The organism is Pseudomonas linyingensis (assembly GCF_900109175.1).
In the GTDB taxonomy this organism is placed as follows: domain Bacteria; phylum Pseudomonadota; class Gammaproteobacteria; order Pseudomonadales; family Pseudomonadaceae; genus Geopseudomonas; species Geopseudomonas linyingensis.
In genome coordinates this window covers 109,282-159,436 of record NZ_FNZE01000011.1, presented here as the reverse complement: position 1 = coordinate 159,436, position 50,155 = coordinate 109,282, and the positions used below count along the sequence as shown (strand labels likewise).

The following is a 50,155-nucleotide window of genomic DNA, read 5'->3' as shown; positions in this document are numbered from 1 at the left end:
CCATGTCCTGCTGCTGGGGTTTGAGCGGGGTTTGGGCAAGCACTTCGAGCATGCCGATCACGCCGTTCATCGGCGTGCGGATCTCGTGGCTCATGGTGGCGAGGAAGCTGGACTTGGCTTGGTTGGCCTGTTCGGCCTCCAGCAGCGTCTGCTCCAGGCGAGCGTTGAGGCGCTGCAGCTCCTGCTGGCTGGCCAGCAGGTCGGCTTCAGCCTGTTTCTGCTCGTGAATATCGGCATGAATGCCGGAAATCTGCGTCGGCTTTCCCTGGGCGTCGTAGCCGCTAACGTGCCCGCTGGTGAGAATCCAGCGCCATTCGCCATTGCGCGCGCGCAGACGGTGCTCGGCGCGATAGACGGGGCTGCGCCCCGAAATGTGCTCCTCCATGCAGGCCAGGACCCGCGGCTGGTCTTCGGGGTGGATCAGGCGGTTCCATGTGTCGTGGCGATTGGGCAGCTCATCGGGGTCGTAACCGAGCATCTGCAACCAGCGCGGACTGAAGATCACCTCGTTGGTGATCAGGTCGCGATCCCAGTAGCCGAACTGGCTGGCATCGATCACCCGCTGCAGGCGCGCCCGGCTTTCCTGCAGTTCCTGGCGTCGCTCCAGCTCGTGGCGTCTGGCACGTACAGTCTGCGCGGTGGCGATGAGTGTGAATGCCACCACCAGGAAGGTGACCAGTGCGCCGGCAAGCAGGTAGAGCATGGCGCTCGGCGAGCGGCCTTCGGTAGTTGCCGGCAGCGGCCAGATTTCGAGGCTCATGCGCTCGCCGTCGAGGCCGTCGATGCTGGTACGCCAGGCCGGCTGACCAAGAGGAATGTCGGTCGGGCGATTGTCGAACAGCACCCCTGTCTGACCGGGCACCGGACTGGAGATGCGATAGGCTATGCCCTGCAGAGCGGCCCGCTGGTTCAAGGTGGCGAACAGCCCGTCGAGATGGAACAAACCCACCGCATATCCGCGCAGCGCCCGGGCGCGGGCCTCGGGCGTGGCCCGGGTGGCGTCGAAGTCGTGCGCATAGACGGGAACGAACAGGTTCCAGGCATGGGGATGACGGTCCAGGAGTTCGCCCAGCGGATGGTGTGGCGACCAGATGTTGTGCCCGCTCAGGCGCGCTTGGTGCAGGGCCGTGTGGTTCGCGGGGGAACTGGTGAGATCGATGCCGCTCAGGCGGCTGATGCCCTCCGGGCGGGCGATGAACTGCAGGGGGAAATACTCCGGGCGGGTGCTGGCCAGACGTGGAATGCCCTGCTCATCGTTTTCACGGATGGTGAAGCCGATGTAGCCGTTCAGCCGCTGCTGGCGCTCGAAGCCTTCGCGCTCGACATCGGTCACCCGCGGGGCCCAGGCCAGGGCATGCAGTCCATCCATGGTCAGGGCGCGGTGGGCGAAACGCTCGAGCTGGTGGGTGCTGGGCTCGACACCGCTATCGAACAGGTCGCTGACTGCCAGCAGGCGTTGCGACTGCCGGGTCATCTGGACGGCGAGCATGTCGCGGATGGACTCGCCGGCCGCGGTCAGGCGAGCCTGCCAGTTGGCGCGCTCCAGGCGCTGCAGCCAGACATCGCCGAGTATCACCAGGGCACAGGTGACCAGGGTCGGGATGGCAATGTGCAGGACCCGGCTGGACCAGTGGCGGCGCAGGGGGGGCAGCAGCGGCAGGAGCAGCGGCAGGACCAGGAGGATGCCCAGGGTATCGCCGGCCCACCAGGTGAGCCAGGTCTCTAGCAGCCGCGCGAAAGGCAGGTTCTGCAGCAGGATCAAGCCTGTGCAGCCGACGCTCGCGGCGATCAGGCTGCTCAGCGGGATCGCCCGCAACAGGCAGCGAAATGCCTCTTGCTCATTCTCCAGCGGGTCGCTGCGTTGCAGGAGGGGGCGTAGCAGGCGTGCGCCGAGCACCGCCTGCAGGCTGGCTCCACTGGCGAGCAGGGCAGACAGGGCTATCAGGTTTGCGTTGTCTTCGCCGGTTGCTATCTGTAGACGGTACAACAGGTCGGAGGCGAAATAGCCGAGCCAGACCCCTGGCCAGCGCGCGATGCCCCAACCGAGCAGGGCGACGAGGGCCAGGCCGGCGGCCGGCCAGAGCATCACTGCATGATTGGAGGGGCTGTTGAGCGCCAGGGCTAACTGGGAGAGGGCGAAATAGCTCAGAGCCAGCGCGGATATCTGTGCCAGTCGCCGCAGGCCACGGGATCTTGGCAGACACAGTTGCCGGGATGAGGGGGGAGACGCAAGAGAATCTGGAGGGTTCATTGTTGTTCTGACGAGCCGATGGGTATTTTTACGAGGCAAAAGGAAGTCTGTGCGGCCGGAGGCGTGCCGCACAGACGAGCGGTCGCGACGCTCAGCCATCGCAGATAGGAGTGATCAGCTCGGCACGGCGACGCTCCCAGTCCTGCAGCCATGCCGGCAGTTGCTCGGCCGGCATGGCTCGGGCGATGAACCAGCCCTGGGCGACATCGCAGCCGGCCTGGCGCAGGTAGTCCCAGTCGGCACGATCCTCGATACCTTCGGCCACCGCCTTCATGCCCAGCTTGCGCGCCATCTCCAGGCTGGCATTGAGGATGGTGCTCAGGGAGGCGTCGCGCCAGGCGCCATGCACGAAGCTGCGGTCGATCTTCAGCTCGTTGAACGGGATATCGCGCAGCTGCACTAGCGAGGAGTGACCGGTGCCGAAGTCATCGATGGACAGGTGGATGCGCTTCAGGCGCAGGCGGGTGAGGATATCCAGTGCCGCCTGGCGGTTCTTCATCAGGTGGCTTTCGGTGACCTCCAGCACCAGGCTGGACAGCGGCACCCCGCTGTCCAGCGCAGCGCGCTCGACTAAGTCCGGGAAGTCCAGCCCCTGCAGGTTGTCCATCGACACGTTGACCGCCATCTGCAGTTCCAAGCCCTGCTTGCGCCAATGACGAGCATCGCGCAAGGCGTTGCGTAGCACCTCGCACATCAGGGCGTCGATCAGTCCGGCCTCTTCGGCCTGGGCGATGAAGCGGTCGGGATAGACCAGGCCATCCCGCGGGTGCTGCCAGCGCACCAGTGCCTCGACGCCGCTGCACTGGCCGCTGGCGAAATCGATCTTGGGCTGATAGTGGTTGACCAGTTCGCCGACCCCGATGGCGTGGGCCAGCTCCTCGGCGTCGTAGCGGCGTGCTTCGGCTGCCTGTGGGGCACTGGCGCAGGGCGCAGCCTGTTCCAGCAACTGCTGCAACTGCGCGCTGGAGACCGGCTTGAACAAGGCGCCCGGCACGCGCAGCTTATGCTCTCGGGCCAGGCGCTCGGCACTCTGCAGGATGCGTTCGTCCTCGCCGCTGATCAGCACCAGGGAGCCCGCATAGCCAAGGCGTACCAGATGACGGATGAACTCGATGCCATCCATCTCGGGCATCTGCAGATCGCAGAAGATCAGGTCTATGCCACCGGGATCGCGCTCCAGATGTTCTACCGCAGCAAGGGCCCGATTGAAGTCGGTCACCTGCTCGCAGCCGAGGGTCTTCAGTTGGCGGACCAGCAGCCTGCAGATGAAGGGGTCGTCGTCGACTACCAGAATTCTCATAGGGATTGCCTCGTGGTCATGCCTGACCGTTCTTTTCCAGAAGAAACTGTTCGATCCGCTCGGCTGTGGTGGCCAGTAGGGCGGGGAGCTCGGCGATGTCACGGGTCAGCGCCATGCTGTCGCCATCCTCGATGGCCTGTTCGAGTGCTGCGCACAGCTGCCCCATCCGCGCGGCGCCTACGGCTCGGGACGACGACTTGAGGCGATGGGCAAGGGCACCGATGGCGTCCAGGTCGTTGCCTGCGAAGGAGTCCTGCAATTGCAGCGTCAGGTCGCCCAGTGCCTCGACATAGTCGCCGAGGATGTCACGGATTATCTGAGGGTTTTCGCCGACCAGTGCAGCCAGTGCGCTCAGGTCGAACAGCGGGGGCTCCTCGATGACCGCGGGCGTTGGCGGTGTGTTCCGCTCGAGAGTAGCGTCGCGGCGTAGCCAGCGCGCGAGAGCGGCCTCAAGGCTGGCCAGGCGGATGGGCTTGGTCAGGTAGTCGTCCATGCCGGAGGCGCGGGCTCGTGCAGCCTCGTCGCGTAGTGCGTTGGCAGTCAGCGCCAGGATGGGGATGTGGTGGTCAGAGCCTTCCTCGTGGCGAATTATTTCGGTCATCTCGTAGCCGTCCATTTCCGGCATGTGTAGGTCGCTGAGGATCAGGTCGAAACCACCCTGGCGCCACATGGCTAGGGCTTCGACGCCATGACAGGCCATCTCGAAGCGGTAGCCGAGCAGGGCGAGTTGCCGCTGGATCACCTTGCGGTTCACGGCCTCGTCCTCGACCACCAGGATCCGTCGGCTGGCCGCGAGATCAACCGGTACGGCTGAGTCGGACGGTGCAAGGGTTCGACCATCATCGAAATCCAACGGGGCGTCGATGGTCGGCAGGGGCAGGGTGATGGTGAAGATACTGCCGCTGCCCGGCGTGCTTGCGACCGTGATTTCGCCGTCCATCAGCTTCGCCAGGCGCTTGCAGATGGCCAGGCCGAGGCCGCTGCCGCCGAAGCGGCGGGTAGTCGAAAAATCCGCCTGGGTGAAGGGGTTGAACAGGCTGGCCTGATGCTCGGGGGCGATGCCGATGCCGTTGTCCTCTACGGCAATGGCCACGCGCAGCGGATCGCTGCCGGCGAGGCGGACACGCACCACGACCCGGCCAGGGCGTTCGCTGCGCCCGCCGGAGAACTTGAGGGCATTGCCGATCAGGTTGTAGAGAATCTGCCGCAGACGCAAGGCATCGGAGCAGACCCACCGCGGCACATCGTCGGCGATGTCCTGCTCTAGGGCGACGCCGCGTGAGCTGGCCAGTGGCCCGAGGGTGCCGCAGAGACTTTCGATTAGTTCGACCAGAGGTACAGGGGCTTGCTCGATCTCCAGCCTACCGGCCTCGATCCTGGAGAAGTCGAGGATATCGTCGATCACGCCGAGCAGGTTGTTCGCTGAGTCGCGGATGGTCTTCACCAGGTCGGCCTGGTACTGGGACAGGCGATCCCGGCCCAATACGTCGACCAGGCCGACCACGCCGTTCATCGGGGTGCGGATCTCGTGGCTCATGGCGGCGAGGAAGGCCGACTTGGCGCGGCTGGCCTGCTCGGCATCCTCGCGCGCCTGGGTCAGGCTGGAGATCAGATTCTTGCGCTCGCGGATGTCGCGTAGGGTGCCGATAAACAGGCGCTCGCCATGTACGTGATACTCGGACACACTCAGCTCCAAGTCGACCGGGTGGCCGTCCTTGTGACGGCCGGTGACCTCGCGGCTGGAGCCGATAATGTGTCTCTCACCGGTGACCAGATAGCGCGCGATATGGCCGTCGTGCTGCCCGCGCAGAGGATAGTCCATCAAGCAGGAAACGTTCTGCCCGAGCAGCTCCTCCGGCGTGTAGCCGAGCAGCGGCTCGATGGCCGGGGTGACGCTCTGCACGATGCCGCGGCAGTCGATGGTGATTACGCATTCGAGCAGGTGGTCGAGGACTGCACGGATCTCCTCCTTCTTGGCGTGCAGCTCGGCCAGCGCTTGGCTGCGCTCCTCGATCCGCTGCTGTAACTGGGTATTCAGCTCGGCGAGCTGATCGGTGCGCTCGGCCACCTCACGGGAGACCATGGCATGCCGGCTGGCGCTGCTCAGCGTGGCGAAGGTGGCGAGAAAGGCGGTGAGCAGAGCGAAGCCGAGGAACAGGCGCTCCTCGGTCGTCGAGCCCGGCTTCCAGAGCGGAACGCTGGACTCCATTTCCAGACGCCAGGTCCGCCCGCCGATATGCAGGTCGCGCTGCCAGTCGGCCGGAGTGTCGCTGTCCAGCAAGTCAATGAGCGGGTGGTCGGGCGAGCCAGGAGTGACGTCCGTGATGCGCAGGGCGAATTGGCGTTCGGCGGCCTTGGTGAGCAGTGGGGCGAAGAGCTGCTGCATGTCGATGACCCCAACCACATAACCGCCGATATCCTGCTCATGGCCGCTATCGGCGAGGGGCCACACCGGAATGAAGACCAGGGAGGCGTGGCGATCGGTCCGCGGTAGGCGGATCAGGTCGGCGGCCATGGCCTTGCCCCGCTTGCGGGAAACCGCCATGGCCTGACGGCGCAGTTCTTCGAAACCGTGGTCGAGTCCCAGTATCGGGCGGCTGGCGGCCAGAGGCTCGCTAAACAGGATCGGATAGTACTCGGCGCGTTCGCCGGCTCGCTGCATGCGCAAGTCGCGGTCCAGTTCGGCAATGCGATAGCCCGGGAAGCCTTCGCGGATGACGGCGGCCTCGAACGCTGCGCGCTCGCTATGAGCGATCCGCGGCGCCCAGTCCACCGAGTGGATGGCAGGGCGGTTGACGAAGCTCTGGGTGTAGGCGTGAAACTCCGTGCGGGTGACCTGCTGACTGGCGGCGAAGAAGTGCGCCAGCCCCTCCAGTGGCAGCAGGGTTTCGGTTATTTCCAGCGTGGCGCCGTCGCCGATCACTTCCATCAGGGTGCGTGCCTCGCTCTGTGCGCGCAGCGCTTCCAGTCGGATCAGGCCAAGGTGGCCGACCACCAGCAGAGTGGCGGTGACGATCAGCGGCAGGGCGAAGCGGAAGCTGCCGCCGGGGGGGCGCAGGGGATGCGGGCCAGGCCAGAGCAGGCGGATCATCGGAGCGAACAGTAGTACACCGAGGCTGTCGCCGACCCACCGGTATAACCATGCGTTGATCAGGTTGTCTGCAGCGACCCGCTCGCCAGCGAACAACAGGGCGCTGCCGAGGGTGGGAGCGATTAGGCAAGCGAGCGGGCCGGCTGTCAGCAGGAATAGGGCAAGCCCGCGGTCGCCCTGAACACGCCAGGTGCCTTGCAGGTAGCCTCGGGCCAGCCAGGCGCTCAGCAATGCCTGGGCGGTCGTCGCAGCGGCAGCGAGGGCGACGAGTCCCAGGCTGTGAGAGGAGGAGGCGAGCCACAGATCGACCACCATTCCTCCCAGCCAGATGCCCGGCCAGCAACGCCAGCCCCAGGCTAGCAGTGTGGCGACGGCCAGGCCGGCCGCTGGCCAGATCGGCGAGGCATAGACCGACGCCTGGGGCAGCAGCAGGCCGACCTGACCGGCCAGCACGTACAACCCGGCCGTGGCCAGGATTCTCCAGGAGAGCTGCCGTAGTCTGCAGATAAGGGCGATGCTCGACCCGCCTGCAGTGGCGTTGCTGTTTTTGTCGTGCATGGGCTACCGGAAAACCTCGCTGAGGCATCGGCCGGTGGCCGGAACCGCCGGATAATGAGGTTTCCCAAAGCATATCAAGCAGTACTTCATGCCACATGGATCGCCGGGAGTTCGCCGCGAGAACCCGCAAGCGCAGATGCAGCGGGAGCGACCAGGCTGGCCACCATGCCATCGCCTCGCAGGTAAGGTAACTGCCGGAAGGTTCGAGCATGCTCCGAGTCCTACTTGTGGAGCGCTATCTTGGCAAAGTCGCGCTGGCCGGGCAGCAGGCACGACTCGAGGCGCTTCGAATATAGAGCACAGGAGAGGCTTTACCAGCCGAGACTTTCGGGAGGATGGCGTATCCTCCGGACTCGGGTAGTGCATTGCCAAGGAAGACATGCTGAACGGTCCTTTGCTCCGGATTATGACTGCTTGGAGGCCTGGGAGATGCGGGCCAGCCACGCAAGCAGGAGCGGAGGCGCAAAGAGCTGCAGCGCCAAAGGAAACGCTGCATTTCTTGGCGGCAGAGCGATCGGCCCCGCAAGGCGGAACCAGCTCGACCGGCAACCCCGCTATCATGGCCGCCCGCTTCTTGGGCAGGCGGCGTTAGACCGGAGGCTTTGCGACCCCGTCTTTCGAGCGGGTGAGCCAAAATTTGTGACCATGTTAGCTTTTTGCGAGCTTCGCCGAAATACCGAGCTGCGGTTGTTCGGTTGTTACCCAAATGCTCCGGCAGGGTGCTCGACGGTAGCATCGCTGCAGTCAGCCAGTGGCTGGCGGTCGCTCTGGGGCCGACACTAATCGACTTTCGAGCAATCGCGAGCGAGACTGTCATGAAGATCCTGGCAGCCGAAGACGATCCGGAGATCTGCACCTACCTGCAGCAGGGCCTGAGCGGGGCGGGCTTCGCCGTCGACCGGGTGGGGAGCGGCAGCAAGGTGTTGCAACAGGCGCTGGCCGAGGCCTATGACCTGCTGATCCTCAACGTGATTATGCTCGGGCTGGATGGCTGGGAGGTGCTACGCCGCCTGCGTGGCTCCGGGTTGGCGCTATCGGCGGAGCTGCGTGAGCTGGTGTTCTCGTTCAACGGCATGCTCGCACGGCTCGATGAGCCCATCGTGCGGTTGTCCAACTTGTCACCCATTAACTGTGCACGCCGCTGACCCACTCGAGCTCAGGTTGATCGAGCAGAAATTGGTAGATCTCGCGGCGATGCACCCCTTGTCTCGTGCTTGCTTGAGCCAAGGGGGAGGCAAGCTTAGTCAGCTTTCTGAATGGAAACGATCCGGGCCTCCATGCCTTGGCTTTGAAATTCGAAATTCACTTCGTCACCGACCGTCAGCCCCTTCAACTGCTCGAGCGTTGTGGTAAAGCCCATGGTCATTGATGGCCATTTCAAGCTGGGAACGGGGCCGTGCGAAAGCGTGATGGCCCCTTTGGCAGCGTCGATCCCCTTGATCGTGCCGCGGGCCTTGGCGGTCGGGGCCGCGCTGTCCGGCTGTTCCACCTGCATGGGCTGTTCCATTGGCATCCTGTCCATGGGCTTGTCGTGCATGTCAGCCGCTGTGGCGGTCTGAACGAGCGTGGCGGTCAGGATGGTTACGAAGACTTGTTTCATGACTGGGTTGCTCCTGTGGAATTGGATGGTTGCACAGCTGATGCTTTGTGGAGGTGCGAGCGGCGCATCAGCCGATAGGCCGCCGGGATGACGAACAGAGACAGCAAGGGCGCGCTGAGCATGCCGCCAACCATGGGCGCGGCGATGCGGCTCATCATCTCGCTGCCGGTGCCACTGCCCCAGAAGATCGGCAGCAGGCCGGCGACGATCACCGCCACGGTCATCGCCTTGGGCCGCACGCGCTGCACGGCGCCCTGGCGAATCGCCGCCAGCAGTGCCTGCTCGCAGCGCTCGCCGGCCGCCTCGCGCTCGGCCCAGGCCTGCTTCAAGTAGAGCAGCATGATCACACCGAACTCGGCGGCCACCCCAGCCAAGGCGATGAAGCCGACGCCGGTGGCCACCGACAGGTCGTAGTCCAGCAGGTAGAGGAACCACACACCGCCGGTGAGGGCGAATGGCAGGGTCGCCATGATCAGCAGGGCCTCGTCGAAGCGGGAGAAGGTCAGGTAGAGCAGCACGAAGATGATCGCCAGGGTCGCCGGCACCACCAGCTTGAGCCGGGCGTTGGCCCGCTCGAGGTACTCGAACTGCCCCGAATAGCTGATGCTCATGCCTGGCTGCAGGCTCACCTTTTCGCTGACGGTCCGGCGCAGGTCACCCACCACGGCAGCGATATCCCGACCACGCACATCGATATAAACCCAGCCCGATGGCCGCGCGTTCTCGCTTTTCAGCATGGGCGGTCCGTCGCTGACCGCGATCCTCGCCACCGTGCCCAGAGTGATCTGGCTGCCTTGCGGGGTATAGATCGGCAGCTGCTCGAGAGCGCCGAGTGAGTCGCGCCACTCGCGGGGATAGCGCACATTGATCGGGGAGCGGGCCAGGCCCTCGACGGTCTCGCCGACGTTCTCGCCGCCGATGGCGCTGGCCACTATCGACTGCACGTCGGCGATGTTCAGCCCGTAGCGGGCAGCCGCACGACGGTCGATGTCCACATCGACATAGCGCCCTCCGGTCAGGCGCTCGGCCAGCGCCGAGCTCACTCCAGGCACGCTCTTGGCCACGCGCTCGATCGCTTGGGTGGCTGCGTCGATATCCACCAGGGTTGTGCCGGCGACCTTGATCCCGATGGGACTCTTGATCCCGGTGGCGAGCATGTCGATACGATTGCGGATCGGCGGAATCCAGATGTTAGTGAGCCCCGGGATCCGCACTACCCGATCCAGCTCTTCCACCAGCCACTCCGGCGTTATGCCGGGTCGCCACTGCTCGTGCGGCTTGAACTGGATGGTGGTTTCGAACATCTCCAGCGGTGCCGGGTCGGTGGCGGTTTCGGCACGTCCGGCCTTGCCGAATACGTGCTCGACTTCCGGTACCGTCTTGATCAGGCGATCGGTCTGCTGCAATAGCTGCGCCGCCTTCTGCGCCGACAGTCCGGGCAGCGCCGAAGGCATGTAGAGCAAGTCGCCTTCATCCATCGGCGGCAGGAACTCGCCGCCGAGCCTCGAGATCGGCCATAGCGTGCTGAGAAACACCAGCAGTGCTGCCAGTAGGGTGACTTTGGGACGGCGCAGCACCGCGTCCAGTGCCGGCCGGTAGAGGCGGATCAGCCAGCGATTCAGCGGATTGTGCTCCTCCCGGGGGATCCGCCCGCGAATCCAGTAGCCCATCAGCACCGGCACCAGGGTTACCGACAAGCCGGCGGCGGCCGCCATCGCGTAGGTCTTGGTGAAGGCCAGCGGCCCGAACAGGCGGCCTTCCTGGGCCTCCAGGGTGAACACCGGGATGAACGACAGGGTGATGATCAGCAGACAGAAGAACAGCGCCGGGCCAACCTCGGCGGCGGCGTCGGTCATCACCTGCCAGTGGCGCTCGCCCGCCAGCGTCTCCCCGGGGTGAGCCGAGTTCCAGGCTTCGACCTTCTTGTGAGCGTTCTCGATCATCACCACCGCCGCATCCACCATGGCGCCGATGGCAATGGCGATGCCGCCGAGTGACATGAGGTTGGCGTTGATCCCCTGGTAGCGCATCACGATGAACGCGATGAGTAGGCCAATCGGCAGCGAGATGATGGCGACCAGGGATGAGCGCAGGTGCCAGAGGAACAGCGCACAGACCAGGGCGACGACGATGAACTCCTCGAGCAGCTTGTGGCTGAGGTTGGCCACCGCGCGGTCGATCAGCTTGCTGCGGTCGTAGGTGGTGACGATTTCCACCCCGGCGGGCAGGCTGCCCTTCAGCTCGTCGAGTTTGGCCTTGACCGCGGCAATGGTGTCGCGGGCGTTCTTGCCGCTGCGCAGGATCACCACGGCGCCGACCGTTTCGCCTTCGCCGTCGAGCTCGCCGATGCCGCGGCGCATCTCCGGACCCAGCTGGATGCTCGCCACGTCGCCGAGGGTCACCGGAACGTTGCCGGCGCCGAGCCTGAGCGGGATGGCGCGGAAGTCGTCGAGCGTCTTCAGGTAGCCGGAGGCGCGCACCATGAACTCGGTCTCGGCCATTTCCAGCACGGCGCCGCCGGTTTCCCGGTTGGCCTGGCCGATGGCCGCGATCACCTCGGACTGGGTGATGCCCTGGCTAGCCAGCCTGGGCGGATCGAGCAGCACCTGGTACTGCTTGACCATGCCGCCGACGGTGGCCACCTCGGCGACGTTGGCGACGGTCTTCAGCTCGAACTTGAGGAACCAGTCCTGCAGGGCGCGCAGCTGCGCCAGGTCGTGGCGGCCACTGCGATCCACCAGGGCGTACTGGTAGATCCAGCCGACCCCGGTGGCATCCGGCCCCAAGGCGGGCTTGGCGCCCGCCGGCAAGCGGCTCTGCACCTGGCTCAGGTACTCCAGAACCCGCGAGCGCGCCCAGTAGAGATCGGTGCCGTCCTCGAACAGCACGTAGACATAACTGTCGCCGAAGAAGGAGTAGCCGCGCACCGTTTTCGCTCCCGGCACCGAGAGCATGGTGGTGGTCAGCGGATAGGTGACCTGGTTCTCGACGATCTGCGGCGCCTGCCCCGGATAGGGGGTGCGCACGATCACCTGCACGTCGGAGAGGTCCGGCAGCGCGTCGAGCGGGATGCTGCGCACCGACCAGACGCCCCAGGCGGTGACGAACAGGGTGGCCAGCAGGACCAGGAAGCGGTTGGCTACCGACCAGCGGATCAGTGCGGCGATCATGGCTGGTCTCCCTGTTTCTCCAGGCGCTTGACCACCAGTCCGGCGTCGCTTTCGCGCACCGCGAAGCGCACCCGGTCGCCGACCTTGAGCCCCTGCAGCAGGGCCGGATCGGCCAGCGGGAAACTCATGGTCATGCCGGACATCCCCAGCGTGCGGAACGGGCCATGGGCGAGGGTCACGCTCAGGTCGCCGATCTCGACGACTGTCCCCTCTGCTTCATGCAGTGCGGGGGCATCGACGGCAGGCTCCGGTCTTGCCGCAGACCCCACGACCATACCCCTGAGACTGGCCTCGGAATCGAGCAGGAACTGTCCCGAGGCGACCACCTGTTGGCCTTCTTCCAGGCCGCTCAGTACCACCGTTCGGCCATCGTTTTCCGCCCCGGGGCGGACCTCTACCGGCCGGTAGCGCCCGGCGCCTTCGGCGAGCATGACCAGCGCCCGCCGGCCGGTGCGGATGACGGCCTCGCTCGGCACCCACAACACACCTTGCTCGCTCGCCCGATTCAGCCGTACCTGCGCCGTCAGTCCCGGCCGTAGGCGCCCATCAGGATTGGGCAGTTCGACCCGCACGCGCAGGGTGCGGCTGTCGGCGTTCGCCTCCGGCAGGATGGCGGCGATCCGGCCCGTCAGCACCTCGCCGGCGAAGGCCGGCAGGCGTGCCTCGACCGTTTGGTCGGTGAGCAGTTCCCCGGCTTCTGCCTCCGGCACGGCTAGTTCCAGCCAGACGCTGTCCAGAGCGTTGATGCGCGCCAGGGTATCGCCGGCCGCCACGCTCATGCCCTTCCGCACCGCCAGATCTTGCAACGCGCCGCTGATGGGGCTGGTGAGGATCAGGATCGGCTGGATCTTGCCGCTGCGCTCCACCTTGGCGATCAGCGCCGCCGGCATCCCCGTCAGGCGCAGGCGCTGGCGGGCCGCCGCCAGCAGCTCGGCATCGCCGCTGCGCCGGAGGGCGAGAAACTCTTCCTGGGCGGCGGCCCACTCGGGCACCAGGAGGTCGGCCAGCGGGGCGCCGGCCGCCAGCACGTCGCCCGGTGCGCGGGAGTAGACTCGCTCGACGAAGCCGCTGGTGCGCGCCTGGACCACCGCGACATCCCGTTCGTTGAAAGCCAGGACGCCGCTCACCTCCAGACTGGAGGCAAGGGGCCCACGGCTGATGGTCGCCAGACGCAGGCCGAGATTCTGGGTCAGCCGCGGATCGATGCTGACGGCGGCGCTGTCCGCGTCGGCATCGGCATAGCGGGGCACCAGCTGCATGTCCATGAACGGCGATTTGCCTGGTTTGTCGAACCGCTGCTGCGGGTACATCGGGTCGTACCAGTACAGCACCGGACGCTCGTCCTGCGCGCTGGCAGCAGGTTCGGCTTTGTCGGCCACCTCGTACGAGCGCTGCTGGGCGAGCCAGTAACCCCCGCCAGCGCCGAGAGCGAGCGTCAGGCCGCACAATGCGATTGTCGGGCCGATTCGCGTGGTCATAGCCGCTCCTCCCCGTAGGAAAAATACAGCCGCGCGCCGGTCCGGGCGAGCTGCGCCTCCAGCTCTACCTGCCGCAGGCGCGCCTCAATCAGCTCCTGACGGGCGGCGATGACTCCGAGCAGATCGCCCTTGCCGGCGCGATAACTGGCCAGACTGAGCTCCACCTTCTCCCGGGCCAGCGGCACGAAGCTGTCGCTGTTGCGCTGCAGCGCCCGCTGCAGCCGCTGATAGTCGGCCAGAGCCTCTTCCAGTTGCTGGGCATGCTCGCGCAACAGGGCTTCGCGCTTCGCCTCCAGTTCGGCGAGCTCAGCGTTGCGGGCGGCGATGTTCGGATCCTGTCGGGACGCGGGAAACAGCGGCAGGTCGAAACTGACCTGCACACTGACCATGTCGCCGAACTCGCGACCGCGACGCTGGTAGTCGAGGCCCCAGCTCCAGTCGGACTTCTTCTCCGCCTGCGCTGCGCGCACCTTGGCTTGCGCCTCGCGCGTCATCGGCTCGAAGGCGGCCAGCGCCGGGTGGCGTGGCAACTGGCGGCTGTAGCGGGCATGCTCGACAGACCATTGCGGCCAGTCGCCAGCCAGCGGGCGGGCGGCGGCTGCGCCTATCCAGCGGCGCAGGGCGCCGCGCGCTCGCACGTGCAGCTGGGCCAGCTCGTCCTGCTGCTCGGCCAGGCGGGCGGCCTCCTGTTTCGGCCGTACCGCATCGGCGGCCGCTCCCCGTCCACCGGCGATCTGCGCCTGCACGGCGGCGGTCAGCAGACGATTCTCGGCGAAGAACTCGGCGAACAACGCCTGCTGGCGTTCCACCGCGAGGCGATCGATCCACGCCAGTGCGGTGGCCTGGCGGACGTTCAGCCGTTCGACCGTGCCTTCGGCGGCGGCGCGCTCCACCGCTGCATCGGCCACCTCGGCCCGCGCCTGGCGTTTGGCCCGGTTGGGCACCTCCTGCATGACGCCGACCATCTGCATGGTCATGAAGTCGCGGTCGATGCTCCAGCGGTCGGAGCCGCCGACGGGATAGTTCTGTACGCCCAATCGCAGCTGGGGATCGGGCAGTTCGCCAGCGGGAATGGCGGCATTGCTGGCGGCTTGCAGTTTGGCCTGCTCGGCGGCCAGCGAAGGGGCGTTGTACTCGGCCAGGCGCAAGGCCTCGACGAGTGTCAGCGGGGCCGCCTGGCTCGGTAATGCCAGCACGGCCGCCACCAGGGCAGCGGCGCTGGGCCACCCCGGGCAGTGACGTTGGATGTTCATGCTCTCGATTCCTGTGATGTTTCGCGCAGAGATCAGCCGTCCCGCAGGGCGAGGCAGTGATCCAGGGAAAAGCAGGAATCAGGCGCGGGGGGGACGCCAAGGGCCGGACGGAGACCGCTCGGGCAGGAGATCGTGGTGGTCGGGCATCGCCACGGGGGCGGACAGGGGAACGGGAGGCTTGATCGCCGTCACCTGCAATAGGCTGGCGGTCTTGCATTCCTGTCCCGTCTTGCAGGGCTTGCCATGCTCGGAGGGACTGCCCATGTCCTCGCAACAGTCGGGCGTCATATCCATGCTGTTCGCCATGGTCGCCATGTCGCTCACCTGCATTGGACAGGGCTCAACCGGTGCCTGCAAGCCCGCCATCCCTGCGAAGGGAAGCGTCAGGCCGATCAGGAAAATCAGGCAGAGTCGCAGGTGGCGTTTCATTGTCGTGAGTCTAGTTGCCCCCGCGTAGAGCATGCAACCAAGATCAAGTGGTGGCGGTTCCGACCGCTCAGCCTTGGGCTGAGCGGTGTTGAAGGCACCCGAGACACTCAGAAGCGATAGTTCACGCCCAGGGTCAGGGTGCGTCCCGGTGCCGGCTGGCGGCCCCACGGACTGGTGTCGATACCGCGGAAGTAGTACTGGCGGTCGAACAGGTTGCTGACGCCGGCCGAAGTGGTCAGCACGCTGCCGTCCTGCATCTTGAACTCGCGCTCCAGCGCGGTGTTCCACAGCCAGTAGGACGGGATCTTGCCGGCCGAGGCCGCGGCATTCTCGTCCTCGGTATTGGCGGCGTCGGTGAAGGCGCTGCTCACGTAGAGACCGTCCAGGCTGTAGGTCCAGTGCTCAGCGAAGCGGTAGCGGCCGTCGACCGCCAGCTGGTGCTCGGAGGAGAAGGGCACCTCGTTGCCGGCGAACTGACCGGAGCGCTGCTCGGCTTCCAGCCAGGCGTAGCTGGCGTGCAGATCGAGCAGAGGCAGGGTTTCGGGCGTCCAGAACACCTGGGTCTCGATGCCCTGGTGACGGGTGCTGCCGAGGTTCTCGAAGCGGGTTGTTCTCGAGTTGTATTCGATCTGATCCTTGAAATCGATGCGATACAGGCCGGCTTCCAGGCGCAGGTTGTTGCTCGGGCTGAAGCGCACGCCGGTCTCGTAGTTCCAGGCCAGCTCGGCGGCCACGTCGCCGTCGAAGACGATCGAGGTGATCTGCGGCATGCGCAGCGAGCGCTGGGCGTCGGCGTAGAAGAACCACTCATCGTTCAACTGGTAACCGACGCTGAGGCCCGGCAGCCATTCCTCGGCGGTTTTTTCCTGCGGCTTCTGCGCTACGCCGTTGACCTTGCCTTCGTACTCCATGCTGGCGTGCTCGTAGCGCACCCCAGGGGTGATGGTCAGGCGGCCGTCGAGCAGGCCGATGGCGTTGCTGATGTAGGCGGCCTTGCCTTCGTCGTCGAAGGTCCAGTCGCGGAACACGGTATGTGCGCCGGTGCTCAGGTTGTCGCGGTTGACTTTGAAGTCGACGTCTTCCTTGACCAGGCGGGCGCCGAGCACCCAGGTCTGGCTGACCGTGTCGCCGTCGATGGAGAGGCTCAGGCGCGGTTCGCTGCCCCAGACGCGGAAGTCGCGCGGCGCATCCTGCAGGGTGGCGGGGGTGGCGTCGGGAGTGAACGGCAGGCCGACGATGAAGTTGCGGTAGCTGTGGTGGGCGAAGTTGGTCCAGCTGAGCTCCACGCTGTCGAAGGGACCGAAGCTGCCGAGGTACTGGCTGTAGGTACCCCAGACGCGGTCGGTATCGCCCTCGAAGCGGTCGAGGTCGCGGGTCGACTGGCGCGGATCGTCCCGGTAGTCGGCCACGCTGAGCGCGCCGGCCAGATCCATGTCGGCGATGTAGCGCTGCACGCCGAAGCTCAGGCTGCGGTCCTCGTCGATGTCCCACTGGCCGCGCAGGCGGTAGTTCTGCACTGCGGTGTCCGAGTGCTCGCGGCCGTACTCGCCGTCGATGGTGTTTAGATCGAGCTGCAGGGCGAAACTGTCGGTGATCCTGCCGCCGGTGCCGATGTAGCTGTCGAACAGCTGGCGACCGCCGGGGGCGAAGGTGACGCGCTCCTGCAGGGTGGTTTCCCACTGCTCTGGGATCGGCGGGCTGATGAAGTTGATCACCCCGCCGACGTTGTTCGGGCCGTACTGCACCGCGGCGCCGCCGCGCACCACGTCGATGCGCTCGACGGTGGCCAGGGTCTGCGGGAACAGCGACAGGCTGGTCTGCCCGTAGGGGCCGAGGGCCAGCGGAACGCCGTCGGCCAGTGCCTGCACGCGGCCGCTGCGGCTCTCGTACAGGCCGCGCACCGACAGCTGCGGCAGCACGCCGGTGCCGGTCTCGTCGAAGATCTTCACCCCCGGCACCCGCTGCAGGGCATCGTCCAGACCGCGCACGCTGGCCTTCTTGAGATCCTCCGCCTCGACCACGCTGCGGCTGCCGGGGTAGGTACGCACCTCCTCGTCGCTGGCCTGGCCGAGCACGTCACCCTTGATCACGAAGGGGGCGAGGGTGAGATCCTGGCCCTGCGGCTCAGTGGTATCGCTGGTGCTTTCGGCGGCGAATGCCGCCTGGGCGACGGCCAAGGCCAGCAGGCTTACCGAGAGGCCGATCTGGTGGGTGGTTTTTCTCATGACGAGGTGCGGCTCCTGATTGTTGATGTGATCCGTTTTCTTAGGGCGAGCAGTAATTTAGAAATGAGAGATTATTGCTAATAGGAATTGTTATTAATTGTAAATAGAATGTAAATCGAATGTAAATACCTGCCGGGGCAGTCCGATGGCTACCCGGATCGAGGGGTCAAGACTCCAGGAACACCATCTGCGGCGGCTCGTGCATCAGGAAGTGCTGGTGCGAGATGTTCCAGGAGTAGGCGCCGGCCAGGGTGAACACCAAGAGGTCGCCGACCGCCAGGGCGGCCACCGGCTGCTGGCGGGCCAGCACGTCCTTGGGCGTGCACAGCTGGCCGACTAGGGTCACTGGCTGGTTCTCCAGCTCCGCCGGACGTTCGCTGCGCACCACCTCGAAGGGATGGTCGTGGCCCTGCGCCGCCGGCGTGCGGAAGTGATGGGTACCGCCGCGGGCGACGGCGAAGTACTGGCCGTGGTTGCGCTTGATGTCCAGCACCTCCATCAGGTAGTAGCCGCAGGCGGCGCTAAGGAAGCGGCCGATCTCGAAGCGGATGCACGTGCCCGCCATGCCTTCCTCGACGATCAGCGCCGCCAGGCCCGCGCAGAAGCCCGGCCAGTCGAAGGAGCGGGCGTGGTCGCGGTAGTCGATGCCCATGCCGCCGCCGACGTTGAGCAGCGTCAGGTCCAGGCCGTGGCGCGCGTTCAACTGGCGGAAGCAGCGGAAGTAACTGCGCAGCAGCTGCAGGTGGGCGGCGCTGTCCAGCTGATGGGAGAGCAGGTGGAAGTGCAGGCCCTCGAGCCGCAGCCAGGGTTCGCCGGCGAGCAGCGCCAGCGCCTCGTCGAGGGCCTCCTCGTCGAGACCGAAGGGCGTCGGCTTGCCGCCCATCACCAGGCGACTGTCCGGCGCCTCGGCGAGCCTGAGGTTGAGCCGCAGCAGCACCGGCGCCCGGCGGCCGTGGGCCCTGGCGACGACTGCCAGGCGGCGCAGCTCGCCGAGGCTTTCGACGTGGAAGGCGGAAATCCGACAGTCCATGGCGGCGGCCAGCTCGCTGTCCAGCTTGCCGGGGCCGCCGAAGATCAGCGGCTTGTCCGGATGGCGCTCATACAGCCAGCGCAGTTCGCCGCCGGAGGCCGCCTCGAAGCCGTCGACCCAGGGCGCCAAGGTGCGCAGGATTGGCGCCTCGGGGTTGGCCTTGGCGGCGTAGAACAGCTCGCAGTTGGCCGGCAGCGCTTCGCGCAGAGTACGTGCGTGGCGCGCCAGCGCCGCCAGGTCGTAGATGTAGGCGCACAGCGGCTCGTCGCGCTGGCGGCGCAGCTCTGCGATGGCGTGTTGGACGGGGGCGGGCAGGCTCATCGGCAATCTCCACGGGCGGCGGTCAGCGGATTGGGCAGGGCGGTGTAGCCGGCTTCGCGGTCAGCGCGCATCAGCAGGCGGGTCATGAAGTTCTCCTTGCTCGGCAGGGGCGCGCCGGCGCACAGCTCGCGCAAAGCCTGCGGCTCGCCGAGCGGCGCGCGCTGCGCTTCGAGGATGGCGGCGATCTCCCGCCACAGGCGCCGCTCTAGCGCCGCATCGCCATTGGCCAGGTGGAACACTGCCTCGCCGAGGTTGTTGACCAGGGCGCAGTAGGCGACCCGCTTCCAGGCCTTGTCGGCGTCGTAGTGGAGCGAGGCGCGGGTGCGCTCGTCGAGGTGGGCGAGGCGCTTAGCCGGCCAGTGCTCGGGGACCAGCTTGGTGCCCTCTAGGTCGCGGATCCATACGCGGCAGGGCAGGCCCTGAACGTCGAAGCCGAGCAGGGTGTTCTGCAGGTGCGGTTCGAGCACCACGCCGTGGCGGAACAGGCAGTGCAGCGAGCCGCCCAGCAGCAGCCCGGCATAGGCGCGCAGCCAGCGCAGCGCAGCCTCGGCCGGGTCCACGCCGAGCTGCGCCGCACAGTGCGCGACCAACGCCTGGCAGGCACTGACGCCCCCCAGGGCCCAGGTGAACAGGGCCATGGCGACTTGCGGTCGGTAGCGGGCGCGGCTGGCTTCGTCGAGGTTCTGCCGGTAGAGGATGCCAAAGCATTCGGTAACCTCGCGGGCCTCCTCCGGGCTGCCGTAGGCCGACAGGTCGAGGGTGCTGGCGGCCGGCTCGGCCATTAACGCGAAGCCAGGCTGGCTGTGCTCCAGCTCGGCCATCAGCGGGTCGAGCAGGCGGGTCAGGGCCACCGCGCTGTCCAGCTCGTACCAAGCGTTCTTGCGCACGCAGTTGGTCAGCCGAACGTGGATCGAGAATTTGAGGAAATGGCTCAGCTTCGGGTGGTAGAGGGTGCGTACCGAGGAAGTCGGGTAGAGCGCCATGCCACGCGGGCCGAGGTATTCCAAGAGGCCGAGGTCGCGCACCCGCTGGACCAGCGGATCGGCCAGCACCCGCGAAACCTCCCACGGGTGGCAGGGGTAGAGGTTGTCGGCGCCGGCGACCTCGGCGAGCAGGCCGCGTGGGTCGTCGCCCTGGTGGCGGATCAGCGCGGGGTCGACACGGAACCAGTGCAGCGGGAAGCACGCACCGACTTCCGGCGAGCAGGCCAGCAGGTCGGACTCGGAGACGCCATCGCGGCTTTTCGGCGTCGGGTGCAGGGCATGGCCCCAGACCTGGCCCTGCTCGGAGCGCAGCAGGCTATCGAATGGCTCATGGTTGTCGGCCGGCTCGTGATTGGCCGCGCGGGCGTGGGTGAGAAAGGTGCGGGTGATGCGCAGGCTGTTGTCGATCTGCTCGAGCAGCTCGCCGTGCCGCTCCGGGCCGTTCAGTGGGGCGAGCAGCAGACGCGCCAGTTCGGCGGCGTCCAGCGGCCGCCAGCCCTGGCCGTGGCCCTTGAAGTAGGGCGGGCTGACGAAGCGGCAGCGGCCGAGCACACTGGCGCGGTCGGCGAGCAGCGCCAGGCGGTTGCCGTTGGCGAGCTGGATGCCGACGCAGCGGCTTTCGGCGTGACGCAGGCCCATGGGCAGATCCGGTGCATGGCAGTCGAGACTCGCCTCACCGCGCGGCAGGGCGTACTCGCGCAGGTAGCAGTTGAGCAGGCAATCGATGGCGTGGCGCTGGGCCTCGCCGTCCAGGGTGCGTTCGTGGGGCGAGCGAGCGACAAGGGTCATGGGGCGGTCTCCGGCGAGCGGGTGAGTAAGGGGTGAGCCACGGCCAGCGCGGCGAACGCGGCCAGGCAGGCGATAAGGAAAGGCATGGCGACGCCGTAGTGCTGGCAGGCCAGGCCGGCGACCAGGCCGGCGGCGCTGCCGGCCCACTTGCCGCTGGCGTCGTACCAGCCGAACAGGCGGCCGGCGCCGCCCTGGCGGCGGAGGGCAGCGAGGTAGCGGTGCAGGCCGACGAAACACAGCAGCATGCCCAGCCCGGCGAGTAGGCGCAGGGCGAACAGCAGCTCGGCCGGCACGCGCAGGAACTGCAGCAGGTTGCTCAGCGCGAACAGGGCGAGTCCGGCCGGCAGCAACGGGCCGCTGCGGCGCTGCACCCAGGGCAGGGCCAGCAGGTAGACCAGGTGCGGCAGGCTGTAGAGCAGACCGATCAGCGCGTCGTTGGCGATCCCGAGGGCCTCGCCGTAGGGCACGAAGTAGGGGAAGGTCACCACCATGGCGAAGCTGAACAGGAACTGCACGGCGAGCAGGCGCAGCAGGTCCGGCGGCAGTTCGTCGCGGCTGGTCTGGACGTCCGCGGTCTGCGCCGGGATGCGCGGCGCATCGGCCGGCAACGGCAGCACCAGCAGGAAGGCGACCAGCGGCAGCCAGGCCAGGTAGCGATACATCTCCAGCCCCAGCCCGGCGCTCGCCAGCAGGCCGACCAGCACCGGGCCGCTGAGCAGCGCGAGGCGCGCCGAGTACTGGGTCAGGTTGAGCGCGCGCGACAGGCTTTCCCCGGCAAGCTGGGTCGCCAGGTAGGCGTTCGACGCCGCCATGGCGCCGCCGAAGGTGCCCTGGACGATCAGTGCGAGGGTGAACACCCCCAGGTTCGGACTGAAGCCGGCGAGCAGGAAGCCGGCGGCGAGGCCGGCATGAGCGCGCAGCAGCGACAGCCGGCAGCCGTGGCGGTCGGCCAGGCGTCCCCAGAGCGGCGCCGCCAGCGCGGTGCACAGGGTCGGCAGGACATAGAGCACGCCGATGCTCCAGGTCGGCGCCGCACTGCCGAGATCGGCGAGGATGCGCGGCAGGAACAGCGGCGCGCCCAGGGCGGTGAAGGCCGACAGGTAGTGGCCGAGCAGGACGCTGGCGGTCAGTTGGCGGGACATGGGGCTGCATCCTGCAGGAAGTTCGCCGCGCTGTAGCCGTAGAACTTGTTGATGTCCGCCGCGCCGGAGCGCGCCTTGCTGAACAGGCTGCCGGCGCTGAGCAGGTACTTCACCGGCAGCCTCGGGCTGTCGAGCAGGAAATGACGCGCCTCGTCGACCGCCACTCCCGCGAGCGCCAGCGCCTCGAGGCAGGCACGCAGGCGCTCGCGCAGGCAGGCGTAGAGCGCCTCGTGCGAGGCCAGGCCAGACTCGGCGATGGCCTCCAGCGGCGCGATCAAGTTCAGCTGCAGAGTGATGGTGCAGAACATTTCGGCCAGCGGTCTGGCGCCATCGACGCGGATCCGCTCGTCGCGCAGCTCGGCCAGGCGCGGCACCAGGTCCGGGCAGGCGGCGGCGAAGCGCGCCGGCCACAGCCGTGCGGCGTCGTTGTCCTTCATCAGCAGCCGCAGCGGCCGGCCATCCTCGAATAGCAACACGGCGTTCTGCTGGTTGGCCTCTAGGGCGATGCCGTAGACCAGCCAGAGGCGCAGGTGCACGGCGAGCAGGAGGTCGAGATACTCCTGCCACCAGGCCAGCAGGTCGCCGCTGTGGAAGCGCTGAACCAGCGCTTCCACCAACAGGCGGCCGTCAGGCAGACGGCTAGCCAGGGCGGCGACCGGCACCAGGGTCGCCTGCCCCAGACCGTCCGGGTAGCGGCGCAGGATGTAGGCCAGGTGGCGCTCGCCGGCAGCGTGGCCGCCGTGCAGCTCGTCGACGTGCAGGTAGCGCGCACCGAGCCGGTCGTCGCGTTCGGCGAGCTCCTGCAGCACGGTCTGGAACCAGTGACCGTCGTAGAGGGTGCTCGGCTTTATCAGGCGCAGGTTGCGCGCGCCCAGGGTACGCACCGAGAGAGGTAACTTGATATGGCAGCACGGCGCCTCGACGCACAGCACCGTGCGCACCGACAGGGTCGGCTCCACCTCCAGGGCGCTGCGTGGTGCGCGCAGGCATCCTGGCGGCAGGCCGTGGGCATCCAGTTCGGGCCAGGTCAGCGGGTGCACCGGCAGCAGCGCGTGGCTCGCCGCCAGCGCCGGGTCCAGGCCGACCGCGGCGAAGCTCGGCCACAGCGCCGGCGGCGCGCTCGTCTGCTCGAAAATCGTCTTGGGCACGGCCAGCCAGTTGAGGCGAAAACGTGGCGCGAATTCCGGGGCGTAGGCCTGCAGGGCTGCGGCGTCGAAGCCGCTCTTGGCCCGTGCGGTGGGGTAGAAGGGGTGGTCGTGGTAGCTGGCCAGACGGTCGATGCCGAGCAGGCGTCGGCCCCAATCCGCTTCCGCGAGGAGCTCGCTCAGGTCGTCGGCCTGCGCAGCGTAGGCCTCGCGGCACAGGCGGCGATGCTCGACCGCGCAGTCGGCTTCCTCGGCGTAGTCGGCGAACAACGCCAGGCTCTCGGCGTCCAGGTCGGTAGCCAGGTGCTCGAGCCAGCGGCGGTAGCCCTGCTCCAGGCTCACGCTGTCGCCCTGGCGGCGCAACCAGCGGTCGCCGATCGCGCTCCATTCCTGCAACGGTGCGCCGCGACGCACCGGCAGCCATAGCTCGCCGCAGCCGAGATGGTCGATGCACAGCCAGGTCGGCTCTACCGAGTCAGGCCAGTGGGCCGTCAGTTCGACCGGCAGTTCGCACGCGCGCGTCAAGCCGAGCAGCCCACGGATATCCTCGCGCAGGCAGCAGTCGAGAATGCGCTGGCCGATGACCGCGCGGTCTTGGTCATGGTCGAGTTCGTGCGGATTCATGCCAGCTCCCAGCGCAGGTCGCTGCGCACGGCATCGAAATGCCCCTGCAGCGCAGCTTCGTCGGGCGCGATCAGGCGCAGCACGCCCAGGTAGTCCTTGTTCGAGTTGCTCAAGCGGATCTCCTCGCCGACTTCGTGCAGCGCGCAGTAGTCGGTCCAGTAGCCGTGGTCTTCCTGGCGGAAGCTGCCACTGGCTGCGAGCAGGCGGCCGCCGTGCGGCGCGACCAGGTAGTGCACCAGGGCCGCGGCGCTGCTGCTTTCGCTGTCGTCCAGCGGTTCGCCCAGGTGCAGGGCGAGGATGCGCGCGAACCAGCCCTGCGGCAGCAGGCGGTCGAGGAGAAACTCGCGGCCGTCGCCGATGCTGCGGTAGTTGATTTCGACCAGCACCGGGCCGTCGGCGGTGAGGATGAACTCGCTGTGGCAGACGCCGAAGTTGACGCCGAAGGCGGCCACCTGGGCCAGCGCCGCGTTGCGCGCGGCCCGGCTCAAGGGACCGTTCCAGCGCGCCTCCAGCTCGACGAAGTGCGGCGGCGGCGAGAGGGTCACGTCGAAACCGCCGATGGCCTGCAGGCGCTGGCCGTCACCGAGAGTTTCCAGGGTGAAAAGCGGGCCCTCCAAGTAGGCTTCGAGCAGCAGCGCGCGACTCGGTTGGCGTTGCCAGAAGGCCGCACAGTAGTCGGCCAGCTCGGCGGCGTTGCGGCACAGTTGCACGTCCAGGCTGGCGACGCCTTCGCGCGGCTTGGCCACCAGCGGGAAGGATACGTCCGCCGGCGGCTGCATTCCGGGAGTGAGTACCTGGAACCAGGGGCCGGGAAGGCCTAAGCGCTGCAGGCGCTCGCGCATCTCCGCCTTGTTCTTCGCCGCGTGGCAGATCTGCCAGTTCTTGCCGGGGCAGGCGAAGGCTTCCGCTACCAGGGCGCAGCTTGTCTGCAGGTGATCGCTGTTGGAAAACACTGCCAGCGGGCGCTGGCCATGGGCGTGCAGCAGTTCAATCACCGCCAGCGGGTTGAACACGTCGCACTCGAGGATCTCCAGGTCATCGACCGCTACCTGGGCACCGTCCAGGTGGCGCCAGTGCTCCTGGGCATGGTCGGTGAGCAGCAACAGCGGCTGCCCGTACCGCCGGGCGGAGGGCAGGAAACCTTCGCACACGGCATGGGTGGCAACGTGACTGAGAATGACGATGGGCCTTTGCATGGGCTTCTCCTGGGCAATAGCGGTCCGTCGGCAAGGCGGATGCGCTTGTCGGTGGGGTGGCTCGTGAATTGGGTCAGTGGCTGGGCTGGGACGTTCGGCGGAAGCTGGAGGGCGTGCTGTTCATGTCGTGGCGACTTGGAACCCCTTCCGGTGTGCTTTCAGGGCATTGAGCAACAAGCCGCGGTCTTCGCCGGCGAGATAGCTACGGATCCCGTGCTCATGCCAATGGCGGTGCTGCTCGGCCGTGCGCGGGTTGGCGCAGAAAGGCACCCGGGCGGCGGCACAGGTTGCCGCCATCTGCTGTAGCGCCTGCCAGACCCGTGGATGCAGCGGATCGGGGCCGACGCCGAGATCCAGCGCCAGATCCAGAGCCCCTTCCAGGACCATGGCGATGCCCGGCAGGCGGAGAATCGCCTCCAGCGCCTCGACGCCGGCCGCGCTTTCGATCATCGGCACGATGCGCGGCTCGACATTGGCCTGCACGATGTAGTCGGGCAAGGCGAGTGCGCCGAAACCGGTGCAGCGCCCACCAGTGATGCCACGACGACCCTGTGGCGGAAAGTAGGCGGCGGCCACGGCCCGCTCGACATCTTCGGCGCTCTCCACCCGCGGCAGCACTATCGCTTCGACACCCGCATCCAGTGCACGCCCGATCAGCTTGGCGTCGACCTCCGGCAGGCGCAGCCAGGGTGATATGCCCGTGGCCTCACAGGCACGTAGGCAGTGCATCAGTTCCTCGTCGGAACGCAGCAGGTGTTCCATGTCGAGAATGACAAAGTGATAGCCGGCGGCGGCGATCATTTCGCACAACAGGGGCGAAGGAACCGAATTTAGCAGGCCATAGACCTCCTCGCTGCGATTCAACCGGGCGAGAACGGGGGACTTCCGGAGCATCTTGCATCCTTACGCTAATCATTGGCTAATGAGAATTATTAACGTTTAGTTTGCGAGCTGTAAAGCCCCGGATGCGACACAGACCGGGAAAATCCGGCACCAGTCACAGCCTGATCTTGCCGCCCCTTGGCGGACAGCCTCTTTATACTCGACACCCCAACCTTTACCGGGCGCTTAGACAGGCATCTAGACGGCGGGGCGCTTGCGTATCCCTAGAGGGCGGATTGGCGGATAGTCCTGTTGCTGCAGCTCAGATCACCGCTATCGGGACGATCTGACGGCTCAGGCGGAGAAAGTCGCCGCACAGGATGGAAACCCGCTCGGCATCAATCTGGGTTAGTGGACTGTAGAGGATGGCCTCCTCTCGCTCTTCAGCCGCACCGTGCGTGTCTGAGCGTGCATCAAGAATGAGCTCTGGATCGGCTCTCAGTCGGAGCACTTGCCCAAGACAGGTGGCAGCGAACTCAGATCGCCACCAGCCCACGCACCCCGTCGGCCTCCATGGTTTCCCCGCGCCCCTGCTGGATGATTTCGCCGCGCGACATGACCAGGTACTGGTCGGCCAGTTCGGCGGCGAAGTCGTAGAACTGCTCGACCAGCAGGATGGCCATGTCGCCGCGTTCGGCGAGCTTCTTGATCACCGCGCCGATCTCCTTGATCACCGAGGGCTGGATGCCTTCGGTGGGTTCGTCGAGGATCAGCAGGCGCGGGCGGCTAGCCAGGGCGCGGCCGATGGCCAGCTGTTGCTGCTGGCCGCCGGAGAGGTCGCCGCCGCGGCGGTGCTTCATCTCGCGCAGTACCGGGAACAGCTCGTAGATGGACTCGGGCACCGCCTTCGCCTCGCTGGCGCTGAACCGCGACAGCCCCATCAGCAGATTTTCCTCGACGGTCAGCCGGCCGAATATGTCGCGGCCCTGCGGCACGTAGGCGATGCCGGCGTGCACGCGCTGGTGCGGCTTGTGGCCGGTGATGTCGGCGTCTTCCCAGTACACCTTGCCGTCCTTGGCCGGGATCAGCCCCATCAGGCATTTGAGCAGGGTGGTCTTGCCCACTCCGTTGCGGCCGAGCAGGCAGGTGACCTCGCCGATTTTCGCCTCGAACGACAGGCCGCGCAGGATGTGGCTGCCGCCGTAGTACTGGTGGAGTTGCTGGACTTGCAGCATGGGTTTGTCCTCTTGCAGGGGGACGCCGGAGCGTCCCCGGCTGGGTTCCCACGCCGGAGCGTGGGAGCCATCGACTGTCTGTTGGTGCGTGGTGGACAAGGCTGCGCCGTTGTCCACCTTGCGGGGCTCAACGCCCCAGGTAAACCTCGATCACCCGCTCGTTGGCCTGCACCTGCTCCAGCGAGCCTTCGGCCAGTACGTGGCCCTGGTGCAGTACGGTGACGTGGTCGGCGATGGCGTCGACGAAGCCCATGTCGTGCTCGACCACCATCAGCGAGTGCTTGCGCGCCAGCGACTTGAACAGCTCGGCGGTGAACTCGGTCTCGGCATCGGTCATCCCCGCCACCGGCTCGTCGAGCAGCAGCAGGTGCGGCTCCTGCATCAACAGCATGCCGATCTCGAGGAACTGCTTCTGGCCGTGGGAGAGCAGGCCGGCCGGGCGCTGACGCGAGCCTTCCAGGCGGATGGTGGCGAGCACCTCGTCGATGCGGTCGCGCTGCGCGCCGGACAGGCGCGCCCGCAGGCTGGCCAGTACCGACTTGTCGGTCTTCTGCGCCAGTTCGAGGTTCTCGAACACGCTCAGCGCCTCGAACACCGTCGGCTTCTGGAACTTGCGGCCGATGCCGGCCTGGGCGATCTGCACCTCGCTCATGCGGGTTAGGTCGAGCTGCTCGCCGAACCAGGCTTCGCCACTGTCCGGGCGGGTCTTGCCGGTGATCACGTCCATCATGGTGGTCTTGCCGGCGCCGTTGGGGCCGATGATGCAGCGCAGCTCGCCGACGCCGATGTACAGGTTGAGGTCGGTCAGCGCCTTGAAGCCGTCGAAACTGACGTTGATCCCCTCCAGGGTGAGGATGGTGCCGTGGCGCACGTTGACGCCCTTGCCGACCAGATGGCCGGTATCCAGTGGCAGGTCGGCCTGGTGGGTGGTGGCGGCATTCATTGCTCTTTCTCCTTACGCAGCAGGCCGATCACGCCCTTGGGCAGGTACAGGGTGATGACGATGAACAGGGCCCCGAGGAAGAACAGCCAGTATTCCGGGAAGGCCACGGTGAACCAGCTTTTCATGCCGTTGACCAGCCCGGCGCCGAGCAGTGGGCCGATCAGGGTGCCGCGCCCGCCGAGGGCCACCCATACGGCGGCTTCGATGGAGTTAGTCGGCGACATCTCGCTGGGGTTGATGATGCCCACCAGCGGCACGTAGAGCGCCCCGGCCAGGCCGCACAGCACGGCACTGAGCACCCAGATGAACAGTTTGTAGCCGCGCGGGTCGTAGCCGCAGAACATCAAGCGGTTCTCGGCGTCGCGCAGCGCGGTGAGCACCCGGCCGAACTTGCTGCGCGCCAGGCGCAGGCCCAGGTACAGGCTGCCGGCCAGCAGCGCGACGATGCACAGGAACAGCACGGCGCGGGTGCCGGTGGCGGTGATGTCGAAGCCGAGGATGCTGCGAAAACTGGTGAAGCCGTTGTTGCCGCCGAAGCCGGTCTCGTTGCGGAAGAACAGCAGCATGCCGGCGAAGGTCAGTGACTGGGTCATGATCGAGAAGTACACGCCCTTGATCCGCGAGCGGAAGGCGAAGAAGCCGAACACCAGGGCGAGCAGGCCGGGGGCCAGCACCACCAGGCACAGGGTCCAGAGGAAGCTGGATGTGCCGTACCAGTACCAGGGCAACTCGGTCCAGGACAGGAAGGTCATGAACGCCGGCAGGCCGTCGCCCGCGCTTTCGCGCATCAGATACATGCCCATGGCGTAACCGCCGAGGGCGAAGAACAGACCGTGGCCCAGCGACAGCATTCCGGCGTAGCCCCACACCAGGTCGAGGGCCAGGGCGACCACCGCGTAGCAGAGGATCTTGCCGACCAGGGTCAGGGTGTAGGCCGAGACGTGCAGGGCGCTGTCTGCCGGCAGCAGGTGCAGAAGCGGCAGGGCGACCAGCACGGCGAGCACCAGCAAACCGAGGCCCAGCGACGCGCGCGGGCCGAGCTTGCCAGCGGCACGTGCCAGCAGGCTGTTATTGAGAGGCATGGGATTCATGGGCATGTTCATCAGTCGATCACCCGGCCCTTGAGGGCAAACAGGCCCTGCGGACGCTTCTGGATGAAGAGAATGATCAGCGCGAGGATGAGGATCTTGCCCAGCACGGCGCCGATCTGCGGTTCGAGGAGCTTGTTGGCGATACCCAGGCCCGAGGCGGCCATCACCGTACCGGCCAGCTGGCCGACGCCGCCGAGCACCACCACCAGGAAGGAGTCGATGATGTAGCTCTGGCCGAGGTCCGGGCCGACGTTGCCGATCTGCGAAAGGGCCACGCCGCCCAGGCCGGCGATGCCGGAGCCGAGGCCGAAGGCCAGCATGTCCACCCGCCCGGTCGGCACGCCGCAGCAGGCGGCCATGTTGCGGTTCTGGGTGACGGCGCGCACGTTGAGGCCCAGGCGGGTCCGGTTGAGCAGCAGCCAGGTCAGTACCACCACGAACAGGGCGAAGCCGATGATCGCCAGGCGGCTGTACGGCAGCACCAGATTGGGCAGCAGCTGCAGGCCGCCGGACAGCCAGGACGGGTTGGCCACCTCGACGTTCTGTGCGCCGAACAGCACGCGCACCGCCTGGATCAGGATCAGGCTGATGCCCCAGGTGGCCAGCAGGGTTTCCAGCGGACGGCCGTACAGGTGGCGGATAACCGTGCGCTCGAGGGCCATGCCGATGGCGGCGGTGACCAGGAAGGCCACCGGCAGGGCGGCCAGCGGGTAGAGGTCAAGGTAACCAGGGGCGAATTTCTGAAAGGCACCCTGCACCAGCCAGGTGGTATAGGCGCCGAGCATCAGCATCTCGCCGTGGGCCATGTTGATCACCCCGAGCAGGCCGAAGGTGATCGCCAGGCCAAGGGCGGCGAGCAGCAGAATCGAGCCGAGCGACAGACCGCTGAACGCCTGGCCGAGCAGCTCGCCGAGCAGCAGGCGGCGCTCCACCTGGCTGAGGCTGGTCTGCGCGGCCTTGCGCACCCGGGAGTCGCTTTCCGCGCTGGCCAGCAGGGCCTCGAGGCGGGTGCGCGCCAGCGGCTCGCCGCTCTCGCCGAGCAGGCGCACGGCGGCCAGGCGTACCGCCGGGTCACTGTCGACCAGCTGCAGGTTGGCCAGCGCCAGCGCCAGGGCGTCGCGCACGGCCTTGTCGTCTTCCGCAGCCAGGCGTGCGTCGAGCAGGGCGAGCTGCGCCGGTTTGGCGCTCTTCTGCAGTTGTCGGGCGGCGGCCAGTCGTACGGTCGAATCCTGGTCTAGCAGTTGGTGGCTGGCCTGGGTGGTGGCGAGCAGACCGCGTAGGCGGTTGTTCAGGCGCAGCTTCTTCGGTATGCCCTGCGGCTGGGCAGCGTCTTCGACGGCGACGTAGCGGCCGTCCTGTTCGATGAATGGCTGTTTGGCGATGTCGCCGACCAGGCGACCGTTCTGCAGGGCGTCGAGCAGCGGCAGGCGGGCGGGATCGGGCGCGGCAGCCCAACTTTCCAGCAGCTGGGCTTGGCGCGCGGGGCTGGCGGCGACGAAATCGGCGGCGTCGCCGGCATGGCTGGTCAGTGGCAGCAGGAGCGCCAATGACAGCAGCATTCGGTAGAGGAGGGTAGGCATGCGCGAATCCTTGGGTGTGCAGCGGTAGCTCCCTCTTCCATGAGGGGAAGAGGCTGGGGAGAGGGCGCGACGTTCGCACCCTCTCCCCCGGCCCCTCTCCCGCACGTGGGAGAGGGGAGCTTCGTTAGTTGCCCTTCACCGCGTAGTCGGCCTTCTTGTCGTTGCCGGGGATGAACGGGCTCCACGGTTGGGCGCGCAGCGGGCCTTCGGTCTGCCAGACCACCGAGAACTGGCCGTCCTCCTGGACCTCGCCGATCATCACCGGCTTGTGCAGGTGGTGGTTGGTCTTGTCCATGGTCAGGGTGTAGCCGGACGGCGCCTCGAAGCTCTGCCCGGCCAGCGCCTCGCGCACCTTGTCGACGGAGGTCGAGCCGGCCTTCTCGACCGCCTGCGCCCACATGTGGATGCCGACGTAGGTGGCCTCCATCGGGTCGTTGGTCACCGCCTTGGCGGCTCCCGGCAGGTTCTTGGCCTTGGCGTAAGCCTGCCACTTGTTGACGAACTCGCTGTTGGCCGGGTTCTCCAGCGACTGGAAGTAGTTCCACGCGGCGAGGTGGCCGACCAGCGGCTTGGTGTCGATGCCGCGCAATTCCTCCTCGCCCACCGAGAAGGCCACTACCGGCACGTCGGTGGCGGCTATGCCCTGGCTGGCCAGTTCCTTGTAGAACGGCACGTTGGAGTCGCCGTTGACGGTGGAGATAACCGCGGTCTTGCCGCCGGCGGAGAACTTCTTGATGTTGGCGACGATGGTCTGGTAATCGCTGTGGCCGAACGGGGTGTAGACCTCCTCGATGTCCTTGTCGGCCACACCCTTGGATTTGAGGTAGGCGCGCAGGATCTTGTTGGTGGTGCGCGGGTAGACGTAGTCGGTGCCGAGCAGGAAGAAGCGCTGGGCGCTGCCACCGTCCTCGCTCATCAGGTACTCGACCGCCGGGATGGCCTGCTGGTTGGGCGCCGCGCCGGTGTAGAACACGTTCGGCGACAGCTCCTCGCCCTCGTACTGCACCGGGTAGAACAGCAGGCCGTTGAGCTCCTCGAACACCGGCAGCACCGATTTGCGCGACACCGAAGTCCAGCAGCCGAACACCACGTCGACCTTGTCCTGGGTCAGCAGCTGGCGTGCCTTCTCGGCAAACAGCGGCCAGTTGGAGGCCGGGTCGACCACCACTGCCTCGAGCTGCTTGCCGTTCACCCCGCCCTTGGCGTTGATCTCCTCGATGGTCATCAGCGCCATGTCCTTGAGCGAGGTCTCGGAGATGGCCATGGTCCCGGACAACGAGTGCAGGATGCCGACCTTGATGGTCTCGGCGGCCTGCACGGTGAAGGGGAACAGGCCGCTGAGCATCAGGGCGCTGGCGGCGAAGGCGGACTTGAGCAGGGGACGGCGTTTCATGCGGCGAATCTCCGGTGCGGATTGGATGGGTCACAGCATGGTCCGCGCGCCGCCCGGGGCGTTATACGCAGGCTGACGTAGACGCCTACGTCATCTGACGTATCCAGTTGCTGCGCCGCACTGGTGCATCCTTTGCACCCATGAAGAGAGCATGGTGCACATCCCACCCGCATCGACTGGCAAGGCCCGCAATAGAAGGCCTGCAGTCTGCACGACCAGGCCCCGCAACGGGGCGTGGCGCGCTCCTTGCATGTGCACGGCATCTTTTACAGGAAGCCCCCGCCGTGCACGCCAACGGACCCCAGCGCATCGTCAACATCCGCCGCGACTACAACGGCTGGGTCGCCGACGAGACGCGGGAAGACTACGCCCTGCGCTACACGCCCAAATCCTTTCGCAAGTGGTCGGAGGGGCGCATCGCCAACACTGCCCTCGGCACCCTGTCGTTCCTGGTGCTGGAGGCGATCGGCGCCACCCTGGTGCTCAACTACGGTTTCACCAACAGCCTGTGGGCGATCCTCGCCATGAGCCTGGTGATCTTCCTCACCGGCCTGCCGATCAGCTACTACGCAGCGCGTCACGGCATCGACATGGACCTGCTGACCCGCGCTGCCGGCTTCGGCTACATCGGCTCGACCATCACCTCGCTGATCTACGCCAGCTTCACCTTCCTGTTCTTCGCCCTCGAGGCGGCGGTGATGGCGGTGGCGCTGCAGATGTACTTCGCCATTCCGCTGAGCCTCGCCTACGTGGTCAGCGCCCTGGTGGTCATCCCGCTGGCGATGTACGGCATCACCCGGATCAGCCGCCTGCAGGCCTGGACCCAGCCGCTGTGGCTGGTCCTGCTGCTGGTTCCCTACGTCGCCGTGCTGCTCGCCCATCCGCAGCTGCCCGGCGAGCTGGCGAGCTTCGCCGGCAATCGTGCCGACAATGGCTTCGACCTGCAGTCCTTCGGCCTGGCCTGCACCCTGGTGCTGGCACTGGTGACGCAGATCGGCGAGCAGGTCGACTATCTGCGCTTCCTGCCCGAGAAGACCGCCGCCAACCGCGGACGCTGGTGGGCGGCGCTGCTGCTGGCCGGCCCCGGCTGGATCGTCCCCGGCGCGCTGAAGATGCTCGGCGGCGCGCTGCTCGCTGTGCTCGCCCTGCAGCACGGGGTGAGTGCCGAACATGCCGACGAGCCGGCGCAGCTGTACCGGGTGGCCTGGGAGCAGGTGTTCGCCGACCCGCGCTGGGCGATGGCCGCCATGGTGCTGCTGGTGGTGGTGTCGCAGGTGAAGATCAACGTCACCAACGCCTACGCCGGCTCGCTGGCCTGGTCGAACTTCTTCGCCCGCGTCACCCACAGCCACCCGGGGCGAGTGGTATGGCTGGTGTTCAACGTCGGCATCGCCCTGATGCTGATGCTGCTGGGCGTGGCCGAAACCATCGAGCAGGTGCTCGGCCTGTACGCCAACGTCGCTATCGCTTGGATCGGCGCCATGGTCGCCGACCTGGTGATCAACAAGCCGCTGGGCCTGTCGCCACGGCTGATCGAGTTCAAGCGCGCCTACCTGCATGACATCAACCCGGTCGGCGTCGGCGCCATGCTGCTCGCCTCGCTGCTGTCGATCATTGCCTATGCCGGCCTGTTCGGCGCGCTGGCCCAGGCCCTGGCGCCGCTGATCGCCCTCGGTACCGCGCTGCTCGCCGCGCCGCTGCTGGCCTGGCTGACCAAAGGGCGCTACTACATCGCCCGCGCCCACCAGCCGGAGCTGCTGCACCCGCTCCGCCAGCAGGGCAAGGTCGAGTGCGGGGTGTGCGGCAACGCCTATGAGGAACCCGACATGGCCTTCTGCCCGGCCTACGCCGCGCCGATCTGCTCGCTGTGCTGCTCGCTGGATGCCCGTTGCGGCGACCAGTGCAAGCCGCGCGTGCCGCTGCACCAGCGTCTGGAAAGCTGGCTCGGCCGCCTGCTGCCCGGCGTCGCCGTGCCGCGCCTGCATACCCGCCTGCTGCACTACCTGCTGGTGTTCGGTCTGATGAGCGTCCTGCTTGCCGGCGCTCTGGCGCTGGTCTACGGCCAGGTCGCCCATGGTTTGGCCGCCGACGCGGCGCAGCCCCTGCAGCAGGGCTTCCTCAAGGCGTTCTTCATCCTCGCCCTGTTCATCGGCGTGCTGGCCTGGTGGGTAGTGCTCAACCGCGAGAGCCGCCGTGTCGCGCTGGAGGAGTCGAACCGCCAGACCCGCCTACTGATCGAGGAGATCGACGCCCACCGCGAGACTGACGTCCAACTGCAGAAGGCCAAGGAGGCCGCCGAGGCGGCCAGCGCGGCGAAGAGCCGCTACGTCACCGGCCTATCCCACGAGCTGCGTACCCCGCTCAACAGCATCCTCGGCTACACCCAGATCCTGCGTCGCGACAGCGGCCTGGCCGAGCGCCAGCAGGACGCCCTCGCCACCATCCACCGCAGCGGCGCGCATCTGCTGTCGCTGATCGACGGCCTGCTCGACGTGGCGCGGATCGAGGCCGGCAAGCTCAACCTGGAGCCGTGCGAGATCGACTTCGCCGAGTTCGTCGACCAGCTCGGCAAGATGTGCGCTCTGCAGGCCGCCGAGAAGGGCCTGGCCTTCCGCCTGGAGCGCAGCGTCGGCCTGCCGGCGGTGGTACGCGGCGACGAGAAGCGCCTGCGCCAGATCCTCATCAACCTGCTTGGCAACGCCGTACGCTACACCGAGCAGGGCAGCGTCACCCTGCGCGTCGGCTACCTTCGCCAGACCGCCACCTTCGAGATCCTCGACACCGGAATCGGCATGGCCGCCGAGCAGCTCGAACGGCTGTTCCAGCCGTTCGAGCGCGGCGATACGGCGCGCCAGGACCACGGCCTGGGTCTCGGCCTGACCATCGCGCGCATGCTCAGCGTGCTGATGGGCGGCGAGCTGACGGTGAGCAGCGAGCCGGGGCAGGGCAGCCGCTTCCAGCTGCGCCTGTACCTACCGGCGGTGCGCGTGCCGCAGGCGCTGCTGGCCGAGGAGCACGACATCGTCGGCTACCGCGGCCCGCGCCGGCGCATCCTGGTGGTCGACGACCATCTGGAGCACCGCAAGGTGCTGGCCGGCCTGCTCGAACCGCTGGGCTTCGACATCGCCATGGCCGCCAGAGGCCAGCAGGCGCTGAGCCAGGTGTCGCTGCTCAACCCCGACCTGATCCTCATGGACCTGTCGATGCCGCAGATGGACGGCTGGCAGACCAGCCGGCTGATCCGCCAGTCGGTCGGCTCGCCGGCGCCGATCATCGTGGTCTCCGCCAACGCCTTCGCCGACGAGGGCGAGCGCCGCCTCGATCCCGCCTGCAACGACTATCTGGCCAAGCCGGTGCACGGCCCGGCGCTGCTGGAGAAGATCCGTTTACACCTCGGACTCGACTGGCTGCGCCGCGAAAGCGCCGAGCCGGTGCCGCCCGCATCCCTCGACCTGCCGGCGCAAGCGCTGGCCGAGCTGGGCGAACTGGCTGCACTCGGTTACGTGCGCGGCGTGATCGAGCGCCTCGACCGCCTGGAGCAGGAGGAGCCGGGCTGCGCGCCGGCCATCGAGCGCCTGCGTGGCCTGGCCCGGCGCTTCCAGCTCGACGAACTGGCGCGCTGCCTGGCCCAGGCCACTCCGCGCACCGCGCAATCCCCGCTGGAGTCTTCGCCATGAATCTTGTCGAGCGTGCCGATCAGGGCATCGTGCTGATCGTCGACGACCTGCCGGACAATCTGGCGCTGCTCTCCGACGCCCTAGAGCAGGCCGGCCACATGGTGCTGGTGGCCCTCGACGGCGCCACCGCGCTGGAGCGCATGCAGCGCCTCAAGCCCGACATCGTCCTGCTCGATGCGCTGATGCCAGGCATCGACGGCTTCGAGACCTGCCGGCGGATTAAGGCCCGCGCCGAGTTCGAGGACGTGCCGGTGCTGTTCATGACCGCGCTGACCGAGAGCGAGCACGTGCTGGAGGGCTTCGCCGCCGGTGGCGTCGACTACGTGACCAAGCCGATCCACCCCGAGCAGGTGCTGGCCCGCGTCGCCTCGCACTTGCGCACCGCCCGCGCGCTGCGCGAGGCCCGCGAGGCCGCGCAGCAGGCGCCGGATGCCGAGGAGGTGCGCGCCGCGCTGGCCCACCGCTACCAGCTCACCGGGCGCGAGGTGGAGGTGCTGGAGTGGGTGGCCTGCGGCAAGACCAACCGCGACATCGGCGAGATCCTCGGCCTCAGCCCGCGCACGGTGAACAAGCATCTGGAGCACGTCTACGTGAAGCTCGGCGTGGAAACCCGCACTGCCGCCGCGGCGCTGGCCATTGCCATGGGAGTGGCACGCTGATGCAGGCGATTCTCGACCCTGATGCCGGCTGGCGCGCCGAGCTGGCGCTGCGCTTCGAACGCCGCGGCCCGCGCACCGTGCTGGCCGGGCGCCGCCACCACGGCCCGCTGACCGTGCAGCGGCCGTTCTATCCGGAAGGCGCGCCCTGTCACATCTACCTGCTGCACCCGCCCGGCGGGGTGGTCGGCGGCGACCGGCTGGCCCTGGACATCGCCCTGGAGCCCGGCAGCCACGCGCTGCTGACCATGCCCGGTGCCACCAAGTTCTACCGCAGCGCCGGCCCCACCTCACGGCTGGTGCAACGCTTCCGCCTCGCCGAGGACAGCGTGCTGGAGTGGCTGCCGCAGGACAGCATATTCTTCCCCGGCGCCCGCGTGGCGCTGGAAAGCCGCTTCGACCTGGCACCCGGCGCGCGCCTGCTGGCCTGGGAAAGCCTGTGCCTGGGCCGCCCGGTGATGGGCGAGCGCTTCGAGCACGGCGCGCTGGACAGCCGCCTGCAGCTCGATCTGGCCGGCGAACCTCTGCTGCACGAGCGCCTGCGCATCTCGGACGGGCGCCTGAGCAAGCTGGCCGGCTACCCGCTGGTCGCCACCTTCTGCGCCGCGCCGGCCGACGAGTCCCTGCTCGAACTGGCGCGCGCCATTCTCGACCCGCTTCCCGTCCCAGCCGGCGCGACCCTGCTGGACTCCCTGCTGGTGGTCCGTCTGCTTGATGACGACAACCAGCGTCTGCAATCCACCCTGCAGCGGCTGTGGCACGCGCTGCGCCCGGCCGTAGTCGGCCTGGCGCCGTGCCCGCCGCGCATCTGGGCCACCTGAGAGAGAGCCATGGAGCTGACCCCGAGAGAGAAAGACAAGCTGCTGCTGTTCACCGCCGCGCTGCTGGCCGAGCGCCGCCTGGCCCGCGGCCTGCAGCTCAACTACCCGGAAGCCGTCGCGCTGATCAGCGCCGCGGTGCTGGAGGGCGCCCGCGACGGGCGCACGGTGGCAGAACTGATGGAGGCGGGCCGCCAGGTGCTCAGCCGCGAGCAGGTCATGGACGGCGTGGCGGAGATGATCCCCGACGTGCAGGTTGAGGCGACCTTTCCCGACGGCACCAAGCTGGTGACCGTGCACAACCCGATCATCTGAGGCGGAGCGAAGTCATGATTCCCGGAGAAACCCAGGTCGCCGCCGGCGACATCGAGCTGAACGCGGGCCGCGAGCGGGTGACGCTGACCGTGGCCAACCACGGCGACCGGCCGGTGCAGGTCGGCTCGCACTACCACTTCTACGAGGTCAACCCGGCGTTGGTGTTCGAGCGTGAGCAGGCTCGTGGCTTCCGCCTCGACATCGCCGCCGGCACCGCCGTGCGCTTCGAGCCGGGTCAGGCGCGTACCGTCACCCTGGTGGCGCTGGCCGGCAGGCGCGAGGTGTGGGGCTTTCGTGGCGCGGTGATGGGCAAACTGGAGGGCAAGGCATGAGCCGCATTTCCCGACAGGCCTATGCCGACATGTTCGGCCCCACCGTCGGCGACCGCGTGCGCCTGGCCGACACCGAGCTGTGGGTGCACGTCGAGCAGGACTTCACGATCTACGGCGAGGAAGTGAAGTTCGGCGGCGGCAAGGTGATCCGCGACGGCATGGGCCAGGGCCAGATGCTCGCCGCCGATTGCGTCGATCTGGTGCTGACCAACGCGCTGATCATCGACCACTGGGGCATCGTCAAGGCCGACATCGGCGTGAAGAACGGCCGCATCACCGCCATCGGCAAGGCCGGCAACCCGGACATCCAGCCCGGCGTGACCATCCCGGTCGGCCCGGCCACCGAGGTGATCGCCGCCGAAGGCAAGATCGTCACCGCCGGCGGCATCGACTCGCACATCCACTTCATCTGCCCGCAGCAGGCCGAGGAGGCGCTGACCTCCGGCGTCACCACCTTCATCGGCGGCGGCACCGGCCCGGCCACCGGCACCAACGCCACCACCTGCACCTCCGGCCCCTGGTACATCGCGCGCATGCTGCAGGCCGTCGACAGCCTGCCGGTCAACGTCGGCCTGCTCGGCAAGGGCAACGTCTCGCAGCCCGCGGCGCTGCGCGAGCAGATCGCCGCCGGCGCGGTCGGCCTCAAGCTGCACGAGGACTGGGGCTCGACCCCGGCGGCCATCGACTGCTGCCTGGGTGTGGCCGAGGAGACCGACACCCAGGTGGCGATCCACACCGACACTCTCAACGAGTCCGGCTTCGTCGAGGACACCCTGGCCGCCATCGGTGATCGCACCATCCACACCTTCCACACCGAAGGGGCCGGCGGCGGCCATGCGCCGGACATCATCACCGCCTGCGCCCACGCCAACGTGCTGCCGTCGTCGACCAACCCGACGCTGCCCTACACCATCAACACGGTGGATGAGCACCTCGACATGCTTATGGTCTGCCACCACCTCGACCCGAGCATCGCCGAGGACGTCGCCTTCGCCGAGTCGCGCATCCGCCGCGAGACCATCGCCGCCGAGGACATCCTCCACGACATCGGCGCCTTCTCGATGACCTCGTCGGATTCGCAGGCCATGGGCCGGGTCGGCGAGGTGGTGCTGCGCACCTGGCAGGTGGCGCACAAGATGAAGCTGCAGCGCGGCCCGCTGGCGCAGGACTCGGCGTACAGCGACAACTTCCGGGTCAAGCGCTACATCGCCAAGTACACCATCAACCCGGCGTTGTCCCACGGCATCGCCCACGAGGTCGGCTCCGTCGAGGTCGGCAAGCTGGCCGACCTGGTGCTGTGGTCGCCGGCGTTCTTCGGCGTCAAGCCGGCGCTGGTGGTCAAGGGCGGCATGATCGCCACCGCGCCGATGGGCGACATCAATGGCTCCATTCCCACCCCGCAGCCGGTGCACTACCGGCCGATGTTCGGTGCCATCGGCGCGGCGCGGCATGCCACGCGCATGACCTTCCTGTCGCAGGCGGCCATCGCCGCCGGGGTGCCCGGCCAGCTGGGGCTGGCCAGCCTGGTCGGCGAGGTGCGCGGCTGCCGCACGGTGCGCAAGACCGACATGATCCACAACGGCCATCTGCCGCAGATCGAAGTCGATTCGCAGACCTACCAGGTGCGCGCCGACGGCGAGCTGCTGGTCTGCGAACCGGCCGAGTCGCTGCCGATGGCGCAGCGTTACTTTCTGTTTTAAGAACCCTTTTCTGATCCGGGATGACCATGATCCGACTGACCCGACGCCTGAGCACAGGCACCCCGACCGCCAGCGTGACCCTGCCCATCGACAGCCGGATCAAGAGCCGGCTGCGCGTCACCCTCGACGACGGCCGCGACGCCGGCCTGTTCCTCGAACGCGGCCAGCTGCTACGCGGCGGCGAACTGCTCGGTGACGACGAGGGCGGCGAAGTGGTGCAGGTGATCGCCGCCGCCGAGACGGTGTCCACCATGCACTGCAGCGATCCGCTGCAACTGGCCCGCGCCTGCTACCACCTGGGCAACCGCCACGTGCCGCTGCAGATCGGCGCCGGCTTCGTGCGCTACCAGCACGATCATGTGCTCGACGACATGCTGCGCGGCTTCGGCCTCGAAGTGCAGCTCGAACAGGCTCCTTTCGAGCCGGAAGCCGGCGCCTACCAGAGCGGCGGCCACTCCCATTCCCACAGCCTCGACGCGCATCCCTTCGTGCGTGCGCCCGGCCAGCACGCCCACTGAATTCACTCCGGAGATAAACCCCATGAAGAAGATCCTGAGCCTTGCCCTGATGCTGTCCAGCCTGCCGGCCTTCGCCCATGTCGGCCACGCCCATACCAGCGAGCACGGTATCCTGCACCACCTGCTCGGCACCGACCAGATGGTCATGGGCATCGCCATCGTGCTGGTGGCCGGCCTGGCCTACTGGCTGCGCCCGCGCTGGTGACGGTGCCGGCGATGCACGCCGACCTGCAACTGCTGCGCCTGCTGCAGCTTTCCAGCTCCAGCCTGCCGGTGGGTGGCTACACCTACTCGCAGGGCCTGGAGTGGGCGGTGGAGGCCGGCTGGCTGCGCGGCGCCGAGGGCTTCGCCGCCTGGCAGCGCGCGCAGATCGAGGAGACCCTGGTCCACCTCGACTGGCCGTTGCTGGCCCGCCTGTATCGCGCCAGCGAAGCCGGAGACGCCGAAGCCTTCCGCCGCTGGAGCCGGCTGCTCTTGGCCAGCCGCGAGACCCGCGAGCTGCGCCTCGAGGAGCGTCAGCGCGGCCAGGCCTTCGCCCGCCTGCTGGGCGGCTGGCAGCTCGGCCAGCACCCGGACTGGCAGGACAGCATCGCCCTGACCCAGCTTGGCGGCATGGCCTGGCTCGCCGTGCACTGGCAGATCCCGCTGCGCTCGCTAGCGCTCGGCTACGCCTGGAGCTGGCTGGAGGGCGCGGTGATGGCCGGGGTCAAGCTGGTGCCCTTCGGCCAGCAAGCCGCGCAGAGCCTGCTGGCCGAGCTGTCCGTCGAGCTGCCGGCCGCGCTCGAACGCGCCCTGGCCGTCGAAGACGACGATATCGGCGCCGGCCTGCCACTGCAGGCCATCGCCTCTGCCTGCCACGAAACCCAGTATTCCCGACTGTTCCGCTCCTGAGGAAACCCCCCCATGCAAGACTACAAGCAACCCCTGCGCGTCGGTGTCGGCGGCCCGGTCGGCTCCGGCAAGACCGCGCTGCTGGAAGCCCTATGCAAGGCCATGCGCGACCGCTACCAGATCGCCGTGGTGACCAACGACATCTACACCAAGGAAGACCAGCGCATCCTCACCGAGGCCGGCGCCCTGGAGCCCGAGCGCATCGTCGGCGTGGAAACCGGCGGATGCCCGCATACCGCGATACGCGAGGACGCCTCGATGAACCTGGCGGCGGTGGAGGAGCTGGCACGCAAGTTCGGCAACCTCGAGGTGATCTTCGTGGAGAGCGGCGGCGACAACCTGTCCGCCACCTTCAGCCCGGAGCTGGCCGATCTGACCGTCTACGTCATCGACGTGGCCGAGGGCGAGAAGATCCCGCGCAAGGGCGGCCCAGGCATCACCAAGTCGGACTTTCTGGTGATCAACAAGATCGACCTGGCGCCCTACGTCGGCGCCTCGCTGGAAGTGATGGAGCGCGACACCAACCGCATGCGCCCTGAGCGCCCGTGGACCTTCAGCAACCTGAAGACCGGCCACGGTCTGCAGACGCTGATCGACTTCATCGTCGAGCGCGGCATGCTGGATGCGGCGCGATCCTGAGCCGCCACTGTGCGGAAACGCAAAGGCCGGCTTGGGAATCCAAACCGGCCTTTGCGTCTTGCAGGGCGGGCGTCAGCTGGCTGGGGCCGTGGCGGCCGGCTGGCTGTGCCGCGCCACCGAGGCGCACACGCCGCCTAGCAGCAGGACGATGGCGCCGGCCTCCAGCAGGGTGGGCAGGCGCTGCAGGTAGACGAAGCCATAGACCAGTGCGAATAGGGTCTCGAAGACGATCATCTGCCCCGACAGGGTCAGCGGCAGGCGGCGGGTGCTGGCGTTCCAGAAGGTGTAGCCCAGCCAGGAGGCGATCACGGCCAGCCCCAGGTTGAGCAGCCAGAAGGCCTGCCAGCGCTCGGCAGGCAGCTCCACCTGCACCGCAGCGAGGCCGAGCAGCTCGGCTACCAGCCAGATGCCGCCGGCCAGCAGGCCGGTGATCACACCGCTCAGCAGCGACCATTCGTTGCTGTTGAAGTGGGTCTGGCGCTTCAGGCAGCGTGCATTGTCGGTGGCGAAACAGCTCCAGCAGGCCAGCGCCAGCACTGCGTAGACCATGCCCTGCACCCGCTCGTCCAGAGGCTGGCTCTGCCCGCTGCCACCCAGCAGCGCCTCCAGGTTGATGCAGACGATGCCGACCAGCACCGCCAGCAGCGGCCAGAGCAGCCGGCGCAGGGCAGGGGCGTCGGCCTCGTTGCGCCCGAGCAGGGTGATGGTCAGCGGGAGCACACCGATCACCAGCGAGGTCGCCGCGATGCCGACCCGCTGCACAGCGGCGGCCAGCAGGACGAAGTAAACGATATTGCCGGTCAGCGACAGGCGGGTGAGCGCCAGCAAGTCCGCCAGGCTGAGCTTGCGCAGCAGACCGCGCGCCAGCGGCAGGCCGATCAGCAGGGCGATGACGCCGTACATGAGGAAGCGCCCGCAGCTGAGCAGCAGCGGCGAGAAGTCTGCGAGCAGCGCCGGGGAGAGGAACACCAGCCCCCAGGCGGCGCCGGCCAGGCTGCCGTAGAAAACACCTTGTTTCATGGTCTATCCAGAGGGCGCGGAGCCCGTGTGTCGGGTGGCGTATGGTCGCACGGAACCCGCCCGCGCCGCTGGCGCAGGAGGCAAGGTCGGGGTTGTGGAGCTCGGGTCAGGCAGCCTGGGTCAGGCCATGGCCAGGCTGCCCTGACGTTCGTTCCAGGAGGTTAGGAACTGCTGCAGGCGCGCGCTCTGCGGCGTATTGAACAGTTCACGGGGAGCGCCCTGCTCCTCGATGCGGCCCTCGGCGAGGAAGACCACCTTGTCCGAGACCCTGGCGGCGAAGCCCATCTCGTGGGTGACGATCGCCAGGGTCATGCCGGCATGGGCGAGGTCGCGGATGACGTTGAGTACCTCGCCGACCAGTTCCGGGTCGAGCGCCGAGGTGGGTTCGTCGAACAGCATGATGCTCGGCTGCATGGTCAGCGCACGGGCGATGGCCACCCGCTGCTGCTGGCCGCCGGACAGCTGGCCAGGGTAGCTGGCGGCTTTGTGGCCCATGCCGACGCGCTCCAGCTGTGCTTGGGCGCGCTCATAGGCTTCGGCCTTGCGCACGCCCTTGACCAGGCGCAGCGGCGCGGCGACGTTGTCCAGCACCCTCATGTGCGGCCACAGGTTGAACTGCTGGAACACCATGCAGACGTCGGTGAGCGACTCGCGGATCGTCTGTTCGGGCAGGCGGTAGGGTTCGCCGGTGACCGAGCTGCCGTAACCGATCATCCGACCGTTCACCAGAACTTCTCCGCCGGTGTACTCCTCGAGGAAGTTGACGCAGCGCAGCAGGGTGGACTTGCCAGAGCCGGAGCCACCGATGATGCTGACGACCTCGCCGGGGCGGATATCAAGGTCGATGCCCTTGAGGACATGGTGCGCGCCGTAGTGCTTGTGCAAGTTGCGGATCTCGATGGCGTAGGGTTGGGACATGGCGGGTTCCTCAGCGGCACTGATACTGGGTGAAGTGGCGTTCCAGGCGCGCCCCGGTGGCGGCCACGACAATGGCGATGGCCCAGTAGGCCAGGGCCAGCACTGCATAGGGTTCGAGCATGGAATAGCTCTGGGTGGCGATGGTCATCGCCACGTTGGTCAGTTCGGCCACGGTGATGATCGACAGCACTGAGGACTCCTTGACCAGGATCACCGTCTGGCCCACCAGCGGCGCCAGGCAGCGCGCCAGCATTTGCGGCCAGAGCACCACGCGGAAGGTCTGCCCCGGGCTCAGGCCGAGGTCGCGCGCGGACTCGATCTGGCCGCGCGGGATAGCCTCGCGCCCAGCCCGGAAGATCTCGGCGAAGTAGGCGGCGCCGTACAGCGCCAGGCCGACCAGGCCGACGCGTTCGGCACTCCACTCCAGGCCGATGTACGGGCCGCCGTAAAAGACCAGGAACAGCTGCACCAGCAGCGGCGTGCCGCGAAATAGCGCGACGTAGGCGTGGTACAGCGGCACCAGCCAGATTCCGCCGAGCTGGCGCAGACCGTGCAGCGCCAGGCCCAGCAGCAGGCCGAGGGAAATTCCGCCGGCACTCATCTTCACGGTCATCCAGACACCGGCGAGGATTGCCTCGCGGTGTTCGGCAAGCAGGTTGAAGTCGATCATGGCCAGTCTCTCAGGCGGTGCGCAGGCGGGATTCGAGCCAGCTGCCCAGGCGTCCGGTGCACAGGGTCACCAGCAGGTAGAGCAGCCCGGCCACGGCGAAGAACTCGATCGGGCGGTAGGTGGTGGAGGCGAGGGTCTGCGCGGTGCGCATCAGTTCGTGCACGGCCACCGCGGAGACCAGCGCGGAGTTCTTGATGATGTCGATGGTCTCGTTGGTCAGCGCCGGCAGCATGCTGCGCAGTACCTGGGGGATCTGCACGTGCAGCAGGGTCTGCAGCGGCGACAGGCCGAGGTCGCGCGCCGCTTCCAGTTGCCCCTTGGGCAGCATCTGGAATCCCGAGCGCAGGATCTCGCCCTGGAAGGCGGCGCTGTTGAGGGTCAGTGCCAGCACCGCGGCGGCCAACGGCGGCAGGCTGATACCTACCGCCGGCAGGGCGTAGAACACCAGGATCAGCTGCACCAGCAGCGGCGTGCCGCGGAAAAAGCTGACATAGACCGCACAGACGCGACGCAGCCAGGCTCGGTGGCCGGTCAGGCCCAGGCAGATCGCCCAGCCGAGCACCAGCCCCAGGGCGATGGCACTGAGCGAGACCAGCAGGGTGCTGGCCAGACCGACCAGCAGCTGCGGCAGGTGGGGAATGACGGCGGTGAAGTCGAACATGGTGTGGTCCCGTGCTGGCGATGGATGGCGATCAGTTGGCCGGGGCGGGCACCTGGTCGGCTGGCACCGGCATCTCGAAGCCGAACCACTTGCGCTGCAGCTCGGCCAGCTTGCCGCTCTGGTTCAGGCGGGCGATGCCGTCACTGAAGAACTGCACCAGCGAGGCGCAGTCGGCATCCTTGCGCCCGGCCCAGGCGTAGTAGGTGGCTGGACCGAAGGGCGGCTGGACGATCTCGAACACGTCGGCACGCTCCTTGACCAGCGGCGCCAGGTTGGGCAGCGACTGCACCACGGCATCGACGCGGCGCGAGGCGAGGGCGGCGTAGGCCTCGTTGTAGTCCATGAATGCCTTGATCTCCTTCACCCCGGCGCCGTGCTGCGGCTTGAGCACCTCGCTCTCGTAGGCCTTGAGTACCTCGATCTGCGGCGCGCCGGACTGGCTGCCGACCACCTTGCCGACCAGATCGCCGGCGCTGGCGATGCGCTCATCACCCCTGCGCTTGAGCACCGCCACGCTGGCGGTGGCGAACGGCACGGTGAAGGCGAAGCTCTCCGTGCGTGCCTGGGTAATGGTCAGCGATGTGGCGACGAAGTCGAAGCGCTGGCTGGACAGCCCCGGGAGGATGCCTTGGAACGGCACGTCGAGCTGTTTGAGCGTGACCCCCGGCAGCTCCTTCATGATCTCGTCGAGGATGTCCTTGCCGTAGCCGACGATCTTGCCGTTCTCCAGCATTTCAAAAGGCGCATAGCGCGCCTCGGTGGCGATCACGATCTCACCACGCTGCCTGATGTCGGCGAGCAGGTCGGCATGGGCAGTGGCGGCGTGCAGTGGCAGTAGGGCACCGAGCAGCAGGGGAGCAAACAGGGAGCGAAACGCTTTCATGGGACGGTCCTTCAAGGAGTTGGCGATGGCTCAAGCATGTTCAGTGCCGATTTCCCCCACAAACGGCTTTTTCTAACGGCGAGCCATTAGGCCGGCTAATGCCGGCACGAATCCTGCTGGGATGGGCGTATCCAACAGAGTGATTGCCATGCCCCCATCCCGTGCCTTGCCGTCTCTCGAAGGTCTGCGCTACTTCGAGGCCGCTGCCCGCCACCTGAGCTTTACCCGCGCCTCCCAAGACCTGTTCCTCACCCAAAGTGCGGTGAGTCAGAAGATCCAGGCCCTCGAACAGCACCTCGGCTACCCGCTGTTCCATCGCCTGCCGCGCGGCCTGCGCCTGACCAGCCATGGCGAGCGCCTCTACGCCGGGGTGGCGGAGGCCTTGAGTCTGATTGGCGCGACCCTGCACCAGATTGGGGACGAGGCGCTGGCAGGCACCCTGAAAGTGCGCGTAATGCCCTCATTCGCCACCAAGTGGCTGTTGCCGCGCCTGGCCGCGTTCAATCGGGCTTTCCCGGACATCCAGCTGCAGGTGGATGCCGACCTGGCCCCGCCCAACTTCAAGGGCGACGAGGTCGACCTGGCTGTAACCTCGATCTGGACCGACGATGCCCGTCTGGCTCAGCGCCACTTGTTCGAGGACCTGATCTACCCGGTGGCCAGTCCGGCGCTGCTGGCGCGCTGTCCGCTGCACGACTACGCCGATCTGGCCGGCACCACCCTGTTGCACGACTCGATGCCGCATGCGGCCTACAGCACCAACTGGGATGCCTTCCTGTCGCGCCAGGGTCGCTACGACGTCGATACCCGTGGCGGCTGCGGCTATTCACGTGCCGATCTGGTGCTGCAGGCAGCCTGCAGCGGGCAGGGCGTGGCGCTGGTGCGCCATTCGCTGTGCGCCGACGACTTGCGCCAGGGCACCCTCTGCCGCCCTTTCGCCGATGTGCTGCACGATGGCCAGGTCTGGCTGGTCTGCCCACAGGACTACGTGGAGCGCCCCCGGGTGCAGGCCTTTGCCGAGTGGCTTCAGGCCGAGGTTGGCCAGCACCTGCAGGATCGCCAGGCGCTGCTGGGCGCCTGAGCGCCATTAGGCCGGCTAATGGCTGAGGATTAAGAATCGCCGTTTGTTCGCCTGGACTGCCCGGGAGGATGCTGTGGCCCACATCCTCTCAACACCGAACAGGAGTCCCGGCATGAGCATGCCCAGCCTTATCAACCTGCCCAACGGGCCGAAAATGCGCGCCACTTTCAGCGTGGCGGAGATGAACCGTCGCCTGGCCATGCTGCGCGTCCAGATGCAGGCGCTGCAGCTGGACACAGTGGTGCTGACCTCGATCCACAACGTCAACTACTTCGGCGACTTTCTCTACTGCTCCTTCGGCCGGAGCTATGCGCTGGTGGTGACCCAGGACCGCTCGACGCTGATCACCACTAACATCGACGGCGGCCAGGGCTATCGCCGAAGCCTGGGCGACAACCTGATCTACACCGACTGGCAGCGCGACAACTACTTCCGCGCCGTGCGCGAGGCGGTGCCGCAGGGCGCCCGCCGCGTCGGCCTGGAGTTCGACCACGTCAGCCTCGATCACCGCCGCAAGTTCGACGTCGCGCTAGAAGGTATCGAGTTCCTCGACGTGGCGCCGGCCACCATGCGCATGCGCATGGTCAAGTCCGCCGAGGAAATCGAGCTGATCAAGATCGGCGCGGCGGTGGCCGACATCGGCGGCGCCGCCTGCGTCGAGGCAATCGCCGAGGGCGTGCCGGAATACCAGGTGGCGCTGGCCGCCACCACGGCGATGACTCGTGAGATCGCCCGCCGCGTGCCGCACGGCGAGCTGCGCGACACTTGGACCTGGTTTCAGTCCGGGCTCAACACCGACGGCGCACACAACCCGGTCACCACCCGCCGGGTGCAGCGCGGCGACATCCTCTCGCTCAACTGCTTCCCGATGATTGCCGGCTACTACACTGCGCTGGAGCGCACCCTGTTCTTCGGCGAGCCGAGCGAGCGCCATCTGCAGTTGTGGGAGATCAACTGCCAGGTGCATAAGCGCGGCCTCGAACTGATCCGCCCCGGCGTGCGCTGCTGCGACATCGCCGCCGAGTTGAACGAGATCTACCAGCAGCACGACCTGCTGCAGTACCGCACCTTCGGCTACGGTCACTCGTTCGGCGTGCTCAGCCACTACTACGGCCGCGAGGCCGGGCTGGAGTTGCGCGAGGACATCGAGACGGTGCTCGAGCCGGGCATGGTTGTGTCGATGGAGCCAATGATCATGCTGCCCGAAGGCCAGGCTGGCGCCGGAGGCTACCGCGAGCATGACATCCTGGTGGTGCAGGAGCAGGGCGCCGAAAACATCACTGCCTTCCCGTTCGGGCCAGAGCGCAACATCCTTGGTGTCTGAGCGGGATGTGGGAGTCGGCGCGTGCCATGGCCGCGCCGGGCTTTTCAGGGTTGTTGGCGCTGCAGGCAGAAGGCGGGCATGGGCGGTGGAGCCAGCTTGAGGGCGGTTCTTCAGCGCTTCGGGGCAGCCACGAGGACGGGGCAAGGGTAACCCCAGGAGCACGGTCGGCTGCCACCGGCCGCTGGCGCACGATCAGAGGACGTTCAGCGGGTATTGATGATGATGCGGTTCTCATCGAATAAGTGGCGCCCAACCTGATCGGCGAGAACCGCAGCGACATGCGCGGCGCATGTGCCGGCGCTTGGAGGAGTTCGAGCTGGTGTGGATCGAGGAGTCGCTGGACTGCTACGACGCCGAGGGCCACGCCGAGCTGGCCCGGCTATTCGACACGCCAATCGCTACCGGCGAAAAGCTCACCAGCCCGGCCGAGCACTGGGAATTTATCCGCCAGCGCGCCTGCGACTATCCGTGTCATTCCCGCGCAGGCAGGGATCCAGAAAGCTCTGAGCACCCGGGCTCTCGTTTGCGCGGGAGTCCCTGGCGGGTGGCTTTCAGCGTTTCCCTAAAGCTTGATCCAAGTGGCCTTGAGCTCGGTGTACTTGTCGAAGGCATGCAGCGACTTGTCGCGGCCGTTGCCGGACTGCTTGAAGCCACCGAACGGCGCGGTCATGTCGCCGCCGTTGTACTGGTTGATCCACACGCTGCCGGCGCGCAACGCCTTGGCAGCCAGGTGGGCCTTGGACAGGTCGCGGGTCCACACCGCGGCGGCCAGGCCGTAGGGGCTGTCGTTGGCGATCTGCAGCGCCTCCTCAATGTCGTCGAAGGGAATCACCGCCAGCACCGGGCCGAAGATTTCCTCGCGGGCGATCTTCATGGTGTTGTTCACACCGTCGAACAGGGTCGGCTCGACGTACACCCCACCGCTTTCCTCCAGCACGCGGCACCCGCCGCAGCGCAGGGTGGCGCCCTCGGCCTCACCGGCGGCGATGTAGCCAAGCACGCTTTCGAGGTGCTGGCGGTCGACCAGCGCGCCGACCATGGTCGACGGATCCAGCGGGTGGCCCGGTCTCCAGGTCTTGAGGGCCTCGACCACCATGGGCACGAAGTGTTCCTGGATCGAGCGCTCGACCAGCAGTCGCGAGCCGGCGGTGCACACCTCGCCCTGGTTGAAGGCGATGGCGGCGGCGGCTGCCTGTGCGGCTGCCTGCAGATCCGGGGCGTCGGCGCAGACGATGTTGGCGCTCTTGCCGCCGGCCTCCAGCCATACGCGCTTCATGTTCGACTCGCCGGCATAGATCATCAGCTGCTTGGCGATCCGGGTGGAGCCGGTGAACACCAGGGTGTCGACATCCATGTTCAGGGCCAGGGCCTGGCCCACGGTATGGCCGAAGCCCGGCAGCACGTTGAACACACCGGCCGGGATGCCGGCCTCGACCGCCAGGGCGGCGATGCGGATGGCAGTCAGCGGCGACTTCTCCGAGGGCTTGAGGATCACCGAGTTGCCGCTGGCCAGCGCCGGGCCGAGCTTCCAGCTGCTCATCATCAGCGGGAAGTTCCACGGCACGATGGCGGCGACCACGCCGATCGGCTCGCGGGTGACCAGGCCGAGCTGGTCGTGGGGGGTCGGCGCCACCTCGTCGTAGATCTTGTCGAGGGCCTCGCCGCTCCAGCAGATGCACTCGGCGGCGGCCACCATGTCGAGGGTCAGGGCGTGGGCGACCGGCTTGCCCATGTCGAGGGTTTCCAGCAGCGCCAGTTCTTCGGCGTGCTGCGCGATCAGGTTGCCGAAACGGACCATCGCTTGCTTGCGCTCAGCCGGGGCCAGGCGCGACCACACGCCGGAGTCGAAGGCGGCGCGGGCATCGGCCACCGCGCGCTCGGCGTCGGCGGCGGCGCAGCTGGCCACCTGGCCGAGCAGACGGCCGTCGATCGGGCTAAGGCAGTCGAAGGTGTCTCCGCCGACGGCGTCGACGTATTCGCCGTGGATGAAGGCGCGGGTCTCGATGGACAGCGACCGGGCACGTTGCTCCCAGTCGGCGCGGGTCAGGGTGGTCATGGGGCTGTTCTCTCGGGAAGGACGTGGGGGCGGTGGTGCACTTGTCGGGGGCCGGGAGCCGGAAGGCGGTCGAAAAAAGTGGATGAGGGCATCTGCGGCAGACGCCGCCGATGCCACCCATCCAAGAGGGCCTTTCCTAGCAAAGGGCTCCTGCGGCACGACGAAGGTCGAGCCGCCGGTTACTGATGGAGATCGCTCATCCGCAACTCGGGGCTGATGATGTCCTGCGCAATGCGGATCTCGATGATGCTGACCACCCCCGAGGCGCGCGCGCGCTCCAGGGCGCCGGCGAACTCCTCGGTGCGCTCGACCACCTCGCCGTGGCCGCCGTAGGCGCGGGCGTAGGC

At 67.4% G+C, this 50,155-nt stretch carries 38 protein-coding genes, 4 pseudogenes and 1 riboswitch (1 of these 43 cut by a window edge); of the genes and pseudogenes, 14 read left to right on the top strand and 28 right to left on the bottom strand.

All coding sequences use genetic code 11. The features are described from left to right. The 4 genes and pseudogenes from BMZ19_RS22925 to BMZ19_RS14800 form a co-directional block, all read right to left on the bottom strand. A pseudogene (locus BMZ19_RS22925) lies at window positions 1-127 on the bottom strand (histidine kinase dimerization/phospho-acceptor domain-containing protein); the annotation flags it as partial. A gap of 129 nt (window positions 128-256) precedes the next feature. Next, window positions 257-2,251: pseudogene (locus tag BMZ19_RS14810) on the bottom strand (CHASE domain-containing protein); the annotation flags it as partial. Between the two features lie 91 nt (window positions 2,252-2,342). Next, window positions 2,343-3,551: an EAL domain-containing response regulator gene (locus tag BMZ19_RS14805; RefSeq protein WP_090312152.1), complete on the bottom strand. Its 1,209-nt coding sequence runs from the start codon at window positions 3,549-3,551 to the stop codon at window positions 2,343-2,345. Between the two features lie 16 nt (window positions 3,552-3,567). Continuing rightward, a complete protein-coding gene (locus tag BMZ19_RS14800) occupies window positions 3,568-7,200 on the bottom strand; it encodes a CHASE domain-containing protein (RefSeq protein WP_090312150.1) in 3,633 nt (1,210 codons plus the stop codon). Between the two features lie 541 nt (window positions 7,201-7,741). Further along, window positions 7,742-7,842: riboswitch (cyclic di-GMP riboswitch) on the bottom strand. Window positions 7,843-8,015: 173 nt separating this feature from the next. On the opposite strand from BMZ19_RS14800, the pseudogene BMZ19_RS14795 reads away from it, so the two are divergent. Further along, window positions 8,016-8,225 (top strand): annotated as a pseudogene (locus BMZ19_RS14795) (response regulator); the annotation flags it as partial. Between the two features lie 215 nt (window positions 8,226-8,440). Here BMZ19_RS14795 and BMZ19_RS14790 read toward each other — a convergent pair. The 17 genes from BMZ19_RS14790 to urtA all read right to left on the bottom strand — a co-directional run bounded on the left by BMZ19_RS14790 (window position 8,441) and on the right by urtA (window position 31,649). After that, window positions 8,441-8,800, bottom strand: a complete 360-nt coding sequence (locus tag BMZ19_RS14790; RefSeq protein WP_090312147.1) for a copper-binding protein — start codon at window positions 8,798-8,800, stop codon at window positions 8,441-8,443. Next, the gene (locus BMZ19_RS14785; protein WP_090312145.1) at window positions 8,797-11,970 is read right to left on the bottom strand and encodes an efflux RND transporter permease subunit; all 3,174 of its coding nucleotides are present in this window, start codon (window positions 11,968-11,970) and stop codon (window positions 8,797-8,799) included. Before BMZ19_RS14785 ends, BMZ19_RS14790 begins: the two co-directional genes overlap by 4 nt. After that, window positions 11,967-13,448 carry an efflux RND transporter periplasmic adaptor subunit gene (locus BMZ19_RS14780; protein ID WP_090312143.1) on the bottom strand — a complete coding sequence of 494 codons (1,482 nt, stop codon included), beginning with the start codon at window positions 13,446-13,448 and terminating at the stop codon, window positions 11,967-11,969. The genes BMZ19_RS14785 and BMZ19_RS14780 overlap by 4 nt, the downstream gene beginning before the upstream one ends. Continuing rightward, a complete protein-coding gene (locus tag BMZ19_RS14775) occupies window positions 13,445-14,701 on the bottom strand; it encodes a TolC family protein (protein ID WP_090312142.1) in 1,257 nt (418 codons plus the stop codon). The genes BMZ19_RS14780 and BMZ19_RS14775 overlap by 4 nt, the downstream gene beginning before the upstream one ends. A 78-nt stretch (window positions 14,702-14,779) precedes the next feature. Continuing rightward, on the bottom strand, window positions 14,780-15,130 hold the full coding sequence (locus BMZ19_RS14770; protein ID WP_090312211.1) for a hypothetical protein: 351 nt from the start codon (window positions 15,128-15,130) through the stop codon (window positions 14,780-14,782). A 107-nt stretch (window positions 15,131-15,237) separates the two neighbouring features. Further along, complete coding sequence (locus BMZ19_RS14765; RefSeq protein ID WP_090312140.1) at window positions 15,238-17,355, bottom strand: TonB-dependent receptor family protein; 2,118 nt, start codon at window positions 17,353-17,355, stop codon at window positions 15,238-15,240. A gap of 166 nt (window positions 17,356-17,521) precedes the next feature. Next, on the bottom strand, window positions 17,522-18,712 hold the full coding sequence (locus BMZ19_RS14760) for a type III PLP-dependent enzyme (protein WP_090312139.1): 1,191 nt from the start codon (window positions 18,710-18,712) through the stop codon (window positions 17,522-17,524). Next, window positions 18,703-20,478, bottom strand: coding sequence for an IucA/IucC family protein (locus BMZ19_RS14755; RefSeq protein ID WP_090312137.1), 1,776 nt, complete (start codon window positions 20,476-20,478; stop codon window positions 18,703-18,705). Before BMZ19_RS14755 ends, BMZ19_RS14760 begins: the two co-directional genes overlap by 10 nt. Further along, window positions 20,475-21,620 (bottom strand): MFS transporter, encoded by a 1,146-nt coding sequence (locus tag BMZ19_RS14750; RefSeq protein ID WP_090312136.1) that lies wholly within the window; start codon window positions 21,618-21,620, stop codon window positions 20,475-20,477. Before BMZ19_RS14750 ends, BMZ19_RS14755 begins: the two co-directional genes overlap by 4 nt. Next, window positions 21,605-23,389, bottom strand: coding sequence for an IucA/IucC family protein (locus BMZ19_RS14745; protein ID WP_090312134.1), 1,785 nt, complete (start codon window positions 23,387-23,389; stop codon window positions 21,605-21,607). The genes BMZ19_RS14750 and BMZ19_RS14745 overlap by 16 nt, the downstream gene beginning before the upstream one ends. Beyond that, entirely contained in the window at window positions 23,386-24,585 is a 1,200-nt protein-coding gene (locus tag BMZ19_RS14740; protein WP_090312132.1) for an ATP-grasp domain-containing protein, read from the bottom strand. The genes BMZ19_RS14745 and BMZ19_RS14740 overlap by 4 nt, the downstream gene beginning before the upstream one ends. A gap of 120 nt (window positions 24,586-24,705) precedes the next feature. Then, window positions 24,706-25,479 (bottom strand): HpcH/HpaI aldolase family protein, encoded by a 774-nt coding sequence (locus tag BMZ19_RS14735; RefSeq protein WP_090312131.1) that lies wholly within the window; start codon window positions 25,477-25,479, stop codon window positions 24,706-24,708. Between the two features lie 464 nt (window positions 25,480-25,943). Continuing rightward, window positions 25,944-26,642 carry an urea ABC transporter ATP-binding subunit UrtE gene (gene urtE / locus BMZ19_RS14725; protein ID WP_090312127.1) on the bottom strand — a complete coding sequence of 233 codons (699 nt, stop codon included), beginning with the start codon at window positions 26,640-26,642 and terminating at the stop codon, window positions 25,944-25,946. Window positions 26,643-26,769: 127 nt separating this feature from the next. Continuing rightward, a complete protein-coding gene (gene urtD / locus BMZ19_RS14720; protein WP_244517247.1) occupies window positions 26,770-27,585 on the bottom strand; it encodes an urea ABC transporter ATP-binding protein UrtD in 816 nt (271 codons plus the stop codon). Beyond that, entirely contained in the window at window positions 27,582-28,667 is a 1,086-nt protein-coding gene (gene urtC, locus BMZ19_RS14715) for an urea ABC transporter permease subunit UrtC (protein WP_090312209.1), read from the bottom strand. The genes urtD and urtC overlap by 4 nt, the downstream gene beginning before the upstream one ends. 20 nt (window positions 28,668-28,687) lie before the next feature. Then, window positions 28,688-30,256, bottom strand: a complete 1,569-nt coding sequence (gene urtB / locus BMZ19_RS14710; protein ID WP_090312126.1) for an urea ABC transporter permease subunit UrtB — start codon at window positions 30,254-30,256, stop codon at window positions 28,688-28,690. 124 nt (window positions 30,257-30,380) lie between these two features. After that, complete coding sequence (gene urtA / locus BMZ19_RS14705; protein WP_090312124.1) at window positions 30,381-31,649, bottom strand: urea ABC transporter substrate-binding protein; 1,269 nt, start codon at window positions 31,647-31,649, stop codon at window positions 30,381-30,383. Window positions 31,650-31,933: 284 nt separating this feature from the next. Here urtA and BMZ19_RS14700 point away from each other — a divergent pair, with 284 nt between their 5' ends. From BMZ19_RS14700 to ureG, 10 genes are read left to right on the top strand one after another with little or no spacing between them, the layout of a single operon-like run. Continuing rightward, on the top strand, window positions 31,934-35,326 hold the full coding sequence (locus BMZ19_RS14700) for a hybrid sensor histidine kinase/response regulator (protein ID WP_244517246.1): 3,393 nt from the start codon (window positions 31,934-31,936) through the stop codon (window positions 35,324-35,326). After that, window positions 35,323-35,985 carry a response regulator gene (locus BMZ19_RS14695; protein ID WP_090312121.1) on the top strand — a complete coding sequence of 221 codons (663 nt, stop codon included), beginning with the start codon at window positions 35,323-35,325 and terminating at the stop codon, window positions 35,983-35,985. The genes BMZ19_RS14700 and BMZ19_RS14695 overlap by 4 nt, the downstream gene beginning before the upstream one ends. Continuing rightward, window positions 35,985-36,803 carry an urease accessory protein UreD gene (locus BMZ19_RS14690; protein ID WP_090312119.1) on the top strand — a complete coding sequence of 273 codons (819 nt, stop codon included), beginning with the start codon at window positions 35,985-35,987 and terminating at the stop codon, window positions 36,801-36,803. The genes BMZ19_RS14695 and BMZ19_RS14690 overlap by 1 nt, the downstream gene beginning before the upstream one ends. 9 nt (window positions 36,804-36,812) lie before the next feature. After that, a complete protein-coding gene (locus BMZ19_RS14685) occupies window positions 36,813-37,115 on the top strand; it encodes an urease subunit gamma (RefSeq protein WP_090312117.1) in 303 nt (100 codons plus the stop codon). Window positions 37,116-37,129: 14 nt separating this feature from the next. Beyond that, window positions 37,130-37,447, top strand: a complete 318-nt coding sequence (locus BMZ19_RS14680) for an urease subunit beta (RefSeq protein WP_090312116.1) — start codon at window positions 37,130-37,132, stop codon at window positions 37,445-37,447. Continuing rightward, entirely contained in the window at window positions 37,444-39,147 is a 1,704-nt protein-coding gene (ureC, locus tag BMZ19_RS14675; protein WP_090312115.1) for an urease subunit alpha, read from the top strand. The genes BMZ19_RS14680 and ureC overlap by 4 nt, the downstream gene beginning before the upstream one ends. A gap of 26 nt (window positions 39,148-39,173) precedes the next feature. Further along, the gene (gene ureE, locus BMZ19_RS14670) at window positions 39,174-39,665 is read left to right on the top strand and encodes an urease accessory protein UreE (protein ID WP_090312207.1); all 492 of its coding nucleotides are present in this window, start codon (window positions 39,174-39,176) and stop codon (window positions 39,663-39,665) included. Between the two features lie 22 nt (window positions 39,666-39,687). Continuing rightward, the gene (locus tag BMZ19_RS14665; RefSeq protein WP_090312113.1) at window positions 39,688-39,870 is read left to right on the top strand and encodes a hypothetical protein; all 183 of its coding nucleotides are present in this window, start codon (window positions 39,688-39,690) and stop codon (window positions 39,868-39,870) included. An 11-nt stretch (window positions 39,871-39,881) separates the two neighbouring features. Then, window positions 39,882-40,556, top strand: coding sequence for an urease accessory protein UreF (locus BMZ19_RS14660; RefSeq protein ID WP_090312111.1), 675 nt, complete (start codon window positions 39,882-39,884; stop codon window positions 40,554-40,556). Between the two features lie 12 nt (window positions 40,557-40,568). After that, a complete protein-coding gene (gene ureG, locus BMZ19_RS14655) occupies window positions 40,569-41,195 on the top strand; it encodes an urease accessory protein UreG (RefSeq protein WP_090312109.1) in 627 nt (208 codons plus the stop codon). A gap of 72 nt (window positions 41,196-41,267) precedes the next feature. Here ureG and BMZ19_RS14650 read toward each other — a convergent pair whose 3' ends face one another. From BMZ19_RS14650 to BMZ19_RS14630, 5 genes are all read right to left on the bottom strand, one after another. Continuing rightward, on the bottom strand, window positions 41,268-42,215 hold the full coding sequence (locus BMZ19_RS14650) for a DMT family transporter (protein ID WP_090312107.1): 948 nt from the start codon (window positions 42,213-42,215) through the stop codon (window positions 41,268-41,270). A gap of 120 nt (window positions 42,216-42,335) precedes the next feature. Then, the gene (locus BMZ19_RS14645; RefSeq protein ID WP_090312105.1) at window positions 42,336-43,133 is read right to left on the bottom strand and encodes an amino acid ABC transporter ATP-binding protein; all 798 of its coding nucleotides are present in this window, start codon (window positions 43,131-43,133) and stop codon (window positions 42,336-42,338) included. A 10-nt stretch (window positions 43,134-43,143) separates the two neighbouring features. Next, window positions 43,144-43,803 carry an amino acid ABC transporter permease gene (locus BMZ19_RS14640; RefSeq protein ID WP_090312104.1) on the bottom strand — a complete coding sequence of 220 codons (660 nt, stop codon included), beginning with the start codon at window positions 43,801-43,803 and terminating at the stop codon, window positions 43,144-43,146. 10 nt (window positions 43,804-43,813) lie between these two features. Then, complete coding sequence (locus BMZ19_RS14635; RefSeq protein WP_090312102.1) at window positions 43,814-44,464, bottom strand: amino acid ABC transporter permease; 651 nt, start codon at window positions 44,462-44,464, stop codon at window positions 43,814-43,816. 31 nt (window positions 44,465-44,495) lie between these two features. Further along, on the bottom strand, window positions 44,496-45,347 hold the full coding sequence (locus tag BMZ19_RS14630; RefSeq protein ID WP_090312100.1) for a transporter substrate-binding domain-containing protein: 852 nt from the start codon (window positions 45,345-45,347) through the stop codon (window positions 44,496-44,498). A 148-nt stretch (window positions 45,348-45,495) separates the two neighbouring features. On the opposite strand from BMZ19_RS14630, the gene BMZ19_RS14625 reads away from it, so the two are divergent. The 3 genes and pseudogenes from BMZ19_RS14625 to BMZ19_RS14615 form a co-directional block, all read left to right on the top strand. Further along, window positions 45,496-46,428 carry a LysR substrate-binding domain-containing protein gene (locus tag BMZ19_RS14625; protein ID WP_244517245.1) on the top strand — a complete coding sequence of 311 codons (933 nt, stop codon included), beginning with the start codon at window positions 45,496-45,498 and terminating at the stop codon, window positions 46,426-46,428. A gap of 112 nt (window positions 46,429-46,540) precedes the next feature. Beyond that, on the top strand, window positions 46,541-47,752 hold the full coding sequence (locus BMZ19_RS14620) for a M24 family metallopeptidase (protein WP_090312096.1): 1,212 nt from the start codon (window positions 46,541-46,543) through the stop codon (window positions 47,750-47,752). 280 nt (window positions 47,753-48,032) lie between these two features. Then, window positions 48,033-48,218 (top strand): annotated as a pseudogene (locus BMZ19_RS14615) (enolase C-terminal domain-like protein); the annotation flags it as partial. A 96-nt stretch (window positions 48,219-48,314) separates the two neighbouring features. Here BMZ19_RS14615 and BMZ19_RS14610 read toward each other — a convergent pair. Both BMZ19_RS14610 and BMZ19_RS14605 read right to left on the bottom strand, forming a co-directional pair. Beyond that, on the bottom strand, window positions 48,315-49,808 hold the full coding sequence (locus BMZ19_RS14610; protein WP_090312095.1) for an aldehyde dehydrogenase: 1,494 nt from the start codon (window positions 49,806-49,808) through the stop codon (window positions 48,315-48,317). Window positions 49,809-49,987: 179 nt separating this feature from the next. Continuing rightward, window positions 49,988-50,155, bottom strand: the end of a protein-coding gene (locus BMZ19_RS14605) for a thiamine pyrophosphate-dependent enzyme (RefSeq protein ID WP_090312092.1). 1,482 nt of this gene lie beyond the right edge of the window; 168 of the gene's 1,650 nt are visible here — the last part of the coding sequence; the start codon falls outside the window, past its right edge; the stop codon is at window positions 49,988-49,990.

Excerpts from the sequence above, each read along its gene's own strand:
- BMZ19_RS14805 (WP_090312152.1), bottom strand. The coding sequence starts at position 3,551 with ATGAGAATTCTGGTAGTCGACGACGACCCCTTCATCTGCAGGCTGCTG.
- BMZ19_RS14800 (WP_090312150.1), bottom strand. The coding sequence starts at position 7,200 with ATGCACGACAAAAACAGCAACGCCACTGCAGGCGGGTCGAGCATCGCC.
- BMZ19_RS14790 (WP_090312147.1), bottom strand. The coding sequence starts at position 8,800 with ATGAAACAAGTCTTCGTAACCATCCTGACCGCCACGCTCGTTCAGACC.
- BMZ19_RS14785 (WP_090312145.1), bottom strand. The coding sequence starts at position 11,970 with ATGATCGCCGCACTGATCCGCTGGTCGGTAGCCAACCGCTTCCTGGTC.
- BMZ19_RS14780 (WP_090312143.1), bottom strand. The coding sequence starts at position 13,448 with ATGACCACGCGAATCGGCCCGACAATCGCATTGTGCGGCCTGACGCTC.
- BMZ19_RS14775 (WP_090312142.1), bottom strand. The coding sequence starts at position 14,701 with ATGAACATCCAACGTCACTGCCCGGGGTGGCCCAGCGCCGCTGCCCTG.
- BMZ19_RS14770 (WP_090312211.1), bottom strand. The coding sequence starts at position 15,130 with ATGAAACGCCACCTGCGACTCTGCCTGATTTTCCTGATCGGCCTGACG.
- BMZ19_RS14765 (WP_090312140.1), bottom strand. The coding sequence starts at position 17,355 with ATGAGAAAAACCACCCACCAGATCGGCCTCTCGGTAAGCCTGCTGGCC.
- BMZ19_RS14755 (WP_090312137.1), bottom strand. The coding sequence starts at position 20,478 with ATGACCCTTGTCGCTCGCTCGCCCCACGAACGCACCCTGGACGGCGAG.
- BMZ19_RS14750 (WP_090312136.1), bottom strand. The coding sequence starts at position 21,620 with ATGTCCCGCCAACTGACCGCCAGCGTCCTGCTCGGCCACTACCTGTCG.
- BMZ19_RS14745 (WP_090312134.1), bottom strand. The coding sequence starts at position 23,389 with ATGAATCCGCACGAACTCGACCATGACCAAGACCGCGCGGTCATCGGC.
- BMZ19_RS14740 (WP_090312132.1), bottom strand. The coding sequence starts at position 24,585 with ATGCAAAGGCCCATCGTCATTCTCAGTCACGTTGCCACCCATGCCGTG.
- BMZ19_RS14735 (WP_090312131.1), bottom strand. The coding sequence starts at position 25,479 with ATGCTCCGGAAGTCCCCCGTTCTCGCCCGGTTGAATCGCAGCGAGGAG.
- urtE (WP_090312127.1), bottom strand. The coding sequence starts at position 26,642 with ATGCTGCAAGTCCAGCAACTCCACCAGTACTACGGCGGCAGCCACATC.
- urtD (WP_244517247.1), bottom strand. The coding sequence starts at position 27,585 with ATGAATGCCGCCACCACCCACCAGGCCGACCTGCCACTGGATACCGGC.
- urtC (WP_090312209.1), bottom strand. The coding sequence starts at position 28,667 with ATGCCTCTCAATAACAGCCTGCTGGCACGTGCCGCTGGCAAGCTCGGC.
- urtB (WP_090312126.1), bottom strand. The coding sequence starts at position 30,256 with ATGCCTACCCTCCTCTACCGAATGCTGCTGTCATTGGCGCTCCTGCTG.
- urtA (WP_090312124.1), bottom strand. The coding sequence starts at position 31,649 with ATGAAACGCCGTCCCCTGCTCAAGTCCGCCTTCGCCGCCAGCGCCCTG.
- BMZ19_RS14695 (WP_090312121.1), top strand. The coding sequence starts at position 35,323 with ATGAATCTTGTCGAGCGTGCCGATCAGGGCATCGTGCTGATCGTCGAC.
- BMZ19_RS14690 (WP_090312119.1), top strand. The coding sequence starts at position 35,985 with ATGCAGGCGATTCTCGACCCTGATGCCGGCTGGCGCGCCGAGCTGGCG.
- BMZ19_RS14685 (WP_090312117.1), top strand. The coding sequence starts at position 36,813 with ATGGAGCTGACCCCGAGAGAGAAAGACAAGCTGCTGCTGTTCACCGCC.
- BMZ19_RS14680 (WP_090312116.1), top strand. The coding sequence starts at position 37,130 with ATGATTCCCGGAGAAACCCAGGTCGCCGCCGGCGACATCGAGCTGAAC.
- ureC (WP_090312115.1), top strand. The coding sequence starts at position 37,444 with ATGAGCCGCATTTCCCGACAGGCCTATGCCGACATGTTCGGCCCCACC.
- ureE (WP_090312207.1), top strand. The coding sequence starts at position 39,174 with ATGATCCGACTGACCCGACGCCTGAGCACAGGCACCCCGACCGCCAGC.
- BMZ19_RS14665 (WP_090312113.1), top strand. The coding sequence starts at position 39,688 with ATGAAGAAGATCCTGAGCCTTGCCCTGATGCTGTCCAGCCTGCCGGCC.
- BMZ19_RS14660 (WP_090312111.1), top strand. The coding sequence starts at position 39,882 with ATGCACGCCGACCTGCAACTGCTGCGCCTGCTGCAGCTTTCCAGCTCC.
- ureG (WP_090312109.1), top strand. The coding sequence starts at position 40,569 with ATGCAAGACTACAAGCAACCCCTGCGCGTCGGTGTCGGCGGCCCGGTC.
- BMZ19_RS14650 (WP_090312107.1), bottom strand. The coding sequence starts at position 42,215 with ATGAAACAAGGTGTTTTCTACGGCAGCCTGGCCGGCGCCGCCTGGGGG.
- BMZ19_RS14645 (WP_090312105.1), bottom strand. The coding sequence starts at position 43,133 with ATGTCCCAACCCTACGCCATCGAGATCCGCAACTTGCACAAGCACTAC.
- BMZ19_RS14640 (WP_090312104.1), bottom strand. The coding sequence starts at position 43,803 with ATGATCGACTTCAACCTGCTTGCCGAACACCGCGAGGCAATCCTCGCC.
- BMZ19_RS14635 (WP_090312102.1), bottom strand. The coding sequence starts at position 44,464 with ATGTTCGACTTCACCGCCGTCATTCCCCACCTGCCGCAGCTGCTGGTC.
- BMZ19_RS14630 (WP_090312100.1), bottom strand. The coding sequence starts at position 45,347 with ATGAAAGCGTTTCGCTCCCTGTTTGCTCCCCTGCTGCTCGGTGCCCTA.
- BMZ19_RS14625 (WP_244517245.1), top strand. The coding sequence starts at position 45,496 with ATGCCCCCATCCCGTGCCTTGCCGTCTCTCGAAGGTCTGCGCTACTTC.
- BMZ19_RS14620 (WP_090312096.1), top strand. The coding sequence starts at position 46,541 with ATGAGCATGCCCAGCCTTATCAACCTGCCCAACGGGCCGAAAATGCGC.
- BMZ19_RS14610 (WP_090312095.1), bottom strand. The coding sequence starts at position 49,808 with ATGACCACCCTGACCCGCGCCGACTGGGAGCAACGTGCCCGGTCGCTG.